Below are 55499 nucleotides of genomic sequence, written 5' to 3' on the forward strand. Positions count from 1 at the left end.
TATCACCAGCATCGTCGTCGCCCCCGGCCTGACCGAAACGGACATGACTGCCGCCCTCTCCGAGGCCCAGCGCGAGGCCCTGCTCCAGCGGGTGCATTGTCGGTGTGACCTGGTAGTACTTGGTGGCGATGAGCAGCACAGGGGAGAACGGGGCCGCCGAGCCGGAGCAGCTGGCGTTCATCCGGGAGACGGTCAAGCGGGCCAAGCCGCGCACCTGGCACGGGGCCAAGCGGGCCGAGCACCTGCCGGTGGCCCGGGTCGTGGTGGACAAGGGCGTGCTCACCATCGACAAGCTCTTCGACTACGAGGTGCCGGCCGCCATGGCCGAGGAGGCCCAGCCCGGAGTACGGGTGCGGGTGCGCTTCGGGGCCCGAGTGGTGAAGGGCCAGCGCGAGGGCGGCGAACTGCACGACGGGTTCATCGTCGCCCGGCTGGAGAAGAGCGACTTCGCCGGACCGCTCGCCCCGCTGGCCCAGGTGCTCTCGCCCGAGCCCGTGCTCACCCCGCAACTGCTGCGGCTGTGCCGGACCGTCGCCGACCGGTACGCCGGGACACTGGCCGACGTGCTCCAGCTGGCCGTCCCGCCCCGGCACGCCAAGGCCGAGGCCGAGCCCTCGCCGCCGCCGCTGCCGCGCCCGGCCGCCCCGGCCCCCGGCGGCTGGCAGCGCTACCCGGCCGGGCCCGACTTCCTCGCCGCGCTCGCCGGGGGCGGCGCACCGCGCGCGGTCTGGGCGGCGCTGCCCGGCCCCGGCTGGCCGTACGAGATCGCCCGGGCGGTGGCCGCGACCCTCGCCGGCGGCCGCGGCGCGCTGGTCGTGCTCCCGGAGGGGCGCTCGGTGGCCCGGGTCGACCAGGCCCTGACCGAACTGCTCGGCCCCGGGATGCACGTGGCGCTGGAGGCCGACCTCGGCCCGCGCGAGCGCTACAAGCGCTGGCTCGCGGTGAGCCGCGGCTCGGTGCACGCGGTGATCGGGACCAGGGCCACCATGTTCGCGCCGGTCCGGGACCTCGGGCTGGTCGTCGTCTGGTCGGACGGGGACGGCAGCCACAGCGACCCGCGCGCCCCGCACCCGCACGTGCGCGAGGTGGCGCTGCTGCGCGCCGCCGAGGAGGGCGCGGCGGTGCTGCTCGGCGGGCACGCGGTGACGGTGGAGGGCGCCCAGCTGGTCAGCACCGGCTGGGCGCGCCCGCTGGTCGCGGACCGGGAGACGGTGCGGCAGGTCGCGCCCCGGGTGCGGACCGTCACCGACCAGGACCAGCACCGGGACGCCGCCGCCCAGGCCGCCCGGCTGCCCTCGGTGGCCTGGGAGGCCGCCCGGGAGTCGCTGGCCGCCGGGCACCCGGTGCTCATCCAGGTGCCCCGGCGCGGCTACGTGCCCCGGCTGGCCTGCGGGCGCTGCCGGACCCCCGCGCGCTGCCGGCGCTGCGAAGGGCCGCTGGAGGCGCCCTCGGCGGACGCCCCGCTGTGCTGCGGCTGGTGCGGGGAGGCGGAGAACGACTGGCACTGCCCCGAGTGCGGGTCCTTCCGGCTGCGGGCCCAGGTGGTCGGGGCCCGGCGGACGGCGGAGGAACTCGGCAAGGCGTTCCCGCGCCTCCCGGTGCGGACCTCGGGCCGGGAAGCGGTGCTCACCACCGTGCCCGACGAGCCCTCACTGGTGATCTCCACACCCGGTGCGGAGCCGGTCGTGGAGGGCGGCGGCGGGTACGGGGCCGCGCTGCTGCTGGACGGCTGGGCGCTGCTCGGCCGGCCCGACCTGCGGGCGGGGGAGGAGACGCTGCGGCTCTGGCTCGCGGCGGCCGCGCTGGTGCGGCCCTCGACGGACGGCGGGACGGTGGTCGTGGTGGCCGAGCCCTCGGCCCGTCCGGTACAGGCGCTGGTGCGCTGGGACCCGCTGGGGCACGCCGGGCTGGAACGGGACGAACGGGCCCAGCTGCACTTCCCGCCGGTCTCCCGGATGGCCTCGGTGAGCGGGACCCCCTCGGCGGTGACGGACCTGCTGAACCTGATCCGGCTGCCCGAGGGGGCGGACGTGCTCGGGCCGGTACCGGTACCGGCGCTGCGGGGGGAGGAGCAGGAACGCGCGCTGCTGCGGGTGCCGCCCGGGCAGGGGGCGGCGCTGGCGGCGGCGCTCAAGGCGGCGCAGATCGCGCGGATCGCGCTGCGGACGGCGGAGCCGGTGCGGGTGCGGGTGGATCCGACGGACATCGGCTGAGCGGCGTCGGCCGGGGCGCTGCTCGGGGGCCTGGTCCGGGCCTTGGTCGGGTCTGGGGGCTTTGGCCTTGGTCGGGGTCGGGGTCGGGGCTTGGGCCTTGGTCGGGTCGGGGGTGGTGGTCCGGTGGGCTTCGGGCCCGGTGGGCGGGTGGGGCGGGGTGAGTGGGCCACCCCGCCCCGGACGGCCCGGCTGCGGCGGCTCGGTCAGCCGCGCAGCGGGATGCCGGGTCGGTCCGCCTGGGGGCGGTCGGCGGGGGTGCCGCGGTCGGGCGTGCCGCGGTCGACGGGGGTGCGCTCCATCGGGCCGCGGTCGATCGCGGTGCGGTCGATCGTCGCCCGCTCGATCGCGGTGCGGTCCATCGTGCTGCGGTCCATCGTGCTGCGCTCCAGGGCGCCGCGGTCCAGGCTGCTGCGGTCCAGGCCGCCCTGGCGGGCCGCCGGGACGGTCGTGGCCAGACCGGTGCGCTCGACGGCCGGGGGCAGCTCGTCGACGCGGTCCGGGCGGCTCTGGCCCGGGACGCCACCGCTCGCGGCGAGGAGCTCGCTGGTCGGGCGGCGCATGCCGTAGCGCCGGTGCACGGCCTGCTTGGTGACCCCGAGGGCGGAGCCCACCGAGTCCCAGGAGAAGCCCAGCGCCCGGTCGAACTCGACCGCCGCCGCCACCAGGGTCTCCACGCTCTCCCGCAGTTCCTGCGCCAGGCGCACGGTCGGCGCCGGCGCCCGCCCGTACACCACGAAGCCGGCCGAGGTGCTCGGTCGGCGCGGACGGTAGACGTTGCCCAGTTGAGCGGTGAGCGTCCGCAGCGCGTCGACCTGCCGCCTCACCCGCTCGATGTCCCGCACCAGCAGGTGCAGGCTCGCCCGCGCCCGTGCGTCGTGGTTGATCTGCTCGGCCATGGCCTACGTGCCACCTTCCGTACGGTTCGGCTCGGCCGGCACGCGGTGTCCCGTGCGCCCGGCCCGGTCAATCTCTCTTGACCAACGCCGAAGCGGGGGCCGGGGTAACGCGGCTGGGCACAGTCGGGCCGTGCCGGCCGCCGATCCGGGCCCGGGGGAAGCCCCCGGCGGACGGCCGTACGGGTTGCATAGACTGGCGGGTGAACCAGCGGCCGACCGCAGCCCGCGCCCCTACGGACAGGAGCCCGTACCCCGTGGCGATCCAGCCGATCCGTCTCTTCGGAGACCCCGTTCTGCGGTCCACCGCGAAGCCGGTGACCACCTTCGACAAGGAACTGCGCAAGCTGGTCCACGACCTCACCGACACCATGCTGGACGCTCCCGGAGCCGGCCTCGCTGCGCCCCAACTCGGCGTCTCCCTGCGGGTGTTCACGTACCACGTGGACGGCGTCACCGGGCACCTGATCAACCCGGACCTGTCGCTGAGCGAGGAGGAGCAGGACGGCCCCGAGGGCTGCCTGTCGCTGCCCGGCCTGCGCTACGACACCAAGCGCGCGTACGGCGTGGTGGCCAGGGGCTTCAACATGTACGGCGATCCGGTGACTTTGGAGGGCACTCAGCTGCTCGCCCGGTGCATCCAGCACGAGACCGACCACCTGGACGGCATCATCTTCATCGACCGGCTCGACCGCGAGCAGCGCAAGGCCGCGCTGAAGGCGATCCGGGAGGCGGACTGGGACGGCGGGTCGGCTCCGGTGGTCAAGGTCTCGCCGCACAGCACCTTCGGTTCCGCCCGCTGACTTCCGCCGGTTCCGGCTGATCTCCGCTGACGTCGGCCGGGCTCGGTCGACGTCCGCCGGCTCCCCGCCGACTCCGGTCGGGTTCCGCCGGCTCCTCGAACTTCTTTTTGCAGAAAGGCCCTTGATGCGACTCGTCTTCGCCGGCACCCCCGAGGTCGCCGTTCCCGCCCTGGACGCCCTGCTCGCTTCGGACCGGCACGAGGTCGTCGCGGTGGTCACCCGCCCGGACGCTCCGGCCGGGCGCGGACGCAAGCTGGTCGCCAGCCCCGTCGCCCAGCGCGCCGAGGAGGCCGGGATCGAGGTCCTCAAGCCGGTGAAGCCGAGCGACCCGGACTTCGTCGCCCGGCTCACCGAACTCGCGCCCGACTGCTGCCCGGTGGTCGCCTACGGCGCCCTGCTGCGCCCCGGCACGCTGGAGATCCCCGAGTACGGCTGGGTCAACCTGCACTTCTCGCTGCTGCCGGCCTGGCGCGGCGCGGCCCCGGTCCAGCACGCGGTGCTGGCCGGCGACGAGGTCACCGGCGCCTCCACCTTCCTGATCGAGCAGGGCCTGGACTCCGGCCCGGTCTACGGCGTGATCACCGAGGAGATCCGCCCGGCCGACACCAGCGGCGAGCTGCTCACCCGGCTCTCGCACTCCGGCGCGCGACTGCTCGCGGCCACCATGGACGGCATCGAGGACGGCTCCCTGCACGCCGTGCCGCAGCCGGCCGAGGGCGTCACGCTCGCGCCGAAGATCACCGTCGAGGACGCGCGGATCGACTGGAGCCACCCCGCGCTGCGGATCGACCGGGTCGTGCGCGGCTGCGCGCCGGCGCCGGGCGCCTGGACGGAGTTCCGGGGCGAGCGGCTGAAGGTCACCGGGCCGGTCCGGCTGCTGCCGGACTCCGCCGAGCTGGCGCCGGGCGAGGTCGCGATGGCGGGCAAGAACAGCGTCCGGGTCGGCACCGGCAGCCACGACGTGGAGCTGGGGGAGGTGCGTCCGCAGGGGAAGAAGGAGATGCGGGCCGCCGACTGGGCCCGGGGCGCGCGGCTGGAGGAGGGGGAGCGCCTCGGGGGCTGACGCTCCGGTTTGGCGCTACTGTTCGTTTGAGATCGATTGAGATCGCCCTTGTTCGTTCAAATCTGTTGTTCGTCCGAGTTCGTCGATAACCACCGCAGCACCTTGAGGCACCTGTGACCACCCCCAGCACCAACCGCGCCCCCCGCCCGCACCGCCGCCCGAAGAAGGACCCGGCCCGGATCGTCGCGTTCCGCGCCCTGCGCGCCGTCGACGAGCGGGACGCGTACGCCAACCTGATCCTGCCCTCACTGCTCCGCGAGGCCGAGCAGAAGGGCATGGACCGGCGCGACGCCGCCCTCGCCACCGAGCTGGTCTACGGCACCCTGCGCCTGCAGGGCACCTACGACGCGGTCATCGCCGCCTGCATCGACCGGCCGCTCGGCAAGGTCGACCCGCCGGTGCTGGACGTGCTCTCGCTCGGCGCGCACCAGCTGCTCACCACCCGCATCCCCAGCCACGCGGCCGTCTCGGTGACCGTCGAACTGGCCCGGGTGGTGCTCGGCGACGGCAAGGCCAAGTTCGTCAACGCCGTACTCCGCCGGATCAGCGCCCACGACCTGGACGCCTGGATCGAGAAGGTCGCCCCGCCGTACGACAAGGACGCCGAGGACCACCTGGCCGTCGTCCACTCGCACCCGCGCTGGGTCGTCTCCGCGCTCTGGGACTCGCTCGGCCGCTGGCAGCCGGACGCCTCCGGGCGCACCGCGATGGAGGAGCTGCTGCGGGCCGACAACGAGCGGCCCGAGGTCACCCTGGTCGCCCGCCCCGGCCGCGCCACCGTCGGCGAGCTCGCCGAGGCGCTGCCGGAGGCCGAGCCGGGCCGCTGGTCCCCGTTCGCGCTGCGGCTCGCCGAGGGCGGCGACCCGGGATCGATCGCGGCGGTGCAGGAGAACCGGGCGGGCGTTCAGGACGAAGGCAGCCAGCTGGTCGCACTGGCGCTGGCGGCGGCGCCGCTGGAGGGGCCGGACCGGCTCTGGCTGGACGGCTGCGCCGGCCCCGGCGGCAAGGCCGCGCTGCTCGGCGCGCTCGCCGCCGAGCGGGGCGCGGCCCTGGTCGCGAGCGAGAAGCAGCCGCACCGGGCCCGGCTGGTGGCGCGGGCGCTGGCCGGCAACCCCGGCCCGTACACCGTGATCGCGGCCGACGGGACGCGCCCGGCCTGGCGGTCCGGTGGCTTCGACCGGGTGCTGGTCGACGTGCCGTGCTCCGGCCTCGGCGCGCTGCGCCGCCGCCCTGAGGCGCGCTGGCGGCGCCGGCCGGCCGACGTCGCGGCCTTCGGCCCGCTCCAGCGGGACCTGCTGCGCTCGGCGATCGAGGCCACCCGGGTCGGCGGCGTGGTCGGCTACGCGACCTGCTCGCCGCACCTCGCGGAGACCCGCGCGGTCGTGGACGACGTGCTGCGGGCCGAGGACGGCCGGGTCGAGTGGATCGACGCGCGCCCGCTGCTGCCCGGCGTCCCGGCGCTCGGCGACGGGCCGGACGTGCAGCTGTGGCCGCACCTGCACGGGACCGACGCGATGTACCTGGCGCTGCTGCGCCGCACCGCCTGAGGCCCTTCCGGTGTCGCCTCCCCCAGGTGGGGAGGCGACACCGGCGGCTCGTTCCGTCAGGGATCCGCCGTCGGCCCGGGGCGGGTTGACACCGCGTCAGGCGTCGGTTTCCATGGTTCTCGTGTAGCCGCTCGGCTGCATGATCTTTGGGGGGCAGGCTTCGTCGCGTCGCGCGGCGGAGCCGGGGAAGCAACCCCACGAGACATGCGGCGCGATGCGGCTGTTCTGCGTGCTGGGCGCGTTCCCCGGCGGCTGCCCTCCCGGACCGTGGGAGACGCGCAGTGTCATCGGAGATTCAGCGGCCGCAGCGGGAACCCGCCGGCTCGGGGAACGGTGCCCGGGGATCCGGGGCGCGCCGGGCCGTGACGGACGGCCGGACGCTCGACCTGATCGCCCTGATGGCGATCCTGGCGGTGTGCACCCTGATCTGCCTGACGGCCGGTGCGGGGGCGCTCCAGGCGGTCATCGGCGCGGCGGGCGTCCTGTTCGCCGCCTGGCGGACGCCCCGGCGCTCCGGGCGCTCCGGGCGCTCCGGGATCTCCGGGCGGGAGGGCGAGCACCGGCGCGGGCCCGACGGGCCCCACCGGTCCCAGGGGCCCCGGGGGTCTCGCAGGCCTCGCGGGCCTCGCGGGTGAGGGGGCTTGCACCTCCCGTGGGGGGAGGTAGCAGGGTGGTGCCATGAACGGCGACACGACGTACACCATCGGTGAGCTGGCCCGACGGACGGGGCTGACGGTCAAGACCGTCCGCTTCTACTCGAACCAGGGGATCGTGCCGCCGGCCGACCGCAACCCGGCCGGCCACCGGCGGTACGGTGCCGACGCCGTCGCCCGCCTGGAACTGGTCCGCACCCTGCGGGAGCTCGGGCTCGGACTGCCCGCGATCCGGCGGGTGGTGGAGCGCGAACTGACGCCGGCCGATGTCGCCGCCGCGCAGGCGGAGGCGATCGACGTCCAGATCCGGGTGCTGCGACTGCGGCGGGCCGTGCTCGGGACGGTGGCCAGGCTCGGGTCGACACCTGAGGAGTTGACGCTCGTGCACCAGTTGGCCCGGCTCACGGAGGACGAACGGGGGCACCTGATCGGGGAGTTCCTGGCGGGGGTGTTCGGCAGGATCGGGGACGACGGGACAGGGGACGGCAGGACAGGGAACGGTGGGATCGAGAGGGGCGGGCGGTTCGCCGCCGTGGCGCGCTCGTTGACGCCGGAGCTGCCGGAGGAACCGTCGGTCGAACAGGTCGAGGCCTGGGTGGAGTTGGCGCGGCTGGCGGGGGACACCGGGTTCCGGGCGCTGCTGCGCGGGCTCGCCGAGGCCGAGGCGGCCGAGGCGGAAGCGGCGGAAGCGGCGGAGGGGGTGGCCGGGGCGGAAGCGGCGGAAGCGGCGGAGGGGGTGGCCGTGGCGGTGCGGGCCGCTGCGCATCTGCCGAGGCCCGGACTGGCCGTGGCAGTAAGGGAGTTGGCCGGACCGGCGGTCGCGGCCGGGGTGGAGCCGGACTCGGTGGAGGCGGCGGCCGTCGTCGCGGAGTTGGTGGAGCGGTACGGGCGGTGGTGCGCGGGGGCGGTGCCGGGAGATGCCGGGGCGCTGCGTGACCGTTTGGCGGAGCGGCTGGGGGCGATGGCCGATCCGCGGCGGGAGCGGTACCTGGAGCTGCTGGCGGTGGTCAACGGGTGGGCCGCACCGGAGAGTTGGGCGGCAGAGGTGAACTGGGCGGTGCGCGCCGTGGCGTGAGCCGGTGCGGGGGTCGGGGGCGCGTGACGGGGGTGCGGGTGCGGCTGGGGGTGCCGGAGGGTGGGGTGGGGCTATCGGCGGGCGGGGCCGGGGAAGGTGGTGAGGAAGGCGTGGGCCTGGGCGCGGAGGTGGTCGACCGGCGGGTCCTCGCAGATCACCTCCAGGCCGATTCCGGTCGCCCGGCCCAGGTCGTAGTAGGACTGGTAGGCGAGGTAGGGGCGGTGGTCGTCGGTGGGGTCGAGGCCGACGGCGAAGGTCGCGAAGTGCGGCTGCTGCTTGCCCTCGGCCGGGGCCGAACCGGCGCGGGAGAGCTGCCATTCGAACTCGTACGGCTCGGGGTCGGCGGGCAGGTCCAGCAGCGCCTGGGCGAGCCGGCGGACCTCGTCCGGGTTCGAGAAGGGGATCGACTCCGACCAGGCGGGGGCGGAGGCGAGCAGTTCCCAGTCGTCGCCGTTGTGGCCGACGGTCAGGGCCCACTCGCCGTTCGGGTCCTGCCAGCGGCAGCTGATGATCGGGTCCACGGCGGTCAACCTCCCTGTGGCGCTGGATCGTTCGTACCTCCTCATCGTGGCACACCGGGCGGCCCGGGGGCCTCGGCCGCGAGCCGTCCTCGGGCCCGCTGCCAGGCCTCCTGGAGCGTGCGGTAGCCGAGGACGGTGATGCCGAGCTCGGTGAGCAGTCGGCGGGCCTCGGGGGAGACGAGGAACGCGTGGTCGGTGCGCCGGACGCGCCAACCGTCCTCCGGGGCGGGGCGGTTCGGGCCGTGACGGTTCGGGCCGTGATGGTTCGGATCTCCCTTCGGGTCCGTCCTCGGGCCGGCCGTGCCGGGGTGCAGGGCCCACTCGGTGAGGCCCGGGGGGAGCGCGGCGAGCAGGCGGGCGTAGTGGGCGGGCTTGTCCTCCAGGGGGACGGTGAAGCTGTCGAGGAAGCCGTGGTCCACCACCGGCAGGCCCTGCGCGCGCAGCCGGGCGAGTGCGGGCGGCAGCCAGACCCGGACCGCCAGGCCGTACTCGGCGCCGAGGGCGAGGGTGAGGTCGAGGACGTCCTCGCGGCCGCCGTCGGCCAGGCAGTGGAAGTCAAGGTGGGTCGGGGCGAGGCCGGCCGCCGCGACCGCGTCGATCTGGGCGCGGAACTCGCGCTCGACGTCGTCGAGTCGGGCCCGGGCGAGCAGTGCGGCGCGTCCGGCGGGGGTGGGGGCGAAGAACCCTCCGGAGTCGTCGAGGAGGGAGGGCACCCGGTCACGGGCGGCGAGCGGACCCCAGCGGCGGTCCGCGGACTCGCAGACCAGCGTGAGGTGGACGCCGAAGGGGACCTCAGGGTGCCGGCGCAGCAGCCGGAGCGCGTGCGGCGCGGCGGCGCAGGGCGTCATCAGGCTGCAGGAGGCGGCGATGCCGTTCCGGACGGCGTCGACCACGGCGAGGTTGACGGACTCGTCCAGGCCGAGGTCGTCGCAGTTGAGCAGCAGGAGGCGGGCGTCGGGCGGGTGGCCGAGGAGGTGGTTGGCGGTGGGGGGTGTGGGTGAGTGCGGGGGCGGGGGTGCGGGCGTGGCATCGGCTGCGGGCATGGACGCAGTCTGTCCCGGCGGTGGGGGTGGATGCGCGGGGTTTCCGGGCGACGCGGTCGGGCGGGGTGGGCGTCCGGCGGGACGGCGCGAGCGGCGGCGTGGGGCGAGCGGAGGGCGGGGCCGGTCAGTCGGTGGCGGGTGCCGGGTGCCAGGGGCGGTCGGGGTGGGTGCGGACCGGGGCGGAGGTGAGCCGCAGCGCGTACACCTCGCGGTCGGTGGCCTCGTACGGGACCTGGCCGAGGTAGGCGTGGCCGGTCAGATGGCACCAGGCGGGGAGGTCGAGCGGGGCGGCGGGGTCGGTGGTGTGGATGTGGACCACGGCGCCGGCCGGGAGGTGCGCGATCTGCGCGCGCAGCCGGAGCAGCAGCTGGACGCAGAGCAGGCCGGTGCCGTCGACGGTGAGGTCGGGGGCGGTGGTGCCGGGGGTGGCGACGTCGGGGGTGCCGGCCTTGGCGGCGTCGGGGGCGGCGGCGTCGGGTGCGGTCATCGCGGGGTCTCCTGGGTGATGCGCCAGAGGCGGCGGGGCAGTTCGCCCTCCTCGAAGGGATGGACGTCGGTCAGGCGCCAGCCTTCGGCGAGCGCGTCCACCAGCACGCGGGGGAAGAAGTGGACGGCGAAGCCGCCGTGCTCCCAGATGTCGTCCCCGTGGCCGGTGCCGGCGCCGTAGTGGGCGTCGCCGGTGTGGCGGACGGTGTAGACGAAGGTGCCGCCCGGTCGCAGGACCCGGCGGACCTCGGCGACGAGCGCCTCGATCTCCTCGGTGGAGAGCGCCATGCAGAGCAGCATGTGGGCGAAGACCGCGTCGACGGAGGCGTCGGGAAGGGGCAGCGGGTCGCGGACGTCATGGGTGAGGACCGAGAGCCGGTCGGCCAGTTCCTGGTCCGTGGCGGCGGTGCGCAGCTGGTGCAGGGCGGTCGGGCTGAAGTCGGCGGCCAGCACGCGGAAGCCCGCACGGGCGAGGTGCAGCGTGTCGCGCCCGTGGCCGGCGCCGAGTTCCAGTACGTCCCGGGCTCCGGCGGCGGCGAACACCTCGGCGGCGTACTCGGCGGGGGCCGAGGGCCGCTCGCCGTACATCCCCGGGTTGGCGGCGTAGGTCTGCTGCCAGTGCGCGCGTTGGGCGTCGGCGAGGGCGCTTTCCGGGCCGGGCCCGGTGCCGGGGGTGTCGGTCATGGTGCTGTCCTTCCCGGGGTGGTGCGGTGCGCGCGGTGCTGTCGGTGCTGTCGGTGCTGTCGGTTCGGGTGGTGCGGGCGGTACGGGTCGTGCGGGGCCAGCCTAGGAGGTGGGGTCCGACGGCGGGACTGGCGGGGGCGGTGGCGGTGTGTGCGGGCAGGGTGGGCGGGTGGTGGGTGCGCGGTGCGGGCGGATCAGGTGAGGCGCTGGCCGGGGGCGGTTCCGCCGAGGCGGGTGAGCAGGGTGGACAGCCGGCCGAGGTCCTCGGGGCTCCACTGCTCGGTCGCGAAGTGGTCGGCGGCGACCTGGCGGGCGGTGTGCAGCATCTCGGCGAGACGCTCACGGCCGGTCGGGGTGAGGGCGGCGTAGGCGACCCGGGCGTCGCGGGCGGCGGCCTCGCGGGCGACCAGGCCGATCCGCTCCAGCGGTGCGAGGCCGCGGGTCACACCGGAGGCGGTGAGCCCGAGGGCTTCGGCGAGGTCGACCCGGCGCATCCGGCCGCCGGGGGCCTGGGAGAGGTGGAGCAGCATCGTGAAGTCGGCCAGGCTGACGCCGTGCAGGCCGCTGAGGCTCGCGTCGAAGCGCTTGACCACGGCCGTCTGGGCGCGGACCAGCCGCAGGGCGGTGTCCAACGGGTCGGGGCTCGGGTCCGGCGTGGCCGGTGCGGTCGCGGTCTGCTGCACGGGTCCCACCTGCTTCGATCGGTCGGGCTGCTCGGGCTGCTCGGGCTGGACCGGCTGGTCTGTCATTGCCACCTCCTTGACTGCTCAAGTATATCCCGGGAGGAAGCCGTCAAGGAGGTGGCGGAGGGGGAGGGGTCGGCTCAGCGACCGGTGGCGGCGGCGCGGCGCTGACGCTTGCCGAGCGGCGCCTGGGAGAGGTCCTCGGCCTGGGAGCGGAGGTTCTTGCAGCCGTAGCCGCGTTCGGTCAGCCAGTCCCGCGCCGACTGCTCGGCCCGCTCGGTGGCCTCCAGGATGTCCTCCTCGGCCTCGCCCTCGTCGAGGAAGCGGAAGGTGAAGGCGGCCCGTGCGGAGAGGTCGTAGCTGAGGTGGCCCTCGCGGGTGAAGGCGGCGTGCAGCACGTCGTGCGCGGGTGCGGCGGCGAGCAGTTCGGCGCGCTGTTCGTCGGTGAGGCCGTCGAAGACGCCGCGCACCATGATGCGGAAGGTTCGAGTGGTCATCCCCCGACCATAGGCAGCACGGGCTGCCGGCCGCCAACACGATTTCGGCGGCGCGGTGGCGCGGCGGCCCGGTCCGGTGATCGATCCGGTGATCGAGCGGCGGCGCGGACCCGGCGGGTGCGCCGGGTGGAAGCGGTCGGGCGGGGGCGGTCGGGTGGATGCGGTCACACGGGGGTGAGTGCTTCGGCGAGGCCGTCCGCGTACCGGGTGAGCCGGGCGAGCTCAGGGCCTCCCCGGACACGCCGGAACCCGTGCCGTCGGCCCCGGAAGGCGGCCTGGACGGCGTGGAGTTGGGCCCAGCGGCGGGTGCGTTCTCGGTCCAGCCCGGCGGCCTCGGAGAAGACGTCGAGCGCGTGGAGGACGGCGCGGCGCACGTCCGTCGCGTTGAGCAGGCTCGTCGCGTCGACCAGGGTCAGGGCGTGGACGGTGATCAGGGTGCCGGCGTCGTGGGCCCGGTCTCCCGCGCAGCCCTTGGGGTCCACGGCCAGCCAGGGTTCGCGCTCGGCCCGCAGGATGTTGCGGGGGTGGAGGTCGCCGTGGACGAGCACCTCCGGCTGGACGCGGGCGAGGTCGCGGACGGTCGCGAGGACGGCGTCCACCGCGCGGGCCGACAGGTCGTGGGGCAGGGAGGCCGCGTCGATGCGCAGCCGGGCCTCCCATTCCTCGGCCCGCTCGCTCAACCGGGGCAGGCCCGGTGGTGCCGGGACGGCGAGCCGGCGGCTGAGCCGCCCGGCGGCCGTCAGCACCTCGTCGCCGTCCCGGACCTCCGCGAGCGTCGTCGGGCCCGCCCGTTCGAGCAGCATGGCGAAGCGCTCGTCGTCCCGTTCGTACAGCCGGACGGCTCCCCGGCCCGCCCACACCGCGAAGGCGTCCGGCTCGTGCACGTTGCCCGGGTGGGGGAACGACACCTTCAGCACGGCCGCGCGCCCGGCTGCCCGGCGGACCGGGAGGATCAGGCCGACGCCGCCGTGGGTGGCGGCGCCGTCCGGCACGCAGTTCCAGCGATCCAGCAGTTCGGCGGCGAGGCCGGGGAGTTCGGCGATCCAGGCCGCGCCGGGGGCTCCCTCGCGGTCGACGGTGGTCCGGTGGAGCCCGGCGGGGACGGTGATCATGCGGGTTCCTTCCAGTGGTGGGCGCGCGGGCGGGCGGTCGGCGGCGGGGAGGACCGGCGGCGGCTGCGCCGAACCGGTCGGGCTCAGGGCGCGAAGGGGCCGAAGGTCGTGGCGGCGAGGCGGAGCGCCGGTGCCGGGGCGCCGTTCCCGGTGCCGACGGAGTAGACCAGCCTCCTGCGCAGGTCCGGGGTGGTGAAGAAGCCGTCGGAGTACCCGAGGTCGTGCCCGGTCTTGCCCCAGAGCACCGTGCCGTCCTGCAGGGGGATGGCCATCAGCCCGGCGCTGTAGCAGGCCCGTCCCTTGTCCGGACCGAACCGGCACTCGCCGGCTCCGCGTACGGGCAGCAGCCGGCCGGAGGCGTCCCGCGGCAGGGTGAGCAGGTCGTTCAGCTGCTGGGGCGGCAGGAGTTCGCCGTCCAGCAGGGCGCGCAGGAAGACGTCCAGGTCGGCCGGGGTGGACACCATCGACTCCGAGTTGCCGCCCTGCTCGGAGACGTCGATCGGGGTGCCGGCCCTGTCGGCGAAGTAGCCGGTCAGGTGGGGCTCGGGCATCGTAGGCCTGCCCTCCGGCACCTCGGTGTGCCGCAGGCCGAGCGGCTTCAGGATGCGGGCCGTCACCTCCTCCCTGATCGTGTGCCCGGTCGCCTGCTCGATGATCCGGCCCGCCAGCCGGTAGTTGAAGTTGTTGTACTCCTGGGCGGCGCCCGGGGTGAAGGACGGAGTGACCACGTGCCCGTCCGCGGGGCGGAGCGTCCTCTGGACGACCTGGTCGAGCGTCTCCAGCCCGAAGCGGCGCGCTATCAGTTCGTCGGGATCCTGGGTGTTCGGACCCTCGACGGCCTGTGGCAGTCCGCTGGTGTGGTCGAGGAGTTGACGGACGGTGATCGGCAGGGTGAAGTCGGCGGGCAGCGTGCCGGGCAGGTACTGCTGGACGGTGCCGTCCAGGGAGATCCGCTGTTCGGCGGCGAGCTGGAGCACCACCGCGGCGACGAAGGTCTTGTTGATGCTGCCGATCCGGAACGAGGCGTTCGACGCCACCGGCCGCCCGCTCACCGGATCGCCGGCACTGCCGCGCCAGGCCCGGCCGTCGACCGTCACCCGGGCGATCACGCCCGCCGCAGGGTCTCCCGGCCGGGCGGCGATCGCGGCGTCGAGGACGACCGGATCGGGACCGCCGGGCGGCGCCTGGCCGAGGGCGGGTGCGGCAGGCACGGCCGTGAGGAGCAGGGCGGCGAGGCCGAGCGCGAGGGCGGCGGGCTTGGTGGCGGGCATGAGTTCTCCGGTGCCGTGAGGACGGGTGAGGGGCGGAGTGATCCGCCCCGGAGAACACGAAGCTGACGGGCGATCAGTTGCATCCGGTGGGTGCGGAGCTGGAGATCGTGGTCGTGGAACACGGCGGAGGCTCCCTTCCACGGCGGCCCGGGCGGCCGCCGTCGCGGTGACTCCAAGACTGATCGCCGGAACCCCGTTCGCGCATGTGCCGATCGGCAGGAATCCCGCCGGAAAGCGACCGGGCCTCCCCTGCCGATCGGCAGGGGAGGCCCGGGGCGCGGGACGGCGCGGGACGGCGCGGGGTGCGGCGGGGCCGGCGCCTGGGGCCGGGGCCGGGCCTAGACCCGGGCCGGGAGCCGGGTGCAGACCGCTCCCGTCATCAGCGGGGCGGGCTCGGCGCCCAGGGCGGCGAGGGTGAACGCGGTGGTCAGCGCGCTGATGTCGCGGGACTCGCGGATCAGCAGGTGGTTGGCGCCCGGGGCCTCGTACCGCGCGAGGTCCGGGACGACCCGGCGGGCGCGCAGCGCGTACTCCAGGGACTGGGTGGCACTGGCCGAGCTGTGGTCCCCGGTGCCGTGGACGATCAGCACCCGCCGCCCGGCCAGCTGGTCGACCGGGTCGCCGCTGGGCAGCCACGGCGCGATCCCGGCAACGCCGACCACGGACGGGTGCCCGGCGCACCAGAAGGCGGCGCGCCCGCCCAGCGAGTTGCCGATCAGGACGACGGGTGCGCCCGGGTACAGCCGGGCCAGCTCGTCGAGCGCCCACAGGGTGTCGACGGCGGTGTCGGCGTCCGCGCCGTTCCAGCCGCCGTGGCGGTAGCGCAGCAGGTGCACCGCGAGGCCGTGCGGCTGGCCGCGGTCGGTGAGCTCGGCGGCCAGGTCCCGCAGGCCCAGCTCGGCGACCTTCAGCGGTGCTCGCCGACTGCGGAGGAATCCGCCCGGCAGCAGCAGGGCGACGCCGTCGACCGGCCCCTCTCCCTGTCGTGCGGTCAGCTCTGCGGTGCGCGGACGCTGCGCTCGGAACACGCGAAATCCCTCCTGATGTGTACAGGCGGATTCTACGGTTCCGAGGACGGGTCCCGGTGCGCGAGGAGGGACCACAGGACCCAGCCGGAGACCCGGGTGCGCACCACCATGACCTTCGCCCAGCGGGCGCCGAGCGGTGAGGTCCAGGTGTCCACGACCTCGACCCGGTCACCCGAACGGGCTAACCCGACGACGGTCTCCTCGCCGAAGTGGTCGACCCGGACGTTGGCGGCGTTGGCCGACACCTCCCACCAGCCCGCGCCGAGCTCGGGCGGCAGGTCGGTGCCCGCCGTGACGGCCGCCGGGATGAGCAGGATGCCCAGTGCGACCACGGTGGCCGCCGCACGGCCGATCACGGCCACGGGAACCTCCGAGCGGCGTTCCGTGCGGTGCTGTGTGCGGGCAGCGGCGGTGGCGTCGGGATCGGGGGAGGCATGTACAGCAGAACGAGCCGACCGGGCGTCCGCGTACAGTCCGGTGCCGAGGTTGACCCGGTCGGCGCAGCACGGCGCGCGGACCCGGTGCCGCCGGTGCTGCGACGGATGCCCGGCGCATGTCAACGGTCGCACCGTGGCGCGGGGTTGGCGCGCCCTGGCGGACGGCCGTCGAGTCGACCGGTGCGCTCGGGGCGGGGCCGCGGCCCCGGTCACGCGGCCCCGGTCACGCCGACCCGGTCGGGTGGCCCGGTCACTCGGCGTGCTGCTCCGGCAGGAGTTTCTCCCGGGTCTCCCGGAGGAACGCCGCGACGACGTCCGCATCGGCGAGGACGCGGGTGACGACCCGTCCGCCCGGGCTCGGTTCGGTGCGCGCCGTGATCCGGAGCTCGCGCGTGTTCTCGGCGGTGACGTCCTGGAGGTCGCTCCACGGCAGCGGGGCCGTGCCGTGGTCGCTGCCGGGGTCGACGAGGAGTCCCGCGGGCAGCACGGCGAGCACCGTCCCGAATACGACGTGCCCCTCTTCCTCGAACCGCTCGTGCAGCGGCGCGGTGTAGCGCGGCATCAGGCCCGCGCGGATGGCCTCGGCCAGCCCCGGTTCGTAACGGCCCGCCAGTTTCGAGACCACGAAGGGGGTTTCGCGGCCGCGCGCCAGGATGACGACGCGGCCGAAGTGCTCGATGCTCAGGTTGCCGCGGAATTCCATCCGGGAGGGTATGTACTCGTGGCTCTCGATGGCGTCCCAGGGCAGGGCGCGGAAGTCGCCGCCGGCGTGGTGGAGGACGAGGCCGCCCTCGTAGCGCGCCACGGCGATCAGCCCGGAGCGCGGCGGCACGTTCTTGTAGGCCCAGGCGGCCGCCGTCACGGCGGCGACCGCGAGGACGGCGCCCCACCAGGTCCAGCCGGAGGCGGCGATGACGAGGATGCCGGGCAGTCCCAGGCCCCACTTGCCCACTCCGTCGCCGATCCGGCGGCTGGTCCGGTACAGCCGCCGCCGTTCACCCAGGCCCGCCTCGGCCGCGACCTGGTCGCAGCGGGTGGCACCGCTCATCGCTGACTCCCCTCGGTTTTCGAGCGCGCCAGTCTAGTCGGGGCGGCTGGACGGTCGGGCCGGGTGGGTGTCGAAAACCGTTGCGCGCAAAGGGTGGTAACACTGTTTCCCGTCGGTTACGTTGTTGCCCATGAGCACGCCCTACCAGGACGCGCAGCGGGTCGGCCAGGGTGCCGTGCGCGCCGTGATCCTCGACCGCGCCATCGCCCTCCTCGTCGCCGAAGGCCCCGCCGCACTGACCGTGCGCCGGATCGCCGCCGAGATCGGCTCCTCGACCAAGGTGCTGTACACGATGTTCGGCGGGAAGGAGGGGCTGCTGGACGCGCTGTACCGGGAGGGCTTCGGGCGGCTGCGCCGGGCGCAGGAGCAAGTCCCGCGCGGGGACGACCCATTGGCCCATCTGACCGAGCTCGGCCGGGCCTACCGGGAGCGGGCGATCGCCGAACCCGCCTACTACCGGGTGATGTTCGAGCAGCCGGTCCCCGGATTCCGGCCGGGCGCCGAGGCGTTGGCCGTCGCGGACGGCGCGTTCGGTGCCTCGGTGGCCGCGGTGGAGGCCTGCATCGCGGCCGGGGTCTTCCGGCCCGCCGACGCCCACGAGGTGTCCAAGCTCTTCTGGGCGGCCACCCACGGCGCGGTGAGCCTGGAACTCGCCGGCCACTTCGCGCCGGCCGAGGCCGGGGCGCGCTACGAGGCGCTGATGGCCGCGCTGGGACGGGCCTTCGCCGCCGCCACCCCATCACCTGACGAGAGGTCGACACCATGAGCAGCGACGGTCCGGACCGTGACGGCACGAGCCGCAACCGCTTCCTGCGCGGGAACTTCGCCCCGGTGACCGAGGAGGTCACCGCCCACGACCTGCCCGTCACCGGCCGCATACCGGCCCACCTCGACGGGCGCTACCTGCGCAACGGCCCCAATCCGCTGGGCATCGAGGATCCGGTCGCGCACCTGTGGACCCTCGGCGCGGGCATGGTGCACGGTGTCCGGATCCGGGACGGGCGCGCCGAGTGGTACCGCAACCGCTGGGTCCGCTCCGGTGCGGTCGCCGACCGGCTCGGCGAGCCCCGGCGCGGCACGCCCGTCGACGAGCGGCTGGACATCTCCCCCAACGTGCAGGTCGCGGGCCTCGCCGGGCGCACCTACGCGCTGATCGAGGGCGGCATCCGCCCGTACGAACTCACCTACGAGCTGGACACGGTGGGGCCGTGCGAACTGGGCGCCACGCCGGAGGGGTTCAGCGCCAACGCCCACTCGATCCTCGACCCGCACAGCGGGGAACTGCACTCGCTGGCCTTCCGGTACGGCTCCGACCAGGTGCAGCACATCGTGATGGACGCCGCCGGCGCCGTCCGGCGCAGCACGTTGATCGAGGTGCCCGGGAACCCGTACATGCACGACTTCGCGCTCACCGAGCGGTTCGTGCTGCTGTACGACACGCCGGTGGTGTTCAGCGCGGCGCACCTGGCCACCGGGGTGCCCTTCACCTGGGACGGGCGGCGCGCCGCGCGGATCGGGGTGATGCCGCGCGAGGGCGGCGCGGTGCGGTGGTTCGAGCTCGCGCCGCACCTGGTCGGCCACACCCTCAACGCGTACGAGCGGACGGCGGATTCACTGGTGGTCGACGTCGTGCGGCACCCGCCGGGCATCGACCTGCGCGACATCGGCGCGAGCCGGCCCACGCTCGACCGCTGGACGATCGACCTGGCGGCGGGGACGGTGCGGGAGGAGCGGCTGGACGACCGGGTCCAGGAATTCCCGCGCGTCAACTCCCGTCACACCGGGCGCCCTTACCGCTACGGCTACGCGGCCGCCGTCGAGCTCTACGCGCCCGCGGCCGGCCCCGGGGGCGACCGCCCGGACGAGGGTTTCCGCAACGCCCTGCTCAAGCACGACCTGAGCCGGGGGACCGTCGAGGTCCACGACTTCGGGCGTGACGGGGCGGTGGGCGAGGCGGTGTTCGTGCCCGCGGAGTCGCCGACGGCGGAGGACGACGGCTGTCTGATGGCCTACGTCCACGACCCGGACCGGGGCGCGGCGGACCTGGTGATCCTCGCCGCCCAGGACTTCACCGGCGAGCCCCTCGCCCGTGTCCACCTGCCGGTGCGGGTACCGCTGGGCCTGCACGGCAACTGGGTGCCGGGCGGGGAACCGGGCCGAGGCTGAGGGGCCAATATGTGCCCGCCAGGGAGGCCGTTCCGGGAGGCCGTTCAGGGCGCGCCCGTGGGCAGGCCGCCGGGCCGGGCGGAGAGCCGGTGAGGAACCGGCCGGAGAGCCGGGCGCGGCCCGGGAGGGGTCAGCGGGGCCGGGTGGCACGCAGGGAGTAGGACTGCGGCGCGGGGGAGCCGGCGGGGACGCGGAAGTGGGCGTGGGCGTGCTCGTGGAGGAAGTCCAGACGGAGGCCGGCCTCGGCCAGCGCGGTGACGACCTCGCCGAGGCCGTGCTGCCACTGGACGGTGACGGTGGCGTCGAGCCGGGCGTCCGGGTCGGCGTAGGTGCCGGGGTGGTCGACGAGGATCGGGGTGCGCTCGAAGTAGTCCTCCTCGAAGCTGCGCCCGTCGTCGGAGAGGACGTCGGCCACCGGGTGGTGCTCGGCGAGGTAGAGGAAGCCGCCGGGGGCGAGGAGCGCGGCGACCGTCCGGGCCCAGCGGGCGAGGTCGGGGAGCCAGCAGAGCGCGCCGAAGCCGGTGTAGACGATGTCGTACGTCCGTCCGTCGAGCGCCTCGGCGGCGTCGTAGACGTCGGAGGTGACGAACCGGGCGTCGTCGGCGCCGATCCGGGCGGCGAGGTCGGCGGCGGCCGCGACGGCCGGGGCGGAGAAGTCCAGTCCGGTGACGACGGCGCCGCGGCGGGCCCAGGAGAGGGTGTCGAGCCCGAGGTGGCACTGGAGGTGGAGCAGCGTGCGACCGGTGACGTCGCCCACCTCGGCGGGCTCGTAGTCCTGGAGGGTGTCACGGCCCGCGACGAAGCCGGGAAGGTCGTAGAACGGGCCGGTGGCGTGGACGGGCACGCGCTCGTCCCAGTTCGCACGGTTGGCGGTGCGCCAGTCGGGGATGGCGGGTGTCGCGGTCATGTCGGGCAACGCTAGCCAGCGCCCCAGCGGCGGGCAATCGATTTCCGGCGGTCGGACGGCGGTCGGACAGGGGCCGGACGGGGGGCGGACGGCGATCCGACGGCGGCCGGACAGGGGCGGACGGGGCCGCCGGTGGACGGGGCGCGGACGGGCGGCAGCCGACGCGCGGGGGGAGGATTCGTCACGGTCCCGGCGCTCGGGGCCTGGTATGTGCGGGTCATGGCCGGGGTTTTCCCTGCTCTTTGTTCCGGATCATGGCGCGCTCTGCGACGATCCGATGATCGTCGCCCCGACGCGGTGGGCGGCGCGTCGCAGGGGAGAGACCGGCATGGCCGTTCGGCCCGAGGACACTGTCGTCCGGGCGAGGTGGGGAGCCAGGTTCGCCTGGGACAAGGAGACCTGGATGGTGGTCTCCGGCGGGGTGCTGGGGGCGATGTTCGCGAGCATGGGGCTCGCCGTGCTGTTCGGCCCGGCGAACGGGTTCGGCGGCGAGAGCCTCGCGTACATGGGGATCATCAGCATCCTCGGGCTGATGCCCTGCGGTGCGGGCTTCGTCTGGGCGCTGATCCACCCGAGGGCCGGCTTCCCCTCGGCCGCGGTCGGGGCACTGCTGGGGCTCGCGATCTTCGTCGGCTTCGCCGGGGACGGGCTCAACGACTCCTGGAAGGCGCCGCTGGACCGGCCCTCCACGGTCCGTGCGGTGGGCAGCTGGACCAGCGGGGACCTCGTGGTGCGGGTCCGCCCGGACCTGGTGGTGGCCTACCGCAGCGCCACCGGGGCCGTCGCCTGGAGCTGGTCCCCGCCCGGGCAGGACACGGTGTGCGCGATGAGCCGGGGCACCGGGCCCGACGGGACGGCCCGCGGCGACGCCCTCGGCCTGATCGGCCACTCGCCGCACGACGGGCCCTGCTCCGCCGTCACCGCGCTCGACCTCGCCGACGGCCGGGAGGGCTGGACCGCCACCGTGGACGCGCCCGCCCGGGACGGGGACGACGCGACGCCGGACGTGGTCGCGGTGGCCGGGCAGCAGGCCCTGCTCCAGGAGAAGGCCGGCTGGCGCGCCGTTCGGCTGGCGGACGGCCGGGACGTCTGGCACAGCGCGGCCGATCCCGGCTGCACCCCGCTGCAGGTCGCGGGCGGCCCCGGGGACGCCGTCACGGTCGCGCAGTGCGGCGACACCGCTCCCGTGCTGCGCTCGCTCGCCCCGGCGGACGGCCGGGAGCAGCAGCGGATCGCGCTGCCCGCGACGGGCGGGCTGAAGAACCTCGCGGTGGTGTCGGTCGACCCGCTCGCGGTGTGGGTGGACGCCCAGGCCGAGCGCGGCACCCACGCGGTGCTCAGCTACGACCGGACCGGCCGGCAGCGGGCGGCGATACCGGTCGCCGGGGACGAGTACGACCTGGACGTGATGCTGGGCGGGCTGCACGCCTTCGACGAGTTCACCGCCCGGCCGCTGTTCGGCGGGGTGGTGGTGGGGGACCTGTTCGTCGTGCCGGGGGAGAAGCCCGGCGACATCGGCATCAGCGGCGGCAAGCACCCGAGCCGGACCGCCACCGGCCGGCTGCTGGCGTACTCGCTCGCGGACGGCGGCAGGCGCTGGACGGCGGGGCTGGACGACCAGGTGACCGGCCTGGTGGTGGACGGCGGCTCGGTGTGGGCGATGACCCGGGGCCGGGTGACCAGGGTGGAGGTGGCGACCGGGCGGCAGAGCGCCGTGCTGGACGTCAACGACACCGCGTCGCTCTACCCGGTGGACCTGTCGGTGTCGGGCCCGGAGCGGTTCACGGTGGTCGCGGAGGACGGGACCCGGGACGAGCCGCCGGTGCGGGTGCTGAGCTGAGGACCGCGCCCGGGACACCGGTAACGGACCGTCATCGCAACGGGCGGTGGCGGGGCGGCCGGTGACGCCGGGTGACCGCGGTGACCGGGGGACCGGCGGTCCGGCACGGCCGCGCGGCGCCCGATCACCAGGGGAGGCGGCCCTCGCGATCCGCCCGACCACCCGCGGAGAGGGCCGGCGCGATCCGCCCGGCCGCCCTCGACGGGCCCGCCACCGGAGGACCTGAGCCTTCCGGGCGGTTGTGTCACGCTGGTGGGGGAGCACCGCCGAGATCGGGAGACTCGTGATGGCCGAGATCAGGGTGAACGGGGTGGCGCTGCACTACGAGGCCCGTGGTGAGGGCCCCGGCGTCGTCCTGGTGCACGGTTCCTGGAGCGATGCGGACTCCTGGGCGCGGGTGCTGCCGGGCCTGGCCGAGTCCACCACCGCGGTCGCCTACGACCGCCGGGGGCACAGTCGCAGCGAGGACCCGCTCACCCAGGGTTCGGTGCACGAGGACGCGGCCGACCTGGCCGGGCTGATCCAGGGGCTGGGCCTGGCGCCCGCCTTCGCCTACGGCGACTCCTACGGGGCACTGGTCACCCTCCGCCTCGCCGCCGCCCGGCCCGACCTGCTGCGCGGGATCGCCGTGCACGAGCCGCCGGGGACCGGAATCCTGCTCGCCGACCCGGACCTGCGCCCGATCGGCACCGCCTTCGCCGACCGGATCGCCGCCGTCCGGGAGCTGCTGGAGCAGGCGGAGTCGGCCGCCGCCGCCGAACTGTACGTGGACAGCCTCGCCCTCGGCCCCGGCGCCTGGGAGCAACTGCCCGCGCCGGTCCGGCACACCTACATCCGCAACGCGCCCACCTACCTCGACGAGCTGCGCGACCCGGACGCGCTCGACCTCGACCTCACCGGGCTGTCCCGGTTCGGCGAGCCCGCGCTGCTCACCCAGAGCGACGACAGCGCCCCGATGTTCGGCGAGGTGCTGGACCTGATCGACCTCGCCCTGCCCAAGCCGGAACGCCACCTGTACGCGGGCGCCGGGCACGCGCCGCACCTCTCGCAGCCGGAGGAGTGGGTGCGCGTGGTGCTGCCGAGGGCGCTGGGCTGAGGCGCGCCGCCGCGGTTGCGGCGGGCCGACCCTCCACCGGGGACGGGGCGGCCCGGGCGGGCGTCCGCCCCACCGGTCGGCAGCGGCCCTACCGGTCGCCGGCGCCCCAGCCGTCGTCCGGCAGGTCGCCGTCCGGCGCGGGGCACTCGACGTGCTCGAAGCCCCACAGCACCGCCTTGTGCAGCACCCACTCCGGAAGCGGCGGCTGGTCGTAGCCGTCGCGGTCGGTGAGCACCAGCTCGACCCGGACCTCCTCGGCCGGCGAGAACTCCAGGTTCCGCTGGCCCGGGAGGTTCTCGTACGTCACCGTCCGCCAGCCGTGGCCGGTGGCGGTCAGCGCCGCCATCAGGTCCCGCTCGGAGACGTGGGTGTCGAGCGTCACCGAGCCGCCGCCGGGCCGGGGGAGGTCGAGCTCGCCGTGCCAGACCGGCAGCGACAGCGCGTGGAGCCGGCGGCAGCGGCAGAACACCGTCTGCACGTCGCCCCAGCCGAAGGCGTGCGGCCACCGGTGGCCGCGGTGGACGCGGCCGCCGTCCCACGGATCGCCGTAGTGGGCGGCGAGTTCGGGCAGTGAGGCACCGTAGCGCAGCTCGCCGAGGCCGCCGGTGGTGGCCAGCCCGGTGACGAGCGGGAGGAAGCCCGTCAGCCCAGGCACCCGCGCACCGCCTCGATCAGGCGGTTCGCCCGGGCGTCGCCGTGGCCGATCATCCGGTTGGCGACGTAGCCGAAGCCGACGCCGAACTCGTCGTCCCCGAAGGCGAACTGGCCGCCGGCGCCGTCGTTGCCGAAGCTGCGCGCGCCGAGCAGGGGGCGGAAGGCGGGGGAGTCCAGCAGCAGGCCGGAGCCCCAGCGGGCGCCCAGGTCGAAGCCCAGGAAGCCCGCGCCGGAGGAGACTTCGCGCACCGCGTCGGTCACGGTGTCGGCGGAGAGCAGCCGCTCGCCGCCGTCCAGGCCGGTGGCCGCCGCCGCGTAGAGGCCCGCCAGGCCGGTGGCCGAGGCGACGGCGCCCGCGCCGGGCAGCTCGATCGCGTGCAGGTCCGGGTCGTTCCAGCCGTGCGGCACGTCCAGGCCGGGGAAGACCAGGGCGCCGTTCATGGTGACGATCCGGGTGAGCAGGTGCTCCGGGCCAGGCATCGGACGGCGGCCCTCGGCCTCCACCAGCCGTGCCAGGCGCGGCAGTTCGCTCTCCGGCAGGCCGATCCGGACCGGCAGCCCGAGCGGCTCGGCGATTTCCTCGCGCAGGAACACGCCCGGGGTCAGCCCGGTGATCCGGCGGATCACCTCGCCGACCGCGAAGCCGAACACATGGCCGTGGTACTCGTGGGTGGAGCCCGGCTCCCAGAGCGGCCGCTGCGCCTCGATCGCCCGGATCACCGGATCCCAGGCGGCGACCTCCTCGAAGGAGAGCGCCGCGTCCAGGGCCGGGAGGCCGGCGCGGTGGCCGAGGATCATCCGGGTGGTGACGGCCTGCTTGCCGTTCCGGGCGAACTCCGGCCAGTAGCGGGCGACCGGTGCGTCCAGGTCGAGCCGGCCCTGCTGGGCGAGCAGGTGCGCGGAGATGCTCACCGGGCCCTTGGCGCAGGAGAACACCGGTACGACGGTGTCCTGCGTCCAGGCCCGGCCGGTGCGGTCGTCGGCCGTGCCGCCCCACAGCTCGACCACCTTCCGGCCGCCGGAGAACACCGTGACGGCGGCGCCCAGTTCGGGGAACTCGGTGAAGTTGGCGGCGAAGGCGTCCGCGACGGCGCCGAAGCGCTCGTCGGCCCAGCCGTGGTGCTGCTGCATGATGTGGTGCCCCGTTCTGCCCTCAAGATCGACCGAACCACGCTACGGGAGCCGGGCGGCCGTGACGAGGGGATTTCACCAGGCCGGGGCTGGTGGGACGGATGTGGCAGACTCGCCCCTCGGCACGGAGGAGGGGACCAGGTGGATCGCGAGGCGCTGACCGCGCTCTGGGAGCGGCGGTGGCCCGGCACGGAGCCCGTCGGGCACGAGATCGACAGCCGGGCGCGGGACGTCTGGGTGCGCTTCCACAGCCTGCCGGAGTCCAAGCGGTACCCCGACGACGAGCGCGAGTACGCGATCGTCCTGGAACGCCACAACACCGTGCTGGACGAGCTGTTCGCCGGCGCCGAGGTGTACGTCCTCACGCCCAGGTGGACGAGCAGGACGAGCGTCCCCCGGATGCGCCGGGACGCGAGGCACTGGCGCACCTGGCTCCAGAGCGACGACCCCGAGCCGGAGTTCCGCACCTACTGCCACGTCTTCGTGGAACGGCGGCAGTGGCGGCGGGGCGGCCTGGACCGGCTGCTGCGCCGGGTCGCCGACGAGCGGGAGGCCGGGGTGATCGTCACGGACACCGGGATGCGGCGGCTGTACCACCCGTACGACGGCGGCGCGGACGTCCACCTGGCCACGCCGGAGGAGCGCGACCGGTTGAAGGAGCGGCACGCCGACTGGCTGTCGCGGCACCCGGACGGCTGGTGAGCGGCGGGTCGGGGCGAAGGCTTGCCGTGGCCGCCGTCCGCCCCGCAGAGTGTCGGGAGCGCGTTGACGATCACGCGCGCCGGCAGCTCGGCTGCCGCAGTGGGCAAGGGAGCGGGACATGGCCGTCAGTCTGAGCAAGGTCGAGCGGAGCGCGCCAGGGCTGGTGAGCCTCTACAAGACGGCCGGCGCCTCGGTGGAGCGGCGCGGGCTGAACGGCCAGCGGGTGGCGGTGTACCTGGTGGTCGACTACTCCGGTTCGATGCGGCCCTACTACAAGGACGGCAGCGTCCAGGCGCTCGCCGACCGGGTGCTGGGGCTGTCGGCCCACCTGGACGACGACGGGAGCGTGCCGGTCGTCTTCTTCTCCACCGAGGTCGACGCCCAGGCCGAGATCGCCCTGGCGGACCACGCGGGCTGGATCGACCGGATCGTCGCGGGCCTCGGGCACATGGGGAAGACCAGCTACCACCTGGCGATGGACGCGGTGGTCCGGCACTACCGGGAGAGCGGGGCCACGGCGCCGGCCTTCGTCCTGTTCCAGACGGACGGCGGCCCGATCAGCAAGAGCGCGGCGGAGAAGCGGCTGTGCGAGGCGGCGACGCTGCCGATCTTCTGGCAGTTCATCGGCTTCGGGGATCCGGACGGCAAGCAGTTCGACTTCCTGCGGAAGCTGGACGAACTGCCCGTCCCGGAGAAGCGGTCGATCGACAACGCGGGCTTCGTCCACCTGGGGCGCGATCCCCGGACGGTCTCCGACGAGGACCTGTACGACCTGCTGCTCTCCGAGCTGCCGAGCTGGCTCGCGGCCGCCCGGGCCCAGGGCATCGTCCCGGAACAACCGGCGCCGCAGCCGCAACCGCAGCCGAAGCCGAAGGCGAAGGCGGCCCCGGCGGCCCCGTCGTCGGAGCGCCGGGGCTTCTGGGCCACCCTGACCGGGGGCCCGGGGAAGCGCAGCCGGCGCGGTCAGGCGGTGAGGCGGGGAGGGGCGGGCTTCGACGGCCTGGACGAAGGCGGTCCGTGAGGAACGGTGTCGCCGCCGTCTACCGGGCCCCTGGCCTGGGCAGGCTCGGACGGACAGCGCCAGCGAAAGGGGCCGACGATGGCCGCAGTTCACGAATCCGTCCTCGACGCGATCGGCGGGACGCCGCTGATCCGCCTCGCCCGGCTCGGCGCCGGGATCGCCGCGCCGATCTACGCCAAGGCGGAGTTCCTCAGCATCGGAGGCAGCGTCAAGGACCGCGCCGCACTGTCGATGGTGCTGGCCGCCGAGCGGGACGGCCTGCTGAGGCCGGGCGGGACGATCATCGAGGCGACCTCCGGCAACACCGGCATCGGCCTGGCGATCGTCGGCCGGCAGCGCGGGTACCGGGTGATCGCCGGGGTGGCGGACAAGGCGGCGGCCGAGAAGGCGGACATCCTGCGCGCGTACGGCGCCGAGGTGGTGCTCGCGCCGACCCTGGTGCCCCAGGAGGACCCGAGGCACCTGTTCAAGGTGGTCCAGCGGCTGGCCGAGGAGATCCCCGGTGCCTGGCTGGCCAACCAGTACGACAACCTGGCCAATCCTGACGCGCATGTCCGGACCACCGGCCCCGAGATCTGGGAGCAGACCGGCGGCCGGGTCACCCACTTCGTCGCGGGCGTCGGTACCGGCGGCACCATCACCGGTACCGGCGGATACCTGAAGGAGGTCTCCGGCGGCACGGTGACCGTGGTCGGCGCGGACCCGGAGTCCTCCTCGTACGGGGGCGGGGACGGCAGCCCGTGGTTCGTCGAGAGCATCGGGCACTTCCTCCACCCCGAAACCGTCGAGGACCGCTGGCCGCAGGCCTACCGGTCGGAGGTGATCGACTCCTTCGAGCGGATCCGGGACCGCGAGTCGCTGCTGACGGCGCGCCGGCTCGCGCGCGAGGAGGGCCTGCTGGCCGGCCCGTCCTCCGGCACTGCGGTCGCGGCGGCGCTGCGGGTGGCGCGGACGCTCGGGCCGGACGACCTGGTCGTGGTGGTGCTGCCCGACTCGGGCCGCTCCTACCTGTCCAAGGTGCACAGTGACGCGTGGATGCGGGAGTGGGGCTTCCTGGAGGACGAGGCGGAGGGCCTGCGCCCCTTGCTGGAGGCGGCCGGGCCGCTGGTGACGGTCGACGCCGGCACCACCGTCGGCGAGGCGGCCCGGGCGCTGCGGGACGCGCCGGGCGGCGTCGCCCCGGCGGTGCTGGCGCGGCCGGCGCGCCCGTTCGGGGTGAACGCGACCGAGGTGACGGGCTCGGTGTCCCGGGAGGTGCTGACGGCGGCGCTCGCGGACGGCAGCGCCGAACCGGGGGACCCGCTGGGCGCGCTGCTCGGGCCGGCGCTGCCGACGGTCGGCGTCGGGCAGTCGGCGGCCGAGGCGCGGGCGGCGCTGGCGGGCGGGCGCCCTGCGGTGCTGGTGCTGCTGGACGGCCGGGTGGCGGGGCTGCTGACCAGGGAGTTCCTCGCGGACTGACGGTGCGTCAGCTGTCGCCCGCCGGCATCAGGACGGCGGAGATCACCCGGTCCAGGGTGCGGTCGAACGCCCGGTCCGGGTCGGCGGGCGGGCCCGCGGCGGCGAAGGCCTGGGCCAGGTGCGGGAATTCGCCGCTCGCCGCCGCCCGGCCGAGGTAACCGACCAGCTCGGACTGCCACTTGGCGCCCGCGGCCGCCGTCCGCTCGAACTGGGCGAACTGGGCGATGAAGCCGTTGATCAGGGCCATCGCCTCCATCCGGTCGCTCCCGCCGAGGCCGGTGGGGGCGGTGACGGCGAGGAAGTGGTCGGTGTAGCGCAGGGCGTTGGGGCCGATGCCGGGGCGGGCCAGCACCAGTGCGGGCAGCCAGGGGTGGCGGCGGAAGATGCCGAGCTGCTGGTGGGCGAGGTCGGCGAGGTCGGCCCGGACGTCGCCGCTCGGCGCTGACGGGAACCGGTACTCGGCGGTGGCCGCGTCGAGCATCAGGTCGAGCAGGTGCTCCTTCTTCGGCACGTAGTTGTAGAGCGACATGGTGCCCGCGCCGAGCGCCGCCGCGACCCGCCGCATGGACACCGCGTCCAGGCCCTCGGCGTCGGCGATCCCGATGGCCGCGGCGGCGATCGAGTCGCGGCTGTGGGCCGGGCGCGGGCCGCGGCCGGTGCGCTCGGGGCGCAGCCAGATCACTTCGGGGGCCTCGGGGGGCGTGGGCTTGCTGGACGCCGGCGCGGGCCCGCCCGGTGCGGGCGTGCTGGACGGCGTGGGCTTGCTGGACGGCACTGGAAGATCACCTCGCTTTCCCCATCTTAGATACGTACGGCGTACGTAGTAGGATGCCGCCTGCGCGCGCTTCTACGTACGCTGTACCTAGAGAGGGGCAGAGCCATGTCCGACACCGCCCGACCCGCCATCGAGATGGCGGGCGTGGAGAAACGCTTCGGCGCCACCGAGGCCCTGCGCGGCCTCGACCTCGCCGTCCCGGCCGGCACCGTCTGCGGCCTGCTCGGCCCCAACGGCGCCGGCAAGACCACCGCCGTCCGCGTCCTCGCCACCCTGGTCGCCCCCGACCGCGGCACCGCCAGGGTCGCCGGACACGACGTCGTCCGCGCCGCCGAGGACGTCCGCCGCGCCATCGGCCTCGCCGGGCAGCACGCCGCCGTCGACGAGGGCGTCACCGGCCGCGACAACCTCCGCCTGCTCGGCCGGCTGCACCACCTCGGCGCCCGCCGGGCCCGGGGGCGCGCCGACGAACTGCTCACCCGCTTCGGCCTCGCCGAGGCCGCCGACCGGCTCGTGCGCACCTACTCCGGCGGCATGCGCCGGCGCCTCGACCTCATCGCCAGCCTGGTCACCAGCCCGCCGGTGCTCTTCCTGGACGAGCCCACCACCGGGCTCGACCCGCGCAGCCGACAGGCGATCTGGGACACCGTCAAGGAGCTCGCGGACGGCGGCACCACCGTGCTGCTCACCACCCAGTACCTGGAGGAGGCCGACCGGCTCGCCGACGACATCGTGGTGGTCGACCACGGCGCCGCCATCGCCACCGGACCGCCCGACCGGCTGAAGGCGGCGATCGGCAGCCAGGTCTCCGTCACCCTGGCCGACCCCGGACAACTCGCCGCCACCGCCGTCGTGCTGTCCTCGATGACCGGGGGCGACGCCCGGGTGGACGTCGCCGAGCGGACCGTCACGGTGCTGACCACGCCCGGCGTGTCCGTCCTGCTGCCGTCGCTGGTCCGGGAGCTGGACGGCGCCGGGGTCGTCGCGCAGGACGTCGCGGTGCGGGCGCCCTCGCTGGACGACGTGTTCCTCGCGCTCACCCAGGAGTCCGCGGACGCCGGGAGGGCCGCCCGGTGACCACTGCGCACATCGCCCCGGCGCGACCGTCCGGCATCGGCCGGCTCGCCACCGGCAGCTGGATCTCGGTGCTCCGCGTCCTGCTCAACTACCGCCACTCACCTGGCCTGTTGGCCGCCTCCCTGGGCGTGCCGGTGGTGATGGTGGTGGTCTTCGGGTACGTCCTCGGCAGCGCCATGCAGGTGCCGGGCGGCGGCGACTACCGGGAGTTCCTGATGCCCGGCCTGTTCGCCATGGTGGCCACCAACGGCATCATGCCGACCATGGTCGGCGCCGCCCGCGACGTCTCGCGCGGAGTCACCGACCGGCTGCGCTCCATGCCCGTCTCCCGCACCGGGCTGCTGCTCGGGCAGACCCTCGCCGACCTGCTGGTCAGCATGGTCGTCCTGGCCCTGCTGGCCCTGGTCGGGCTCGCCACCGGCTGGCAGGCCCGGAACGGACTCGCCGACGCGGCAGGGGCGTTCGCGCTGCTGCTGCTCTTCCGATTCGTGATGACCTGGGTCGGCACCCTGCTCGGCCTGGCCGTCGGCAAGGAGGAGGCGGCCGGTCAGCTGTCCGTGGCGGTCTTCCCGCTGGCGATGATCACCAACGCGTACGTGCCGACCGGCGGCATGCCCGGCTGGCTGCGGTTCCTCGCCGAGTGGAACCCGGTCAGCTCCGTCGTCCAGGCCTGCCGGGAACTGTTCGGCAACCCCTCGGGGGCCGGTTCCGCCTGGCCCACGCAGCACGCCGTCCTCGCCGCACTGCTCTGGAGCGCCTTGCTGCTGGCGGTCTGCATGCCGCTCGCCGTACGGAAGTTCGCCACCCACGGGCGGTGATCCGCCGGGTTCCGGCACTCCCGCCAAATGTGCTGGACAGCGGAGCCGGTGTGGTCTTGGGTGGGGCGCCATGGAGTACACCCACCTCGGCCGCACCGGCCTGACCGTCTCCCGCCTCTGCCTCGGCACCATGAACTTCGGCCCCCACACCGAGGAGGCCGAGGCCCACCGCCTCATGGACACCGCCCACGAGCGCGGCATCAACTTCTTCGACACCGCCAACACCTACGGCCGCGACAGCGAGGGCAGGCTGCGGGGGCGGACCGAGGAGATCATCGGCCGCTGGTTCGCCAAGGGCGGCGGACGCCGCGAGCGCACCGTCCTCGCCACCAAGGCCTACGGCGACATGGGCGACTGGCCCAACGAGAGCAAGCTCTCCGCGCTCGCCATCCGCAAGGCCGTCGAGGCCAGCCTGCGCCGCCTCCAGACCGACCACATCGACCTCTACCAGATGCACCACATCGACCGGGCCACGCCCTGGGAGGAGATCTGGCAGGCGATGGAGGTCCTGGTCGCCCAGGGCAAGGTCGTCTACGTCGGCTCCAGCAACTTCGCCGGCTGGCACATCGCCCAGGCCCAGGAGACCGCCCGCGCCCGCCACTTCCTCGGCCTGGTCAGCGAGCAGTCCCTCTACAACCTGCTCGACCGCGCCATCGAGCTCGAAGTCGTCCCCGCCCTCCAGCACTACGGGCTCGGGCTGATCCCGTGGTCCCCGCTGCGCAGCGGCCTGCTCGGCGGCGTCCTGCACAAGGAGCGCGAGGGCACCCGCGACCGCAGCGCCATGCCCTACGTCAGCGACCTCCTCGCCAAGCACCGCGACCGCATCCAGGCCTACGAGGACTTCGCCGCCGAACTCGGCGCCGACCCCGCCGACCTCGCCCTCGCCTGGCTCCTCTCCCGCCCGGCCGTCACGGCCCCCATCATCGGCCCCCGCACCCCGGCCCACCTCGACGCCGCCATCGGCGCGTTCGACCTCAAGCTCGACCAGAAGACCGTCGACCACCTCGACGAGCTCTTCCCGGGCCACCGGCCCGCCCCGGAGGACTACGCCTGGTAGGCCGTCCGCGTCCGGCCCCGGCCCCTTCGTCGGGGCCGGGGCCCCGCGCGCACCCGGGGGAGCGGGCCGGGGACCGGCGGCCTCGGCAGTGGGTGGGCGTCAACCCGCCCGCACAGTAGCCGAATTGTGAGGGTGGCGAGCCTTGACCGGGCCGTCCGGCACTGGTCTAGTCACCGCTTACATGGGCAAGGGTACGGGGAGGCACAATTGGCCTTGTTCGCCAAGCCGCAGCCGGGCTACACCACCGCCGCCGCCACCGGCGACACCGTGGTGCTGCTGATCGGCATGCGGATCAACCGCTTCTGGGCCGTGCACCACTGGGGCCCGGTGATGTTCTCGATGCTCCGGATGCTGTACGACCTGCGCCGCGCCCCCGAGCGCGGCCTGCGCGGCCGCATCCTGCTGACCGCCTCGCCGCGCACCTACTACGTGGTCCAGTACTGGGAGTCGAAGGAGAAGCTGTACGGCTACGCGAGCGCGCCGGACGGCTTCCACCACACCGTGTGGGGCATCGCCAACCGCAAGCTGCGGGAGGGCAAGGCCCGCGGGCACGTCGGGCTCTGGCACGAGACGTACATCGCGCCGCCGGGCGGGTACGAGTCGATCTACTTCGACATGCCGCCGTTCGGCCTGGCCGGCGCCACCGGCTCGCTGCCGGTGGAGGCGCGCGGCCGGCACGCGGCGCAGCGGCTGGCCTACCGTGAGCCGGCACCGGAGCCGGAGACCGCTGGTTCGCAGCCGCAGCCGCAGCCGCAGCCGCAGCCGTCGGCCGGCCGGTCGGAGCCGGAGGCCGGTGGGGCGCGGACGGTGCCGGGCGGGGCGGGCGAGTCCGAGGTCGGGGCCGCGCCGGCCCCCGGTGCCTGAGTACGGCTGCGCCGGGAGTGTCGTGGGCCGCCCGGCCGCCGTGCCGTGAGAGCGTCGGGGAATGGTGGATCGGGGCGACGCGCGGCCGCAGGCGCCGGCGCGGTCGGTGCGGGTGGTGCACGAGGTGCCGTACCGCGCGCAGTGGGAGTCGGCGGAGCTGGTGCGGGAGATCGTCGACGGGCGGCTGGAGGCGTCCGCCGATCCGCGCTGGGGGCAGTCCGGCGCGGCCACCGCGGAGGAGTACGCGTGGTGGTCCTGGCGGCTGTGCGGGGTGGCCTGTCTGCGGATGGCGCTGGCGCACTGGTGGGGCGTGACCCCGGCGGCGCTGGCGCTCGCGGGCGAGTGCGTGGCGGCCGGCGCCTACCTGCGGGACGGTGACAGCCTGCGCGGGCTGATCCACGCGCCGTTCGCCGAGTACGTCGAGCGGCGCTGGGGACTGGCCGCGCGGGCACGGGAGTTGACGCCCGAGGAGGTGTCGTCGGAGGTGGCCGACGGCCGGCTGGTGATGGTCTCGGTGCACCCGTCGATCCGGGAGCCGTACGGGCCGGAGCCGGTGCGGCGTGGCGGGCACCTGGTCCTGGCGGTGGGTGCCACGGACACGGCGCTGCTGATCCACAACCCCTCCGGGTTCCCGGGGGAGTCGCAGGCCTTCGCGCGCGTGCCGTGGCGGTCGTTCGGGCGGTTCTACGCCGGACGCGGGATCGTGCTCGGCCCGCCCCGGGTCTCCTCGCCCTGACGTCGCGGAGCGGTCACTGGTTGTCCGGCAGTCCCATCGGGTTGATCGGCAGCCGGCCGCGACAGAGCGCCGAGATCGGCTTCAACGCCGCGGCGAGCCGGTCGAGTTCGGTCCGCGGGTAGTCGTCCCAGACCCGGGCCGCGGCCAGGTCGGTGGCGGCCTCCAGGGTCTGGTGACGGATCCGGCCGAGCTCGGTGACCGTCCCCTCGGCGGTCAGCCAGCCGCGCTCGACCAGGCGGTCGGCCGCCGCCTCCCACTCGGCGTCCGTCCACCCGCGCAGCGGCTGGAGCATCTCGCGCCGCATGTCCATCGCGCAGCGGACCACCAGCGCCTCGCAGCCGTCCAGCCCGGCCGCCACCAGGGCGGCCACGTGGCCGTCGCCGCGGTGCTCGCGCATCACGGTGGCGGCCTGCCAGAGCCGCTCGTACAGGCCGCTCGGGCGGGGCAGCGCGGCGTTGGCGGCGGCCAGCACCCGCCCGGCGCAGTCCAGCCGGGTGGCGGCCTGCTCCAGGGTCTCGGCGACCAGCTCGACCTGCTCCTTGTCCACGTGCTCCAGCAGCCCCTCCAGGATCGTCGCGGAGGCCTTCAGCCGGGCGGTCAGCGCCTCCTCCGGGCTCGCGTGGTTCCACACCTCCGGCAGGGCGCGCTCGACCATCGAGGGGGAGAAGTTGAAGAAGGCGGCGGTCACCGGCGGGGCGTCCACCGCGCCGAGCGGGGCCGATCGGGTGGCGAAGTAGCCGTGCAGGCGGCCGTGCAGACCGGCCTCCTCGAAGGCGGCGCGGCCCTCGGGCAGGAAGTAGGTGACGGCGTGCACCGGCTCGAAGAGCCACCACAGCGCGCGGGCGGGATGGACGAGATCGGTCATCGGGAGACCTTCCTCGGACGGAGCTCCGGGCGGGCCGGGGAGCTCGGTGGTCGGGACGGCCCGGCGGGAGCCGCGGCGGGCCGTGGCCCGTTCAAGGGCTGATGACCACGGCGGGGGCCCCGGTAATCCTGCCGGGGGTGTGATGACGGTCACGCCGAGGTGGCGCTGTGCGCCCGGCGGCGGTACGGCGCGGGATGATGGGATGAGGTGCCCGCTCCCGGGGGGCGCCCAGCCCCCGCAGGTCCTCGTACGAAGGTAGTCGGTCATGGCCCAGATCAACCCCAGCATCCTGTCCGCGGACTTCGCCCGGCTCGCCGACGAGGCCGAGGCCGTCCGGGGTTCCGACTGGCTGCACGTGGACGTCATGGACAACCACTTCGTGCCCAACCTGACCCTCGGCGTCCCGGTGGTCGAGTCGCTCGCCCGCGCCACCGACACCCCGCTCGACCTCCACCTGATGATCGAGGACCCGGACCGCTGGGCCCCGCAGTACGTCGAGGCCGGCGCCGGCTCGGTCACCTTCCACGTCGAGGCCGCCGCCGCGCCCGTCCGGCTCGCCCGTGAGATCCGCGCCAAGGGCGCCCGCGCGTCGATGGCGCTCAAGCCGGGCACCCCGATCGAGCCGTACGAGGACCTGCTGCCCGAGCTCGACATGGTGCTGATCATGACCGTCGAGCCCGGCTTCGGCGGCCAGGCCTTCCTGGACATCATGCTGCCGAAGATCCGCCGCACCCGGGAGCTGATCGCCAAGCACGACCTGGAGCTGTGGCTGCAGGTAGACGGCGGCGTCGCGGCGAACACGATCGAGCGCTGCGCGGAGGCGGGCGCGGACGTGTTCGTGGCCGGCTCGGCGGTGTACGGGGCCGAGGACCCGGCCGAGGCGGTCCGCAAGCTGCGGGACCTCGCCGACAAGGCGACGGCGGACGCCTGGTGGGCCTGCGGGCACTGAGGCCACCGGGCTGGTCGGGGCGGTGCCGGCACCGCCGGATGGCCGGGCGCGGGTGGAGGAACGCCGCACCGTGGCGGATGATCGGTGACGATGTCCCCCGAGGACCGTGCCCGGCCCCTCTCCGTACGGTGGTGGAACCGCGATGAGCAACCTCGACCTCAGGCCCGCCCCGGCCGGCTGCGGCCGCGAGGCCAGCGCCGGCCCGGTGAAGGATCTGCTGACGGCCCGTCAATTCCCGCTCGGCGGAAGCACGGTGGTCCGGCGCCTGCTGCCCAACCTGGGCCGCCGGATGGTGGGCGCCTGGTGCTTCGTGGACCACTACGGGCCCGACGACATCGCCGACGAGCCCGGCATGCGGGTCCCGCCGCACCCGCACATGGGCCTCCAGACGGTCAGCTGGCTCCACCAGGGCGAGGTGCTGCACCGCGACAGCCTCGGCAGCCTCCGGGCCGTCCGGCCGTACGAGCTGGGCCTGATGACCTCCGGCCGGGCGATCTCGCACTCCGAGGAGTCCCCGCGCCCGCACGCCCGTTACCTGCACGGCGCACAGCTCTGGGTGGCCCTCCCGGAGGCCGGCCGGAACATCGCCCCCGCCTTCGAGCACCACCCCGACCTGCCCGTGGTCACCGGCCGGGGCCTGCGCGCCACCGTCATCCTCGGCACCCTCGACACCGCCACCTCGCCCGGGACCACCCACACCCCGCTGGTCGGCGCCGACCTCGCCCTCGTCGACGGCGCGGACCTCCGCCTCCCGCTCGTCCCCGACTTCGAGTACGCCGTCCTCGCCATGTCCGGCCGCGTCGACGTCGACGGCGTCCCGGTCGAGCCCGGCTCCATGCTCTACCTCGGCTGCGGGCGCCCCGACCTTCCGCTGCGCGCCCACGGCGACGCCGCCGTGCTGCTCCTCGGCGGCGAGCCCTTCGACGAGCGGATCGTCATGTGGTGGAACTTCATCGGCCGCTCCACCGAGGAGATCGCGCGGGCGCGCGCCGACTGGACGACCGGCGACCGCTTCGGCGAGGTGCACGGCTACGAAGGCGAGCGGCTGCCGGCCCCGGAGCTGCCGGCCGTCCCGTTGAAGGCGCGGGGGCGCGAGCGCTGACCCGCGGGCCGGTGTCGGCCCTTTGGACTCATCGGGCCGTACCCGCGGGACGGGTGCAGCCGGCCGGCTCAGCCGGCGACGGCCGCTTCGGGTGAGGTGACCGCCTTGGCCGAGAGGGCGCGGCCGTAGCGGCGCAGCAGGAGGACGGCGGTGGTGGCGAGGCCGATGAGCAGGCCGAGCCAGAGGCCGCGGGTCTCGCCGCCGAGGGGGTAGGCGAGGAGCCAGGAGGCGGGCAGGCCCACGAGCCAGTAGCCGATCAGGGTGATGCGGAAGCCGCTCCGGGTGTCGTCGAGGCCGCGCAGCAGGCCGACGCCGATGTTCTGGGCGCAGTCGAAGAACTGCAGCACGGCGACGACGGCCAGGAGTCCGGTGGCGATCCGCAGGCCCTGCTGGTCGGCGGCCGCGCCGGGGTCGAAGTAGGGCCGCAGGACGAGGTCGGGCACGGTGAGGTAGGCGATGCCGACGAGGGTGGTGACGGCGGCGCCGCAGGCGAGTGCGGTGTTCTTGATCCGGCGGGCCGCGGCGTACTCGCCGAGGGCGAGTTCGCGGCTGACGTTGATGGAGGCCGCGTGGGAGAGGCCCACGGCGACCTGGAAGACGATGTAGATCAGCTGGTTGACGGCGGTGTGGGCGGCGAGCGCGGCGGCGCCGAAGCTTCCGGCGAGCAGGGCGGTGACGGAGAAGAAGCCGGCCTCGGAGCCGTAGGTGGCGGCGATCGGGGTGCCGAGGCCGAGCAGGCGGCGCACGGTGGGGGCGTCGGCGCGCCAGAAGTCCGGGCTCAGCAGGGGTGCGAGCTGCGGGTCGCGGCGGGCCGAGGCGTAGAGGGCGAGGAAGGAGAGCAGGTAGACGCTGCTGGTGGCGACGCCGATGCCGGTGAGGCCGAGTTTGGGCAGGCCCCAAGTGCCGTGGATGAACAGCCAGTTGAGTCCAGCGTTGATGGCGACGGAGGCGATGGTGATCTGCAGCAGGGCCTGGGGGCGGCGCATGCCGACGGTGAACTGGCGGATCGCCTGGAACCAGAGGCAGGGGACCAGGCCGGGGGCGAGGGCGGCGAGCATGCCCTGGGCGCGGTGGGCGACTTCCGCGTCCTGGCCGAGCCAGGTGGCGGCCTGGCCGATGAGCACCATCAGGACGGCGCCCGCGAGGCCGGCCAGGGTGGCGACGGCCATCGCCGCCCGGACCAGGCCGCGGACCTCGTCGCCGTCGTCGGCCGCGTCCTCGTCCCGTTCGGCGCGCGCGGCGGCGGCCGCGACCTGGTTGCCGACGGAGGTGACGAGGCCGACGCCCATGGTGCGCAGCTGGTTGAAGACGACCAGGGCGAGGCCGCCGGCCGCCAGGGCCTCGGTGCCGAGCACGCCCATCATGATGGTGTCGGTGGTGGTGAGGGCGACCTGGGCGAGCTGGGTGAGGGCGAGCGGGACGGCGAGTGCGGCGAGTGCGCGGCTGTCGCGGGCGAGGGTGGCTAGCTGCTGCATCGTGGGTGTCACGTTTCTCGGAAGTCAGGGCCTGCGGAGTTTGGTGAGCGTTTCGTCGATGTCGGCCTCCACGGCCTCGTCGAGCAGTGCGCGGGCGTTCATCCAGTCGTCGTTGAAGACGGTGTCCATGTACTTCTCGCCACCGTCGTTGATGAAGGCGACCATAACGGCATCCGGCGCCAGGGCCGGCAGGCGGTTCAGGGCCTCGTGGACGACGCCTCCGGCGGAGCCGCCGATGAGCAGGCCGGTGCGGCGGGCGACGACGCGGGCGGTCGCGAAGGCCTCGATGTCGCCGACCTTCACTCCCTCGTCGATGAGGTCGTAGTCCACCAGCAGGCCGATGGTGGCGCCCTCGGGGGTGCCGGTGCCGGACTGGTAGTAGTCGTGGGCGGGCGGCCCGAAGGCGATCGAGCCCTTCGGCTCGACGCCCACGACGGCGACGCCGGGCACGGAGCGCTTGAGCTCGCGGGCGGTGCCGCACAGGCCGCCGCCGGTGCCGACCGCGCCGATCAGCACGTCGACCCGGTTGTCGAGGGCCTGGGCGATCTCGCGGCCGACGGCGTAATAACCGACCGCGTTGCTGGGGTTGTTGTGCTGTTCGGTGAAGAAGGTGTTGTCCTTGCCGCGGGCCATTTCCTCGGCGAGTTCCTCGCGGGCCGCGGTGTGGAGTTCCTCGCCGTCGGTGTCGGCGTCGACGAAGACGAGTTCGGTGCCCATCGCCTTCATGCCGCGCAGCTTGTCGGCGGCGGCGTGGTTGTCGACGACGGCGGTGAAGCGGTAGCCGCGTTCGGCGGCGACGACGGCCAGGCCCAGGCCGGTGTTGCCGGAGGTGGACTCGATGATGTGGCCGCCTTCGCGCAGGTCGCCGCGTTCCTCGGCGTCGAGGACCATCTGGCGGGCCATGCGGATCTTGGCGCTGCCGGTGGGGTTGAACATCTCCAGCTTCAGCAGCAGCCGGGCGCCGTTGTCGGCGCGGGCGAGTTCGAACAGCGGGGTGCGGCCGATGAGGTCGGACATCCGGCTGACCACCGGGGGGCGGTTCAGGGCGTCGGTCATGGTGGAGCTCCGTGGGGACGGCGGGGCGGGGAGGTTCGTGCGGGGGTCAGCGGTCGAGGCGCCAGCGCGGGCGGTCGCCGTGGTGGTCGATGACGACCTTCGGCGGCAGCGGCAGTTCGTGGAAGGGGGACTCGTTGGAGTCCATCTGGTAGCCCGCGGTGTTGGGGTAGACGAGCAGGTCGCCCACCCGGGGCCGGGCGGGGAAGGCGATCTTGCGCCAGGTGAGCAGGTCGGAGTCCAGGCAGCTGGCCCCGCCCACGCAGGCCCGGTACGGCTGTCCCGGGGGTCCGGCGCGGTCGCCGAGCAGGACCGGGTCGGGCAGGTACTCGCTGTTGAACCACTGCTCGGACAGGCTGAGGCTGGTGCCGTCGACGGTGACGATGCCGTACCCGGCGCGGTCCTTGACGCCCTGGACGGGGAACACCGACGACCCGGCGCGGTCCAGCAGGGCGCGGCCGGGCTCCAGCAGGAGCGTCACGCCGGCCTGCCGCAGCCGCTCGGCGAGGCTCGGTCCGGTACCGCCGGGGCGGGCGGCGAGGATCGCGCGCAGTGCGTCCGCGCCGGCGACGGGGGAGTGGTACGGGTAGAAGTCGCCCGCGGCGAAGGCCTTCTCGCCGTGGTAGTGCCCGGGGCCCTGTTCGGTGAGGAAGGTGTCCCAGGCATCGGCGGCGACGTAGTCGACGGGGAAGCCGCCGCCGATGCTGATCCGGTCCGCCGGCAGGCCCGACGCCCGCGCCTTGAGGCAGAGTTCGACGAGTTCTCCGGCGAGGTCGGCGCGTGGCTGGACCGCGTAGCCGGAGAGGTGGAAGCTGAAGCCCTCCATCCGTACGGTGTCCCCGGCCTCGGCGCAGCGCCGCAGGGCCTGGTGCAGTTGCGGGTCGTCCAGGCCGAACCGGCTGCGCGGCTGGGCCGGCGGGTGCCGGCGCAGCAGGACGCGGGCGGGACGGTCGGTGTCGAGGCCGAGCAGGCGTTCCAGTTCGTCGGGGGCGTCGACGGCGATCAGCGCGCCCTGCCGGGTGGCGACGCGCAGCAACTGCTCGTTCTTGGCGGGGCCGGTGACGACGAGGTCCTCGCCGCGCACGCCGTGGCCGAGGGCGTCGCGCAGTTCGCCGAGGGAGGCGACGTCGATTCCGGCGCCGGCCGCGGCGCAGCGTTCCACGAACACGGAGGCCTTGTTGGCCTTCTTCGCGTAGTGGACGCGGCCCTCGACCCCGGCGTCGGCCAGGGCGGCGCGGAACGCGGCGAGGTTGTCGTCGAAGCGTTCGGGCAGCAGGTAGTGGAAGGGGCCGTCCAGGCCGTGGGCGAGTTCGTGGAGCAGTCCGCTGTCGTGGATCCGGTCGGTGAGCGGGTCGGGGTGGGCGGGCAGGCTCAGCGCCACAGGGCCACCTCGGTTCCGAGGCCCTGGGCGGCGGCGAGTTGGGCGAAGCGGTGGCCCAGCGCGATGTCGGTGACGACGAGTCCGCTGTTGTAGGCGAAGATCCGCTGCCCGGGGGCGGTGCGGGCGGCGGCGCCGGAGATGACGACGGGCAGCTCCAGGTCGACGGCCGGGAGCTTGCCGTCGGCGTCGGCCATGTCGGTGCCGGTGACGCGCATCTGGGCCTCGCTGGTGGCGATCACCCGGTCCGCCCGGTGGAGGGTGGAGGGGGCGAGGCCGTGGCCGACCAGGATCGAGACCGCGCCGGGCTTCAGCCAGTCGGCCTCGACGGCGGCGGGGGTGTGGCCGCCGGCGGTCGCGACGATGACGTCGGCGTCGCTGGCGGCGGACCTGAGGTCGGTGACCAGTTCGAGCTCGCGGTCGGGGAAGTGCCGGGCGAGTTCGGCGCGGACGGCGGCGATGCCGTCGGGGTGGGTCCCGGACAGGAGGAGACGCTCCAGCCCGGGCAGGGCGGTGAGCAGGAACGGCAGCGCCAGGCGCCCCTGGGTGCCGGTGCCGATCACCAGCGCGGTCGAGGCGTCGGGGGCGGCGCACTCGCGGGCCAGCAGGGCGGAGACGGCCGGGGTGCGCAGGGATCCGATGCGGGAGCAGTCCATCATGGCGACGGGCAGGCCGGTGACGTCGTCGTAGATGGTCAGCGTCGTGTAGTAGTGCTGGTTCTCGCGGCTCTCGTCGAGGCCGTGCTTGTAGGAGGTCTTGACGGCGACGACGTTGCGCACGCCGTCGCGGCCGAGCATGGCGTAGGAGACGGAGTGGCCGTCGGCGGGCTTGACGGTGAGTTTGCGCGGATTGTCGGACTGCCCGGCGGCCAGGGTGCGGTAGGCCTGTTCGACGGTGTCGACGACGTCGGCGAGGGTGATGTCCAGGCCGGCGAGGTCGCTGGTGGACAGTACGCGCAGGGTGGTGTCGTCCCGGTCCATGGGGGTGCCCTTTCGAGGTGGTGAGGCGGCGGCAGGGGTGGTTCAGGCGGCTCTGGCGGTGAGGGCGGCCTGGCCGTAGCCGTGTTCGTCGTGCTCGGCGAGCGGGCGGGTGGGGCGGCCTTCCACGCGTACCGAGGCGCGCTTGAGCCAGCGGTCGGTGCCGTCGTAGCGGGCCCGGAACGGCACCCGGCCGTGGACGACGACGTCGTTGTCGACGACCAGGACGTCACCCGGTTCCAGGCTCACCGCGACCGAGACGCGGGCCAGTTCGTCACCGAGGCGCCGGTACGCCGCGCGCCATGCCTCGTCCGCCCCGTCCAGCGGGGTGTAGGCGGGGTCGTAGCGCATGGTCAGGCCCTCGGGGGCCTCGAAGAGGGTGGGGACCGGCGCGGGCCGGCCGCCGAACTTCCGGGCCTGCTCGTAGGCGTCGTCGGGCAGGATCGGTGCGACGGGCCGCTTCAGCTGTTCGACGTCGGCGTCGGGCAGGTCGGTCAGGCGCACGCTGGCCGCGGTGGTGGCGATGGCGTCGTGGTTGCGCATGCAGCACAGCAGCAGCAGGTGCGCGCGGCCGGGGTGGAAGGCGTCCTCGGTGTGCGGGGTGAGGAGGACGGAGCTGGAGGCCCCGGTCTGCTCGCTCTCGTGGCCCGGCGTGGGGACGATGTTGTGCACGAACCGGCCGTCCTGCTGGCCGTCCCAGGCGATCGGGGTGCCCATCGCCGTGGAGACGAGCAGCAGCACCACGTCCCAGAGCGCGCCGGAGTCGCCGACGGTCGACCAGTGGTCGGGGGTGGGCCCGAGGCGGGTGTCGTCGATCTCCAGTCCGCGCAGCACGAACAGGCCGTCGGCGGTGTCGACCGGACGCAGTCGGTGGCGCAGCGGTTCGCCGAGCCGGGCGCACTTCACGGGCAGGTCGGCCAGCAGGGCGGGGCTGGTCGCGGAGCCGTGGAGGGCCAGCAGTTCGGCCGCGGTGGAGGTGAGTTCCGCGACGGCGTCGGCGTCGAGACGGCGTACCGGGGCAGGGCAGGTGGGCACGGCGGGACCTTCCGGGGACAGGGGGAGAAGTGGTGCGGGGTGCGGGCACGTGGCGTCACCTCGCCGGTGTGGGACGGCGACGGGAGCTGCGCGTGGGGCATCGGTCCGGGGCGGCTCGAACGGCCGGACGACAGGAAACGTAACAACGACTTTTAGGTAAGGCAAGCCTTACCCGGCTGGATGTCTACATTTACGTAGTCTCGGTTCCGGGCGGCGGCGCACGTGCGGCGCAGGGGCAACTCCCCTGCTCGCGGGCCGGATTGGGGCGCCGGGGCGCATGGCCGGAAGTCGTGTGCGCCCCAGCGGGCGGCTTGCGACTTGTCTTGAATTTAGGGTAGGTAACCCTAAGCAAATCGAGCACGGAACCGAGACGAGGATCGAACGTGGGCGTCACCAGACGACAGCTGCTGTGGGCCGGAGCCGGAGCCGGGGCGATCGGCGTGCTCGCCGCCTGCGGTGGCGGCAAGGGTGGCGCCGGGGAAGCCGCGGCCTCCGGTGGGACCGGCCAGCAGCCCCGCCCCGGAGGGACGCTGAAGGTCGGTGCGCTCGGCAAGGCCTCGGCGGTCACCCGGGACCCGCACGGCACCCAGGCCAACGAGAGCGACTACCTCATCATCAGCCTGATCTACGACACGCTCGCGATACCCGGGGCCACGGCCAACACCGCTCCCCGCCTGGCCGCCTCCTGGAAGCCGTCGGACGACCTGAAGACCTGGCGCTTCACCCTGGCCGACGGCGCCACCTTCCACGACGGCACCCCGGTCACCGCCGACGACGTCGTCTGGTCACTGAAGCGGCTGCGCAACACCCCGGCGGGCAAGAGCCGCCTGCCCGGCATCCAGCCCGAGGGCATCACCGCCGAGGACGCCAGGACCGTCGTCCTGGTCTCCGACTACGCCAACGCCGACCTGCCGCTGCTGACCCGCCTGACCACCTTCGTCCTCAAGAAGGACACCAAGGACGACGCGGTCGCCGGCGCCCCGGGCACCGGCCCCTTCAAGCTCGACTGGTACCGCGACGGCAACGCCCGCCTGGTGCGCAACGACAACTGGTACGGCGGCAAGGTCCTGCTGGACGCCGTCGAGGTCCGCCTGTTCGAGAGCCCCCAGGCCATGGCCAACGCCCTGCTCGCCGGACAGATCGACGTCGCCTCCAACGTCGGGGCCGTCGCCGCCCGCACCGCCGAGGCCCGCAAGGACGTCCAGATCGTCCGCCGGCCCAACGACATGGCGATGCCCGTCGTCATGCGCACCGCCGACGGCCCGTTCGCCGACGCACGGGTGCGCGAGGCCCTCAAGCTCGCCGTCGACCGCGACGCCATGGTCAAGCAGGTCCTCTCCGGCTACGGCAGCGTCGCCAACGACGTCCTCGGCACCGGCGACCCCGCCTTCGCCAAGGACATCCCGCAGCGCACCCGCGACCTCGCCAAGGCCAGGCAACTGCTCGCCGACGCGGGCTTCGACACCTCCAGGACCTACGACCTGACCACCACCGAGGACATCGCCGGACTCGCCGAGTCCGCGACCCTCTTCGCCACCCAGGTCCGCGAGGCCGGCGTGAAGATCAACGTGGTGAAGCAGGACTCCAAGGTGTTCTGGGACGACACCTGGCTCAAGGGCACGCTCTACACCAGCTACTGGGGCACCAACGACTCCGTCGTCTTCTTCGCCTCCAAGACGATGCTCTCGGACGCGGGCCAGAACGAGTCCGGCTGGAACGAGCCGGGCTTCGACGAGACCTACCGCAAGGCCATGGGCACCGCCGACACCGCCGAGCGCGGCAAGCTGCTCCACCAGCTCCAGGAGATCGAGTTCGCGAAGTCCGGCTACCTGCTGTGGGGCATGGCCGACGGCATCGACCTCGCCGGCGCGGCCGTGCGCGACCTGCCCAAGCTCCCCGGCTACGGCCGCGTCCAGCTCGAGAAGACCTGGTTGGCGCGTTGACCACCCCTCACCCGGCGGACGCGAAAGCGCCCCGAACCCTCCCGGCCCGCATCCTCCCCGGTGCGGGCCGGGTCGCCCGGCAGGCCGTACGGCGCCTGGTCCTGCTCGTCGTCCTGCTCGCCGCCGTCTTCGCGGCCGTCGAACTCCTCCCGGGCGACGCCGCCGGCGCGAGCTCCGACCGGGGCGTCACCGCCGCCGACCTCGCCGCCCGCCGCACCGCCATGGGCCTCGACCGCCCGGTCGCCGAGCGCTTCCTGGACTGGATGACCGGCCTGCCCACCGGCGACCTCGGCACCACCGCGCGCGGACAGCACGTCACCGACGTCCTGGCCGGCCCCTTCCCCAACACCCTCCTGCTCGGCACCCTCGCCCTCGCCCTCAGCACCGCCGGAGCCCTCGCCCTCGGCGGCTGGGCCGCGCTGCGCCCCGGCGGGCGCGTCGACCGCGCCGTCGACACCCTGTCCACCGCCGCGTTCGCCCTCCCCGAGTTCGTCGTCTCGGTCGCCCTGCTCCTGCTGCTCTCCCAGTGGACCGGCTGGCTGCCCGCCGTCACCCTCACCGGCGCGGACGGCAGACCCGAGTCGTGGACCATGATCGTCCTGCCCCTGCTCTCCCTGGCGGTCCCCCAGATCGGCTGGAACACCCGCATCGTGCGCGGCGCACTCGCCGACCAGGCCGCCCTGCCGCACGTCCAGGCCGCCGTCCTCGACGGCCTGCCCCGCCGGCGCATCCTCAGCCACCACATGCTCCCCGGCGCCCTGCCCGCCGTCGCCGTCGGCATCGCCACCTCCGCCGGCATGCTCCTCGGCGGCACCGTCGTCGTCGAGACCCTCTTCAACTACCCCGGCGTCGGCGCCGTCCTGGCCGGCGCCATCACCGACCGCGACACCCCGCTCGTCGCCGGAGTCGTGGCCGCGGCCGGCGCCGCCATCAGCCTGCTCCTGCTGCTCGCCGACCTCGTCCGCACCACCACCCTCGGAGAAGAGCGACGATGACCGCCGACGCCCCGACAGCGGCCCCCGCGCCCGCCACCCGAGGGAAGCGACGGGTGCTCGTGCGCGCGGTTCCCGCCCTCGCCCTCGTCGCCCTCGCACTCGCCGGGCCGCTCCTCGCCCCGCACCCGATCGACACCCCGGTCACCGTCCCCTACGCCGAAGCGGGCGGCGACGCGCCGCTCGGCGGCGACCAGCTCGGCCGCGACGTCCTCAGCCGCCTGCTGACCGGGGGCGCGCCCCTGATCGCCACCGCCCTCGCCATCGCCCTCGTCGTCACCGCGGCGGCCACCGCCATCGGCATCCTCGCCGTGCTGCGCCCGGCCCTCGGCCGGTGGATCGAACGCGCCGCGGACCTGACGATCCTGCTGCCGTCCGTCCTCGCCATCATGCTGATCGCCCTGGCCTGGCCCGGCGGCGGACGCCTAGCCGTCGCCACCGCAGCCACCCTCCTCGGCATCCCCTACGCGGTCCGGATCGTCGCCGCCGCGGCCGCCCCCCTCGCCACCGCCGGCTTCGTCGAGGCCGCGGCCGCGGGCGGCGAGAACCTCTGGCACCTCACCGTCCACGAGGTCCTCCCCAACCTGCGCTCCACCGTCCTCGCCCTGTTCGGCCTGCGCTTCGTCGAGGGCGTCTACATCGTCTCCGTCGCAGCCTTCCTCCAACTCGGCCCCCAACCCCCGGAAGCCGACTGGGCGTTGATGATCCGCGAGAACGCCGCCGGCATCACCCTCAACCCGTGGGCCGTCGGAGCACCCTGCCTCGCCATCGGCCTGCTCGCCATCAGCGTCAACCTCGCCGCCGAAGCCCTCGCCCCCGCCCGGCCCACCCCGGAGACCCCGCTGTGAGCACCACCGACCCCGCTGCCCGTGCCGCCGCCCTGTCCGTCACCCTCGGGGACACCCCGCTGCTCACCGACGCCACGCTCACCCTCGCCCCGGGCCGCGTCACCGCCGTCACCGGGCCCTCCGGCGCCGGCAAGACCACCCTGCTGCGCGCCCTCGTCGGCGCCCTCCCGCCGGGCGCGCGCGTCACCGCCGGCAGCCTCACCGTCCTCGGCCACGACATCCTCGCCCTCCCGCCCGAGGAACTGCGCCGGCTGCGCCGCCACAAGCTCGCCTTCGTCGGCCAGGACCCGGGCTCCGGACTCAACCCCCGCATGCGCGTCGACCGCCTCATCACCGAGACCGCCGCCGACCGCCGCGGCACCTCCGTCACGGACCTGCTGCGCGCCGTCCGCCTGCCGGTCGGCGAAGGCCTCGAACGCCGCCGGACCGAGCACCTCTCCGGCGGACAGCAGCGGCGCGTCGCCCTCGCCCGTGCCCTCGCCCGCCGCCCCGCGGTCCTCCTCCTCGACGAACCCACCGCCGGCCTGGACGCCGCCCTGCGCGACGACATCGCCGACCTGCTGCACGACATCGCCGACCGCGACGGCATCGCCATCGCCCTCACCAGCCACGACCCCGACTTCGTCGCCCGCTGCGCCGACGACGTCCTCGCCCTGTGGCCCGACCGTCCGGTCACTGCCCCGGGCACGCCCGCAACGCCCCCGGTGCCCGCACCGGCTCGCGTCCGCGCCGACGCGGTGCCCGTCGTCGAGGTGGAGGCACTCGACGCCCGGGTCGGCACCGGCCGCAACCGCCACCGGGTCTTCGCCGGCCTCGACCTCGTCCTGCGGCCCGGCACGCTGACCGGGATCACCGGCCCGTCGGGGTGCGGCAAGACCACGCTGCTGCGCGCCCTCGCGGGACTCCACCGCCCCGAGGCCGGCCGGATCACCCTCGGCGGCGAACTCCTGGCCTCCTCCTACCGGCGGCGCACCCGCGACCAGCGCCGCCGCGTCCAACTCGTCCCGCAGAACCCGCTCGGCGCCCTCAACCCCGCCCACACCGTCGGCGCCGCCCTCACCCGCCCGCTGAAGCTCCACTCCGTACGGCCCGCCGACCGGTGCGACGCCCGCGTCGCCGAACTGCTCACCGCGGTCGGCCTCACCCCCGGCCACGCCGACCGCCACCCCCACGAACTCTCCGGCGGACAGCGCCAGCGCGTCTCCATCGCCCGCGCCCTGGCCGCCGAACCCGATGTCCTGCTCTGCGACGAGGTCACCTCCGCCCTCGACGCCGACACCGCCGAGGACATCATGGAACTCCTGCGCGGCCTACGGACCGACCAGGGCCTCGCCGTCGTCCTCGTCAGCCACGACCTGCCGCTGCTCTCGGCCCACGCGGACCTCCTCCTCACCCTCGACGGCGCCGACGGGGTGCCGCTCACGGAGCACCGCGCGGCCCCGAGCCCGGTGCCGAACTGAGCTCTCCGCGCAGGGGGATCAGCCCGGCGTTCCGACGTCCGGCCCCTCGGCCTGGCCGACGCCCTCCCGAACCCTGGCCCAGGTCCGCCGGGAACCGCGGGTCAGGGTCCAGCCGCTCGTCCCGCGGAGCCGCGGCCGCTGCCCGGCCCCGCGGGCGGCGGCCGCGCACACGCGCCGGAGAAGGGAGTTGAGCTCGACGCGCTGCCCCTTCGTCAAGGACGCCAGCAGGTCGTCCTGCGTCGCCGACGCATCGGTGTGGAGCACGTCCAGGGCGGACTCGCCCGTGGGAGTGATGGTCAGCACCTCCTGCCGACCGCCGACGTGGACGACCATCGACTGCAGCAGGCGTGCCGACAGGAGATCGTCGAGGGCCTGGTCCACCTCGGCCGCGGGCGCCGTGACCCGGGAGGTGAGATCGTGCCGACCGTGCGGTCCCAGCTGCGCCAGCGCCGACAGCAGCGCGTGGTGGACCGGGGTCAGCCCCCGGTGTTCCAGCCGCTCCGCCAGCAGACGGTCGACGGCCCGCCCGGCCTCCGACAGGAGGTAGACGGACTGCTCGAACGGACTCGACGATCCCTGCCGTCCGTCGTACAAACCGTGTCCCCATCATCGGAAAAGCGCGACGCCCTCGGCGTCGAAAGCAGCAAACCGAGGCTCACCATACCCACGCTTCCGATCGTTGGTCTACATCGATGTCGTCAGATCGGTCGGGGGCCGACGATCCTCCTCGCCGCGTGCTCCACGAACTCGTGCAGGCCGTAGGCGAGGCCGAGCGCCAGCAGGGCCGACACCACCACCGCGGCGACGAGACCGGACACGACCGCACGTGGCCCGCGCCCCCTGGGCCCGACGGGCTCCGGCTCCAGCAGGGCCTGAACCCGCCGGGGGACCGGTCCCGTGCTCACGGACAGGAGCCGGCTGTCGCGCACCCCCGTCCCGGCCGAGCCGACCAGCGCGGCGCGGGCGATGGCGGTCGCGGCGACCCTCCGGTCCCCCACCGCCGTCGCGGCGGCCTCGTCCGCCCACCGCTCCAGGTGGAACTCCAGCGCGGGCCCCAGGCGCGCGAGCGCCGGATGCACGGCCGAGGCCAGGTCGACGACGGCCGAGAGCACATGGTGCCGCCCGCGGAGATGAGCCCGCTCATGGGCGAACAGCACCGTGCGCTCCGACGGCCCGAGCGCCCTGAGCATGCCCTCCGACACGACGACGCGGGCGGCGCGGCCACGGAAACGCGGCAGGGCGAAGGCCTCCGCCTCCTCACCCGGGACGACGAGCACGTCGCCCTCGGCCGTCCCCCCGCCGGTCAGCGCCCACGCGCGGGACAGCAGCGCACGCTGCCGGCGAGCGGCCAGCACCAGCCGCACCGCCTGCACGGCCAGCAGGACCCCGGCGGCACCGGACACCGGCACCACCGCCGGCCAGTCCGCCGTCACCCGGGCGAACCTCAGGTGCTCCAGCTCCGCCAGGAACGGCACGTGGAAGAGCCCCGTCAGCGCCGCGACCGTGCCGCCCGCGAGCAGCACCGCCGCCCCCGCGAGGGTCAGGGAGGCCTCGCGCGGCGGGAGCAGCCCGGCCAGACGACGGGCCGCGGGCGCCGCTCCCCACGGAAGGACGACGGTGAGGGCGACGACCACCAGGAACAGCGTCACGACCCGCCCTCCAGCACGGCCTCGCCCCCGGCCGGAGCCGGCGCGGCCTCCGCCTCGATCAGCAGGCGCCGCAGGACGTCCCCGTCGTCCGTGGACAGCGAGGACACGAACCGCTTCAGGACGAGGTCCCGCTGCGGCTCCTTCTCCAGCTCCCGGCGCATCCGCCCGGCCGCCAGCCCGGCGGCGTCCGCGACCGGCGCGTAGGCGAAGGAACGCCCTGGCCGCGTGCGCTCCAGGGTGCCCTTCTCGTGCAGGCGGGTGAGGATCGTCGCCACGGTCGTCCGGGCGAGGTCCTGGTGCAGCGCCGCCTTGACCTGCTGCGCGGTCATCGGCTCACCGGCCGCCCACAGCACCGCCATCACGTCCGCGACCAGTTCCCCGTGCGGACGCCTGGCCTCCTGACCGTCCCTCGCCATCTCTCTCCCTGTCCCGAAGCGTTCGCCCGGCACACCCCGACGCCGACACCGGTCGGAGACGAGGGCCGCCCGCGCCGGTGCGGCGAGAAGGGGTACGGCCTGTGTGACTTAGGTGTGCCTCAGCTAACTTTACGGGGCGTGCGGATCGCCGCCGAGCCGGCGTCAGCCGGTGAGGTCGTCGAATTCGGTGGCCCAGTCGATGAGGGTGTGCTCGGTGCCCTGGGGGACGAGGGCGAAGCTCTCGCGGCGGAGCCAGCGACGGACCTGGCGGGTGGGGAGATCGAGGAGGGCGATGTCCGCCTGGTTCCTGAGCATGACGCGCAGGGAGGTGCGGGCGTGGCAGGTGCAGGGGGGCCAGATGCGGACGTCGCCGAGGCCGGTGGGCCGGTGGAGACCCTCCCAGAGGAGCTCGCGGGCGAAGTGCCAGGTGCCCGCTTCGGTGGCGTGGCCGAGGAATTCGAGTGTGACGGCGAACGGGTCGTCGCCGCGGTAGGCGAGGCGTACCGGGACGTCGACGCTCTGGTGCTCGCCGAGGACGAGTCGGGCGTCGAGGGTCAGGTCGGTGGCGGCGGCTTCCGGGCGGGGCTGGGGGTCGGAGAGGGGGTGGTGGGCGGGCACGGGGTGTCTCCTGGGCGGGTTCGGGGCGGCGCGGGACGGGAGGGGCCGTCCGGGCCGGCGGGGTGAGGTGCGGTGTCCGGTCGGGACGCGGAGCGCCGGCCGGCCGGGGCGCCGGTGGCGGTGCGGCGCTCCCGCCTCGGGCCCTGGGAGCTGCCGGGAGCAGGGGGAGGCGGAAGTGCTCCCAGGCTAGGAGGCGGTGCCGGGGTGGATGTTCCGGCCGTGCACCGCGAGGTGATGATCCGCGCACCGTTCGCCCGGCGGGCATGGCCGGGCGCGGGCTCCTCGCTGTCACGGCCGTGCGGTCCGGCGGTCGGGGGGCGGTGCGGCCGGCGGTGGCGCCGCCGCTTGCCGTGGCGACCGGGATGAGAGCAACTGCCGTACATTGGAAGGGATTTGACGGGGAGAGGCGATTTCGCGGCGTTGTGCGCGGACCCTCCTCCGGCGGTCGGCGCCGCCCGGGGCGGCAGCCGTCCGGCCCCGGTGGAGCCGTCGGATCCTCGGTTTGTTGAACGTTTGTCCATCCCGTTTCGCTGCTTGTATGAATGGCGCCGGGAGGCTTTTGAACATGAAGAGGTGGATCCAGCGCTCGCGTTCCGGAGGCGAGGCGCTGCAGACGTTGGTGGACGGCCTGGCCGAGGAACTGGGGCGTTCGGTCGTTCTCGACGACCCCCTGGTGCGGCTGATCTGCACCAGCCGGCACTTCGGCGACGAGGACCGGGTGCGGGTGCGCACGCTGCTGCAGGGCATCGCGGACGACGAGACCATCCGCTACGTGCTGTCGCAGGGGGTTGCCCGGTGGACCCGTCCAGGTGTCCTGCCGGGCCGCGACGACCTGGGGATGCAGCCGCGCTACTGCGCCCCGGTCCGCGAACGGGGCCACGTGCTGGGCATCCTGATGGTCGTGGCGGCGGGCGCGCCCCTCACCGAGGCCGAGCGGGGGGCCATCGACGAGGTGGCCCGCGCCGTGGCGGTCGAGATGTACGCCGAGCGGCTGGCCTCGGACGACGACGAGGAGCACACCCGGCGGCTGGTGAGCCGGCTGATCGGCTCGGACTCGGCGCAGCGCTGCGCCGCGCACCAGCGCCTGGTGGACGACGGCCTCCTGCCGGCCGGCCCGCACGTCGTGGTGACCAGCGTCGCCGTCAGCGGGCAGCCGGGGCCCACCGGCCAGACCGAGGTGGCGCTGCGCGGTGCGCTGGAGCCGTTCCGGCAGACCCGGACGGCCCGCGGCCTGTCGATGGTCGACCAGGACCGGGCGGTGCTGGTGCAGGTCTTCGAACAGGAGCCCGCGGAGGAGGACCTGGACCTGCAGGGCCGGGGCATCGTCCGCTCCCTGACGACCTTCCTGGGCCCGGGCCCGGTCGTGTCGGTGGGGGTGGGCGGGCGCCGGACGGCACTGGCCGACGCGTGGATCTCCTACGACCAGGCCCGGGTGGCGGTGCGCGCGGCCCGCCGGCTGCCCCGGCTGGAGGGCATCGGCGACTGGGAGCGGCTCGGGGAGTACGCCGTCCTCCTCCAACTGCCCGAGAGCGCGCTCAACGAGTCCCTCCTGCCCAAGCCGCTGCGGCGCCTGCTGGCGAACGGCGGTGGCAACTCCCGGCTGGAGGAGACCCTGCGCTGCTTCCTGGACAACGCCGGTTCGGTGCCCAGGACCGCGGAGGCCCTGGAGCTGCACCGCACCTCGCTGTACTACCGCCTGCGCCAGATCCAGGAGATCACCGGCCTGGACCTGGACGTCGGCGCGCACCGCCTGGAGCTCCACCTGGGGCTGCGGCTGTGGGACCTGCTGCGGGCTCCGGCGGAGCCGGCCTCCCCGTGGACCGCCTTCCCGTAGCCGGCCTCCCCGTAGCCGTCCTCCCCGCCGGCCGGGCGCGGCCGGGCGCGGCGTCGCCCCGCAGCGGTGTTGCTACAGAGCGATGAAGCTTCGTCGGGCAATCCCTACGTCGGTCGGTGGTCAGCGGGTTCGGCCCACAGCGAGAATTCTCACGACGAGCTGCCGCTCATCCCCCCGGCGACCTGCGGGTTCCGGCCCCCCGGACCCGCGAGCCGACACGAACGGACAAGAACGAGCACCATGCACCGACTGATCACGAACGACGGCGTGCGCCTGGCCTACCGCGACAGCGGTGGCGACGGGGTCCCGCTGGTGATGCTCCACGGCTGGGGGCAGACGCAGGAGATGTTCCGCCACCAGTTCGAGGGGCTGGCGCCGGGCCGGCGCGTCGTGACGGTGGACTTCCGCGGTCACGGCCGCTCCGGCAAGCCGCGCCACGGCTACCGCGTCGCGCGTCTGGCCCGTGACGTCCTCGGCCTGCTCGACCACCTGGGCCTGGACGCCTTCGACGCGCTGGGCTGGTCGATGGGCGCCTCGGTGTGGTGGAGCTTCATCGACCAGCACGGCACCGGCCGCATCCGCCGGCTCGTCCTGGTCGACCAGCCCGCCGCCGTGGCGGCGGTGCCCTGGACGGCGCCGGCCGAGCAGCGCGAGTCCGGCGCCATCTTCGACGTGGCGGGGCTCCTGGAGCTGTGTGCCGCGCTGGCCGGCCCGGACGGTGCCGAGGTCCGCGAGGGCTTCGTCCGCTCGATGTTCAGCGGCGACACCGACCCGGACCTGCTGGCCTTCGTGACCGAGCAGATCCGTGCCACCCCGGCGCACGCGGGCGTCCCGCTGCTCTTCGACCACTGCGCCCAGGACTGGCGCGACGTCCTCGACTGCATCGACGTGCCGACCCTGGTGCTCGGCTGCGAGGGGAGCCACGTCGATCCGGAGTCCCAGCGCTACATCGCCGAGCGGATCCCCGGCGCCGGCCTCCACGTGTTCCCGAGGACCGTGGCGAGCTCGCACTTCCCCTTCCTGGAGAACCCCGGCGAGTTCAACGCCGTCGTGGAGGCGTTCCTCTCCTGAGACGCCCCGCCGCCGACGGTGCCACCACCGGGCGCCGGACGGCGGGCGATCCTTCCCAACACCCTGTACCGAACCTCTCCAACCGGTCGGAGCCTCCTGTGATCCCGTCGGATCCCTCACCCCTGCCCGAACCCGAGCACCACCGGCCCGATCAGGCCGTCGACGCCTGCATCGAGGTCCTGTCACCGCCGCCCGGGGTCGATCCCGAGGACTGCCTCTACGTTGCCCTGCACGTCGACGGCGCGGCCTCGGTGCGGCGTCACGGGGTCAGCACGGCGCTGGCTCCGGGCGATCTGCTGATCGGCACGTCGCCGTATCCGGCGGGGTTGCTGCGCGACGCGGGGTGCCGGATGGTCCGCTTCCGTGTCCCGTGCTTCTACCTGGGGGTGCGGCACTCCGATGTGCGGCGTACGGGTGGGCTGGTGGCGCGGGGGAGTGAGGGGGTGGGCCTGCTCGCCTCGCAGTTCCTGCGGACGCTGGCGGCTCGGGGCGGAGGGTACCGGGCGCGTCCTGGTGATCATCTGGCGCGTGGTGTGTCGGACATCGTGGCGATCCTGGTGTCGGAGCTGCTGGAGGGGGAGGGGCCGGAGGGTCCGGGTGGTTCGGCGGAGTTGTTGGCGCGGATCCGTGGCCACATCGAGGAGAATCTCGCGGATCCGGATCTGGGGCCGGAGGCGATCGCCCGGGCGCAGCACATCTCGGTGCGCTATCTGCACAAGCTGTTCCAGCAGGACGGGACGACGGTGGGGCAGTGGGTGCGTCGGCGCCGCCTGGACGCGTGCCGTCGGGAACTGGAGCGTCCCTCCCGTCGGCAGGCCAGTGTGTCCGCGGTCGCGCACCGGTGGGGTTTCGTCAGCCACTCCCACTTCAGCCGGGCGTTCCGTGACGCCTACGGGGTCTCGCCCCGCGAATGGCAGGCCTACGCCGCCCGGACCGACAGTCGGGACACGGCCTCCTGACTCCTCCGCCGCGGCCGCTTCCACACGCTGCCGGTCCCGCCGGTCCCGTCCTTCGCCGACCGGGTCGGGCCGGTCAGCGGTCGGTGTGGATCTCGGCGATGTAGCCGCCGGGGAACTGCACCGTCGCGCTGTCCCGGCCGCCCGCGCGGACGGGTCCCGACAGCACCGTCGCGCCGGCGGCCCCGGCCCGGTCCAGGGTGGCGCCGAGGTCGGGCACGCCGTAGCCGGTGAGTTCCCGGCCGTACGGGTGGGGCAGGTGGCCGTCCGTCACGGCGACGGTGGTGGTGCCGAAGCCGGAGGTGAGGCGGAGGAGCCGGTACGTGGTGCCGGGCAGGCCGATGGCGGCGCCGTCGGCCCTCCGGTCGTCGGAGACGATCCGGCCCCGGGTGAAGGCGAGGTAGCTGTGCAGGAAGGAGCCGACCGCGTCCGGCGACAGGTAGAGCCGGTTCTCCGGCACGCTGACCAGGGCGGGGTAGGACGGCGGGGTGGTGTGGACGTACAGCTAGGCGTTGATCCCGCCCGGGAACTGGACGACGGCGTCACGGCCGATCGGGTCGGCGAACGGTGCCACGGTGACGGTCGCGCCGTCGGCACGGGCGGCGCGGACGGCCTGGTCGAGGTCGGTCACCAGCCAGCCGGTGCGTTCGGTGCCGAAGGGGTACGGCACGGGCGTGGTGTAGTCGAACACCGACAGTGTGCCGACCGGGGACACCACCAGCTCGGAGAGCGTCCGGCTGGGCGTCGGCGTCACCTGGGTGGAGACCGGGCCGATCGTGGTGCCGCCGAAGGTGGACGTCCAACTGGTCACGAAGGCCTGCTCGGTGCCGGGCGCGACGTAGACGTGGGTGGAGTCGTACTGCGGGCCGACGGCGAACTGCTGCTGGGTGCCCGGCCGTTCGGCCGGCGTGCCCTGGGTCGCGCTCGGAGACGTGCCCTGGCCGGCGGAGGCGGCCGAGGCGGCGGGGACCGCGGTCAGGGCGGCGAGTGCCGCCACCAGCGGGACCATGCGGCGGGCTAAGCGGAGCTTCATGGGTGACCTCCTGGTCGTGGCGAACGCCCGGCGTCCGCGGAAGGGGATGCCGGGCGTGGGTGTGGGGCCGGTGGGGCTGGTGCGACCGGTACCGCCGTCGCCGTTCGGGCCTGGGGCGGCGACGGCGGTACCGGGATCGGGCGGACGGCCGCGGGTCGAGGTGTCGCGGCCGTCCGGGTCACTTGGCGAGGAAGGCGAGCAGCGCGGAGTTGACCTCTTCGGCGTGGGTCCAGAGCAGGCCGTGCGGGGCGCCCTCGATCTCGACGTACTCGGCGGAGGGCAGGGCCCGGTGGAAGGGGCGGGCGGTGTTCTCGATGGGCAGGGTGCGGTCGCCGGTGCCGTGCAGGATCAGGGCGGGCACGTCGATGCGGGCGATGTCGGCGCGGAAGTCGGTGTACCAGGTGGTGGGCGCGGCCGAGGCGGCGAAGGCGCCGCCGGCGGTGGCGACGTTCCAGCTGTTGCGGACGGCCTCCTCGCTGATCCGGG

Annotated in this window: 53 protein-coding genes and 2 pseudogenes (1 of these 55 running past the window's edge); 26 read left to right on the top strand and 29 right to left on the bottom strand. The window is 74.6% G+C overall.

Annotated features, from left to right (window positions below):
* Positions 1 to 128 precede the first annotated feature (128 nt).
* Positions 129 to 2213, top strand: coding sequence for a primosomal protein N' (locus ACFVHV_RS22895; protein ID WP_359897414.1), 2085 nt, complete (start codon positions 129 to 131; stop codon positions 2211 to 2213).
* A 203-nt stretch (positions 2214 to 2416) separates the two neighbouring features.
* On the opposite strand, the gene ACFVHV_RS22900 is transcribed toward ACFVHV_RS22895, so the two are convergent.
* Positions 2417 to 3109 (bottom strand): hypothetical protein, encoded by a 693-nt coding sequence (locus ACFVHV_RS22900; protein WP_380353045.1) that lies wholly within the window; start codon positions 3107 to 3109, stop codon positions 2417 to 2419.
* Positions 3110 to 3363: 254 nt separating this feature from the next.
* Here ACFVHV_RS22900 and def point away from each other — a divergent pair, with 254 nt between their 5' ends.
* From def to ACFVHV_RS22920, 4 genes are all read left to right on the top strand, one after another.
* The gene (def, locus tag ACFVHV_RS22905; RefSeq protein WP_359897412.1) at positions 3364 to 3909 is read left to right on the top strand and encodes a peptide deformylase; all 546 of its coding nucleotides are present in this window, start codon (positions 3364 to 3366) and stop codon (positions 3907 to 3909) included.
* A gap of 124 nt (positions 3910 to 4033) precedes the next feature.
* Positions 4034 to 4972, top strand: a complete 939-nt coding sequence (gene fmt, locus ACFVHV_RS22910; RefSeq protein ID WP_359897411.1) for a methionyl-tRNA formyltransferase — start codon at positions 4034 to 4036, stop codon at positions 4970 to 4972.
* Between the two features lie 113 nt (positions 4973 to 5085).
* Complete coding sequence (locus tag ACFVHV_RS22915; protein WP_380353046.1) at positions 5086 to 6519, top strand: RsmB/NOP family class I SAM-dependent RNA methyltransferase; 1434 nt, start codon at positions 5086 to 5088, stop codon at positions 6517 to 6519.
* A 678-nt stretch (positions 6520 to 7197) separates the two neighbouring features.
* Positions 7198 to 8247 (top strand): MerR family transcriptional regulator, encoded by a 1050-nt coding sequence (locus ACFVHV_RS22920; RefSeq protein ID WP_380353048.1) that lies wholly within the window; start codon positions 7198 to 7200, stop codon positions 8245 to 8247.
* A gap of 71 nt (positions 8248 to 8318) precedes the next feature.
* Here ACFVHV_RS22920 and ACFVHV_RS22925 read toward each other — a convergent pair whose 3' ends face one another.
* The 11 genes from ACFVHV_RS22925 to ACFVHV_RS22975 form a co-directional block, all read right to left on the bottom strand.
* Positions 8319 to 8768 (bottom strand): hypothetical protein, encoded by a 450-nt coding sequence (locus tag ACFVHV_RS22925; RefSeq protein WP_359897480.1) that lies wholly within the window; start codon positions 8766 to 8768, stop codon positions 8319 to 8321.
* A gap of 41 nt (positions 8769 to 8809) precedes the next feature.
* Positions 8810 to 9811: a polysaccharide deacetylase family protein gene (locus ACFVHV_RS22930; protein WP_380353050.1), complete on the bottom strand. Its 1002-nt coding sequence runs from the start codon at positions 9809 to 9811 to the stop codon at positions 8810 to 8812.
* Positions 9812 to 9935: 124 nt separating this feature from the next.
* Positions 9936 to 10298, bottom strand: a complete 363-nt coding sequence (locus ACFVHV_RS22935; protein ID WP_359897404.1) for a sulfurtransferase TusA family protein — start codon at positions 10296 to 10298, stop codon at positions 9936 to 9938.
* Complete coding sequence (locus ACFVHV_RS22940; protein ID WP_359897402.1) at positions 10295 to 10981, bottom strand: class I SAM-dependent methyltransferase; 687 nt, start codon at positions 10979 to 10981, stop codon at positions 10295 to 10297. Before ACFVHV_RS22940 ends, ACFVHV_RS22935 begins: the two co-directional genes overlap by 4 nt.
* 194 nt (positions 10982 to 11175) lie before the next feature.
* Positions 11176 to 11730, bottom strand: coding sequence for a MarR family winged helix-turn-helix transcriptional regulator (locus ACFVHV_RS22945; RefSeq protein WP_380353052.1), 555 nt, complete (start codon positions 11728 to 11730; stop codon positions 11176 to 11178).
* 74 nt (positions 11731 to 11804) lie between these two features.
* The gene (locus tag ACFVHV_RS22950) at positions 11805 to 12161 is read right to left on the bottom strand and encodes a DUF6204 family protein (protein ID WP_359897398.1); all 357 of its coding nucleotides are present in this window, start codon (positions 12159 to 12161) and stop codon (positions 11805 to 11807) included.
* Between the two features lie 164 nt (positions 12162 to 12325).
* Positions 12326 to 13273: an aminoglycoside phosphotransferase family protein gene (locus tag ACFVHV_RS22955; RefSeq protein ID WP_380353054.1), complete on the bottom strand. Its 948-nt coding sequence runs from the start codon at positions 13271 to 13273 to the stop codon at positions 12326 to 12328.
* 83 nt (positions 13274 to 13356) lie between these two features.
* Positions 13357 to 14544, bottom strand: coding sequence for a serine hydrolase domain-containing protein (locus ACFVHV_RS22960; protein WP_380353056.1), 1188 nt, complete (start codon positions 14542 to 14544; stop codon positions 13357 to 13359).
* 338 nt (positions 14545 to 14882) lie between these two features.
* On the bottom strand, positions 14883 to 15572 hold the full coding sequence (locus tag ACFVHV_RS22965) for an alpha/beta hydrolase (protein WP_380353058.1): 690 nt from the start codon (positions 15570 to 15572) through the stop codon (positions 14883 to 14885).
* 32 nt (positions 15573 to 15604) lie between these two features.
* Positions 15605 to 15934, bottom strand: coding sequence for a hypothetical protein (locus ACFVHV_RS22970; RefSeq protein ID WP_359897392.1), 330 nt, complete (start codon positions 15932 to 15934; stop codon positions 15605 to 15607).
* Between the two features lie 325 nt (positions 15935 to 16259).
* The gene (locus tag ACFVHV_RS22975) at positions 16260 to 17057 is read right to left on the bottom strand and encodes a hypothetical protein (RefSeq protein WP_359897390.1); all 798 of its coding nucleotides are present in this window, start codon (positions 17055 to 17057) and stop codon (positions 16260 to 16262) included.
* A gap of 130 nt (positions 17058 to 17187) precedes the next feature.
* Here ACFVHV_RS22975 and ACFVHV_RS22980 point away from each other — a divergent pair, with 130 nt between their 5' ends.
* Together ACFVHV_RS22980 and ACFVHV_RS22985 are read left to right on the top strand one after the other, a co-directional pair.
* A complete protein-coding gene (locus ACFVHV_RS22980; protein ID WP_359897388.1) occupies positions 17188 to 17823 on the top strand; it encodes a TetR/AcrR family transcriptional regulator in 636 nt (211 codons plus the stop codon).
* Positions 17820 to 19223 carry a carotenoid oxygenase family protein gene (locus tag ACFVHV_RS22985; RefSeq protein WP_380353059.1) on the top strand — a complete coding sequence of 468 codons (1404 nt, stop codon included), beginning with the start codon at positions 17820 to 17822 and terminating at the stop codon, positions 19221 to 19223. Before ACFVHV_RS22980 ends, ACFVHV_RS22985 begins: the two co-directional genes overlap by 4 nt.
* Positions 19224 to 19353: 130 nt before the next feature.
* Here the strand turns inward: ACFVHV_RS22985 and ACFVHV_RS22990 are convergent, their stop codons facing one another.
* Entirely contained in the window at positions 19354 to 20130 is a 777-nt protein-coding gene (locus tag ACFVHV_RS22990) for a class I SAM-dependent methyltransferase (RefSeq protein WP_380353061.1), read from the bottom strand.
* 328 nt (positions 20131 to 20458) lie between these two features.
* Between ACFVHV_RS22990 and ACFVHV_RS22995 the strand changes: the two genes are divergently transcribed.
* Positions 20459 to 21970, top strand: a complete 1512-nt coding sequence (locus tag ACFVHV_RS22995) for a PQQ-binding-like beta-propeller repeat protein (RefSeq protein WP_359897384.1) — start codon at positions 20459 to 20461, stop codon at positions 21968 to 21970.
* A 286-nt stretch (positions 21971 to 22256) separates the two neighbouring features.
* Positions 22257 to 23066, top strand: a complete 810-nt coding sequence (locus tag ACFVHV_RS23000; protein WP_359897382.1) for an alpha/beta hydrolase — start codon at positions 22257 to 22259, stop codon at positions 23064 to 23066.
* 88 nt (positions 23067 to 23154) lie between these two features.
* Here ACFVHV_RS23000 and ACFVHV_RS23005 read toward each other — a convergent pair whose 3' ends face one another.
* Together ACFVHV_RS23005 and ACFVHV_RS23010 are read right to left on the bottom strand one after the other, a co-directional pair.
* Positions 23155 to 23721 (bottom strand): hypothetical protein, encoded by a 567-nt coding sequence (locus ACFVHV_RS23005; RefSeq protein WP_380353063.1) that lies wholly within the window; start codon positions 23719 to 23721, stop codon positions 23155 to 23157.
* The gene (locus ACFVHV_RS23010) at positions 23709 to 24851 is read right to left on the bottom strand and encodes a serine hydrolase domain-containing protein (RefSeq protein WP_359897379.1); all 1143 of its coding nucleotides are present in this window, start codon (positions 24849 to 24851) and stop codon (positions 23709 to 23711) included. The genes ACFVHV_RS23005 and ACFVHV_RS23010 overlap by 13 nt, the downstream gene beginning before the upstream one ends.
* A gap of 141 nt (positions 24852 to 24992) precedes the next feature.
* On the opposite strand from ACFVHV_RS23010, the gene ACFVHV_RS23015 reads away from it, so the two are divergent.
* The 3 genes and pseudogenes from ACFVHV_RS23015 (at position 24993) to ACFVHV_RS23025 (ending at position 28032) form a co-directional block, all read left to right on the top strand.
* The gene (locus tag ACFVHV_RS23015) at positions 24993 to 25553 is read left to right on the top strand and encodes a hypothetical protein (RefSeq protein WP_359897377.1); all 561 of its coding nucleotides are present in this window, start codon (positions 24993 to 24995) and stop codon (positions 25551 to 25553) included.
* 118 nt (positions 25554 to 25671) lie between these two features.
* Positions 25672 to 26382: pseudogene (locus tag ACFVHV_RS23020) on the top strand (vWA domain-containing protein); the annotation flags it as partial.
* Positions 26383 to 26652: 270 nt separating this feature from the next.
* Positions 26653 to 28032 (top strand): pyridoxal-phosphate dependent enzyme, encoded by a 1380-nt coding sequence (locus ACFVHV_RS23025; RefSeq protein WP_380353065.1) that lies wholly within the window; start codon positions 26653 to 26655, stop codon positions 28030 to 28032.
* 7 nt (positions 28033 to 28039) lie between these two features.
* On the opposite strand, the gene ACFVHV_RS23030 is transcribed toward ACFVHV_RS23025, so the two are convergent.
* On the bottom strand, positions 28040 to 28807 hold the full coding sequence (locus ACFVHV_RS23030) for a TetR/AcrR family transcriptional regulator (RefSeq protein WP_380353066.1): 768 nt from the start codon (positions 28805 to 28807) through the stop codon (positions 28040 to 28042).
* 105 nt (positions 28808 to 28912) lie between these two features.
* Here ACFVHV_RS23030 and ACFVHV_RS23035 point away from each other — a divergent pair, with 105 nt between their 5' ends.
* From ACFVHV_RS23035 to ACFVHV_RS23055, 5 genes and pseudogenes are all read left to right on the top strand, one after another.
* Positions 28913 to 29884, top strand: coding sequence for an ATP-binding cassette domain-containing protein (locus ACFVHV_RS23035; protein ID WP_380353068.1), 972 nt, complete (start codon positions 28913 to 28915; stop codon positions 29882 to 29884).
* On the top strand, positions 29881 to 30702 hold the full coding sequence (locus ACFVHV_RS23040; protein WP_380353070.1) for an ABC transporter permease: 822 nt from the start codon (positions 29881 to 29883) through the stop codon (positions 30700 to 30702). Before ACFVHV_RS23035 ends, ACFVHV_RS23040 begins: the two co-directional genes overlap by 4 nt.
* Before the next feature lie 70 nt (positions 30703 to 30772).
* Positions 30773 to 31759 carry an aldo/keto reductase gene (locus ACFVHV_RS23045; RefSeq protein WP_380353072.1) on the top strand — a complete coding sequence of 329 codons (987 nt, stop codon included), beginning with the start codon at positions 30773 to 30775 and terminating at the stop codon, positions 31757 to 31759.
* A gap of 213 nt (positions 31760 to 31972) precedes the next feature.
* Positions 31973 to 32461 (top strand): annotated as a pseudogene (locus tag ACFVHV_RS23050) (DUF4188 domain-containing protein); the annotation flags it as partial.
* A gap of 223 nt (positions 32462 to 32684) precedes the next feature.
* Positions 32685 to 33359, top strand: a complete 675-nt coding sequence (locus ACFVHV_RS23055; protein WP_359897367.1) for a C39 family peptidase — start codon at positions 32685 to 32687, stop codon at positions 33357 to 33359.
* Positions 33360 to 33372: 13 nt separating this feature from the next.
* Here ACFVHV_RS23055 and ACFVHV_RS23060 read toward each other — a convergent pair whose 3' ends face one another.
* Entirely contained in the window at positions 33373 to 34224 is an 852-nt protein-coding gene (locus ACFVHV_RS23060; protein ID WP_359897366.1) for a hypothetical protein, read from the bottom strand.
* 265 nt (positions 34225 to 34489) lie between these two features.
* On the opposite strand from ACFVHV_RS23060, the gene rpe reads away from it, so the two are divergent.
* Together rpe and ACFVHV_RS23070 are read left to right on the top strand one after the other, a co-directional pair.
* Positions 34490 to 35173 (top strand): ribulose-phosphate 3-epimerase, encoded by a 684-nt coding sequence (gene rpe, locus ACFVHV_RS23065; protein ID WP_359897365.1) that lies wholly within the window; start codon positions 34490 to 34492, stop codon positions 35171 to 35173.
* Positions 35174 to 35315: 142 nt separating this feature from the next.
* Positions 35316 to 36275, top strand: a complete 960-nt coding sequence (locus ACFVHV_RS23070; RefSeq protein ID WP_380353074.1) for a pirin family protein — start codon at positions 35316 to 35318, stop codon at positions 36273 to 36275.
* Between the two features lie 68 nt (positions 36276 to 36343).
* On the opposite strand, the gene ACFVHV_RS23075 is transcribed toward ACFVHV_RS23070, so the two are convergent.
* The 5 genes from ACFVHV_RS23075 to ACFVHV_RS23095 are packed head-to-tail and all read right to left on the bottom strand — an operon-like array spanning position 36344 to position 42193.
* The gene (locus ACFVHV_RS23075; RefSeq protein WP_359897363.1) at positions 36344 to 37750 is read right to left on the bottom strand and encodes an MATE family efflux transporter; all 1407 of its coding nucleotides are present in this window, start codon (positions 37748 to 37750) and stop codon (positions 36344 to 36346) included.
* 24 nt (positions 37751 to 37774) lie between these two features.
* Entirely contained in the window at positions 37775 to 38806 is a 1032-nt protein-coding gene (locus ACFVHV_RS23080; RefSeq protein WP_380353075.1) for a cysteine synthase family protein, read from the bottom strand.
* Between the two features lie 46 nt (positions 38807 to 38852).
* Positions 38853 to 40184, bottom strand: a complete 1332-nt coding sequence (locus tag ACFVHV_RS23085; protein WP_359897360.1) for a Y4yA family PLP-dependent enzyme — start codon at positions 40182 to 40184, stop codon at positions 38853 to 38855.
* Positions 40175 to 41161: an ornithine cyclodeaminase family protein gene (locus ACFVHV_RS23090; RefSeq protein ID WP_359897358.1), complete on the bottom strand. Its 987-nt coding sequence runs from the start codon at positions 41159 to 41161 to the stop codon at positions 40175 to 40177. Before ACFVHV_RS23090 ends, ACFVHV_RS23085 begins: the two co-directional genes overlap by 10 nt.
* Positions 41162 to 41203: 42 nt before the next feature.
* Complete coding sequence (locus ACFVHV_RS23095; protein WP_359897357.1) at positions 41204 to 42193, bottom strand: TauD/TfdA family dioxygenase; 990 nt, start codon at positions 42191 to 42193, stop codon at positions 41204 to 41206.
* Between the two features lie 383 nt (positions 42194 to 42576).
* Between ACFVHV_RS23095 and ACFVHV_RS23100 the strand changes: the two genes are divergently transcribed.
* The 4 genes from ACFVHV_RS23100 to ACFVHV_RS23115 are packed head-to-tail and all read left to right on the top strand — an operon-like array spanning position 42577 to position 47436.
* Positions 42577 to 44136, top strand: coding sequence for an ABC transporter substrate-binding protein (locus ACFVHV_RS23100; protein ID WP_359897355.1), 1560 nt, complete (start codon positions 42577 to 42579; stop codon positions 44134 to 44136).
* Complete coding sequence (locus ACFVHV_RS23105; protein WP_380353077.1) at positions 44133 to 45131, top strand: ABC transporter permease; 999 nt, start codon at positions 44133 to 44135, stop codon at positions 45129 to 45131. Before ACFVHV_RS23100 ends, ACFVHV_RS23105 begins: the two co-directional genes overlap by 4 nt.
* Positions 45128 to 45976, top strand: coding sequence for an ABC transporter permease (locus ACFVHV_RS23110; protein ID WP_380353078.1), 849 nt, complete (start codon positions 45128 to 45130; stop codon positions 45974 to 45976). The genes ACFVHV_RS23105 and ACFVHV_RS23110 overlap by 4 nt, the downstream gene beginning before the upstream one ends.
* On the top strand, positions 45973 to 47436 hold the full coding sequence (locus ACFVHV_RS23115) for an ABC transporter ATP-binding protein (protein WP_380353080.1): 1464 nt from the start codon (positions 45973 to 45975) through the stop codon (positions 47434 to 47436). The genes ACFVHV_RS23110 and ACFVHV_RS23115 overlap by 4 nt, the downstream gene beginning before the upstream one ends.
* A gap of 18 nt (positions 47437 to 47454) precedes the next feature.
* Here ACFVHV_RS23115 and ACFVHV_RS23120 read toward each other — a convergent pair whose 3' ends face one another.
* The 4 genes from ACFVHV_RS23120 to ACFVHV_RS23135 all read right to left on the bottom strand — a co-directional run bounded on the left by ACFVHV_RS23120 (position 47455) and on the right by ACFVHV_RS23135 (position 50119).
* The gene (locus tag ACFVHV_RS23120) at positions 47455 to 48030 is read right to left on the bottom strand and encodes a MarR family winged helix-turn-helix transcriptional regulator (protein WP_380353082.1); all 576 of its coding nucleotides are present in this window, start codon (positions 48028 to 48030) and stop codon (positions 47455 to 47457) included.
* A 104-nt stretch (positions 48031 to 48134) separates the two neighbouring features.
* Complete coding sequence (locus tag ACFVHV_RS23125; protein WP_380353083.1) at positions 48135 to 49085, bottom strand: M56 family metallopeptidase; 951 nt, start codon at positions 49083 to 49085, stop codon at positions 48135 to 48137.
* On the bottom strand, positions 49082 to 49501 hold the full coding sequence (locus ACFVHV_RS23130) for a BlaI/MecI/CopY family transcriptional regulator (protein WP_359897345.1): 420 nt from the start codon (positions 49499 to 49501) through the stop codon (positions 49082 to 49084). Before ACFVHV_RS23130 ends, ACFVHV_RS23125 begins: the two co-directional genes overlap by 4 nt.
* A 162-nt stretch (positions 49502 to 49663) precedes the next feature.
* The gene (locus tag ACFVHV_RS23135; protein WP_380353085.1) at positions 49664 to 50119 is read right to left on the bottom strand and encodes an SsgA family sporulation/cell division regulator; all 456 of its coding nucleotides are present in this window, start codon (positions 50117 to 50119) and stop codon (positions 49664 to 49666) included.
* Positions 50120 to 50684: 565 nt separating this feature from the next.
* On the opposite strand from ACFVHV_RS23135, the gene ACFVHV_RS23140 reads away from it, so the two are divergent.
* The 3 genes from ACFVHV_RS23140 (at position 50685) to ACFVHV_RS23150 (ending at position 53983) form a co-directional block, all read left to right on the top strand.
* Entirely contained in the window at positions 50685 to 51953 is a 1269-nt protein-coding gene (locus tag ACFVHV_RS23140; RefSeq protein WP_380353087.1) for a PucR family transcriptional regulator, read from the top strand.
* Positions 51954 to 52193: 240 nt separating this feature from the next.
* Positions 52194 to 53024, top strand: a complete 831-nt coding sequence (locus ACFVHV_RS23145) for an alpha/beta fold hydrolase (RefSeq protein WP_380353089.1) — start codon at positions 52194 to 52196, stop codon at positions 53022 to 53024.
* 98 nt (positions 53025 to 53122) lie between these two features.
* Positions 53123 to 53983, top strand: coding sequence for a helix-turn-helix domain-containing protein (locus ACFVHV_RS23150; RefSeq protein WP_380353091.1), 861 nt, complete (start codon positions 53123 to 53125; stop codon positions 53981 to 53983).
* A gap of 73 nt (positions 53984 to 54056) precedes the next feature.
* On the opposite strand, the gene ACFVHV_RS23155 is transcribed toward ACFVHV_RS23150, so the two are convergent.
* The 3 genes from ACFVHV_RS23155 to ACFVHV_RS23165 form a co-directional block, all read right to left on the bottom strand.
* On the bottom strand, positions 54057 to 54440 hold the full coding sequence (locus tag ACFVHV_RS23155) for a hypothetical protein (RefSeq protein ID WP_380353092.1): 384 nt from the start codon (positions 54438 to 54440) through the stop codon (positions 54057 to 54059).
* A 45-nt stretch (positions 54441 to 54485) separates the two neighbouring features.
* Entirely contained in the window at positions 54486 to 55013 is a 528-nt protein-coding gene (locus ACFVHV_RS23160) for a hypothetical protein (protein WP_380353094.1), read from the bottom strand.
* A gap of 178 nt (positions 55014 to 55191) precedes the next feature.
* A protein-coding gene (locus ACFVHV_RS23165) for an alpha/beta fold hydrolase (protein ID WP_380353096.1) crosses the window boundary here: on the bottom strand, positions 55192 to 55499 show its 3' portion. The gene runs 529 nt beyond the window's last position; the window shows 308 of its 837 coding nt (coding positions 530-837); the start codon falls outside the window, past its right edge — the gene reads right to left on this strand; its stop codon occupies positions 55192 to 55194.

Source organism: Kitasatospora sp. NPDC127116 (assembly GCF_042677365.1).
Classification (GTDB): domain Bacteria; phylum Actinomycetota; class Actinomycetes; order Streptomycetales; family Streptomycetaceae; genus Kitasatospora; species Kitasatospora lactacystinica.

Bases quoted from the DNA above. Each gene is read 5' to 3' on its own strand.
- ACFVHV_RS22895 (WP_359897414.1), top strand. From the start codon at position 129: ATGAGCAGCACAGGGGAGAACGGGGCCGCCGAGCCGGAGCAGCTGGCG.
- ACFVHV_RS22900 (WP_380353045.1), bottom strand. From the start codon at position 3,109: ATGGCCGAGCAGATCAACCACGACGCACGGGCGCGGGCGAGCCTGCAC.
- fmt (WP_359897411.1), top strand. From the start codon at position 4,034: ATGCGACTCGTCTTCGCCGGCACCCCCGAGGTCGCCGTTCCCGCCCTG.
- ACFVHV_RS22920 (WP_380353048.1), top strand. From the start codon at position 7,198: ATGAACGGCGACACGACGTACACCATCGGTGAGCTGGCCCGACGGACG.
- ACFVHV_RS22930 (WP_380353050.1), bottom strand. From the start codon at position 9,811: ATGCCCGCAGCCGATGCCACGCCCGCACCCCCGCCCCCGCACTCACCC.
- ACFVHV_RS22935 (WP_359897404.1), bottom strand. From the start codon at position 10,298: ATGACCGCACCCGACGCCGCCGCCCCCGACGCCGCCAAGGCCGGCACC.
- ACFVHV_RS22940 (WP_359897402.1), bottom strand. From the start codon at position 10,981: ATGACCGACACCCCCGGCACCGGGCCCGGCCCGGAAAGCGCCCTCGCC.
- ACFVHV_RS22945 (WP_380353052.1), bottom strand. From the start codon at position 11,730: ATGACAGACCAGCCGGTCCAGCCCGAGCAGCCCGAGCAGCCCGACCGA.
- ACFVHV_RS22950 (WP_359897398.1), bottom strand. From the start codon at position 12,161: ATGACCACTCGAACCTTCCGCATCATGGTGCGCGGCGTCTTCGACGGC.
- ACFVHV_RS22955 (WP_380353054.1), bottom strand. From the start codon at position 13,273: ATGATCACCGTCCCCGCCGGGCTCCACCGGACCACCGTCGACCGCGAG.
- ACFVHV_RS22960 (WP_380353056.1), bottom strand. From the start codon at position 14,544: ATGCCCGCCACCAAGCCCGCCGCCCTCGCGCTCGGCCTCGCCGCCCTG.
- ACFVHV_RS22975 (WP_359897390.1), bottom strand. From the start codon at position 17,057: ATGAGCGGTGCCACCCGCTGCGACCAGGTCGCGGCCGAGGCGGGCCTG.
- ACFVHV_RS22980 (WP_359897388.1), top strand. From the start codon at position 17,188: ATGAGCACGCCCTACCAGGACGCGCAGCGGGTCGGCCAGGGTGCCGTG.
- ACFVHV_RS22985 (WP_380353059.1), top strand. From the start codon at position 17,820: ATGAGCAGCGACGGTCCGGACCGTGACGGCACGAGCCGCAACCGCTTC.
- ACFVHV_RS22990 (WP_380353061.1), bottom strand. From the start codon at position 20,130: ATGACCGCGACACCCGCCATCCCCGACTGGCGCACCGCCAACCGTGCG.
- ACFVHV_RS22995 (WP_359897384.1), top strand. From the start codon at position 20,459: ATGGCCGTTCGGCCCGAGGACACTGTCGTCCGGGCGAGGTGGGGAGCC.
- ACFVHV_RS23000 (WP_359897382.1), top strand. From the start codon at position 22,257: ATGGCCGAGATCAGGGTGAACGGGGTGGCGCTGCACTACGAGGCCCGT.
- ACFVHV_RS23010 (WP_359897379.1), bottom strand. From the start codon at position 24,851: ATGCAGCAGCACCACGGCTGGGCCGACGAGCGCTTCGGCGCCGTCGCG.
- ACFVHV_RS23025 (WP_380353065.1), top strand. From the start codon at position 26,653: ATGGCCGCAGTTCACGAATCCGTCCTCGACGCGATCGGCGGGACGCCG.
- ACFVHV_RS23035 (WP_380353068.1), top strand. From the start codon at position 28,913: ATGTCCGACACCGCCCGACCCGCCATCGAGATGGCGGGCGTGGAGAAA.
- ACFVHV_RS23045 (WP_380353072.1), top strand. From the start codon at position 30,773: ATGGAGTACACCCACCTCGGCCGCACCGGCCTGACCGTCTCCCGCCTC.
- ACFVHV_RS23055 (WP_359897367.1), top strand. From the start codon at position 32,685: ATGGTGGATCGGGGCGACGCGCGGCCGCAGGCGCCGGCGCGGTCGGTG.
- ACFVHV_RS23060 (WP_359897366.1), bottom strand. From the start codon at position 34,224: ATGACCGATCTCGTCCATCCCGCCCGCGCGCTGTGGTGGCTCTTCGAG.
- rpe (WP_359897365.1), top strand. From the start codon at position 34,490: ATGGCCCAGATCAACCCCAGCATCCTGTCCGCGGACTTCGCCCGGCTC.
- ACFVHV_RS23070 (WP_380353074.1), top strand. From the start codon at position 35,316: ATGAGCAACCTCGACCTCAGGCCCGCCCCGGCCGGCTGCGGCCGCGAG.
- ACFVHV_RS23075 (WP_359897363.1), bottom strand. From the start codon at position 37,750: ATGCAGCAGCTAGCCACCCTCGCCCGCGACAGCCGCGCACTCGCCGCA.
- ACFVHV_RS23080 (WP_380353075.1), bottom strand. From the start codon at position 38,806: ATGACCGACGCCCTGAACCGCCCCCCGGTGGTCAGCCGGATGTCCGAC.
- ACFVHV_RS23090 (WP_359897358.1), bottom strand. From the start codon at position 41,161: ATGGACCGGGACGACACCACCCTGCGCGTACTGTCCACCAGCGACCTC.
- ACFVHV_RS23110 (WP_380353078.1), top strand. From the start codon at position 45,128: ATGACCGCCGACGCCCCGACAGCGGCCCCCGCGCCCGCCACCCGAGGG.
- ACFVHV_RS23130 (WP_359897345.1), bottom strand. From the start codon at position 49,501: ATGGCGAGGGACGGTCAGGAGGCCAGGCGTCCGCACGGGGAACTGGTC.
- ACFVHV_RS23140 (WP_380353087.1), top strand. From the start codon at position 50,685: ATGAAGAGGTGGATCCAGCGCTCGCGTTCCGGAGGCGAGGCGCTGCAG.
- ACFVHV_RS23145 (WP_380353089.1), top strand. From the start codon at position 52,194: ATGCACCGACTGATCACGAACGACGGCGTGCGCCTGGCCTACCGCGAC.
- ACFVHV_RS23160 (WP_380353094.1), bottom strand. From the start codon at position 55,013: ATGAAGCTCCGCTTAGCCCGCCGCATGGTCCCGCTGGTGGCGGCACTC.